Source organism: Amycolatopsis sp. NPDC033938, from assembly GCF_055575975.1.
This window is the reverse complement of sequence record NZ_JBVIRO010000013.1, coordinates 189162-245069: the sequence shown is the minus strand read 5'-3', so window position 1 is coordinate 245069 and position 55908 is coordinate 189162. Positions and strand designations below refer to the sequence as shown.

Below are 55908 nucleotides of genomic sequence, written 5' to 3'. Positions count from 1 at the left end.
GGCGGACCACCCCGGCGAGCGCGCCCAGCACTCGGGGCTCGCGCGGAACCCGGGTGAGCACGCGAAGTCCGTCGGCGAGGCACTGGCGCACCGGTCGCCGCATGACCGTGATCAGCAACCGGTTCCGCAGTTCCGCGCGCTCACGCCAGCCCCGCGACGGCCGCACCGTCGACGGGTGATGGTGCGCCCGCACCCGGTCCACGTAGCACAGCCGCCAGCCGTGGGCGGCGAGATCGTAGGACAGCAACCGTTCTTCGGCGCCGAAATGCAGCAGCGGACTGAATCCCGCCGCCTGCAGGTACGCCTGCCGTCGGACGACGGCCGAGCAGGCGAGGAAACCGAGCACCGACGGCCCAGGAAGACCGTCGGGCGTACCCAACGGGCTCCCCGCCATCAGGGAGACGACCGGATCTTCCCGTTCTTCTTCCCCGACAAGGGTTTTCGCTGCGACCAGCCCGACATCGGAATGAGCTTCGAGGATCCGCTCGGCTTCGGCGAGCGCGTCCTCGGCCCACCAGGAGTCGTCGTCGCTGAAGGCGACATACGGCGTCCGCGCCAGAGCGACGCCGAGGTTCCGGGCCGCCGCGCCGAGGTTGCGCGGTAACCGGACCACCCGGACACCAGGAAACCCCGCGGCGCGATCCGCGGTGTCGTCAGTGGACGCGTTGTCGAGCACGATCACCGGAGGGCGTGGCCGCAAGGCCGTCAGCTCGGTCAAGGTCCTGGTCAGTTCCGTAGCGCGGTTCCGGGTGGCGATCACCACCGTGGTCCGGGCACCGATCATCGCATCGGCCCCGTCTTGAGCGCCTTGACCATGTCCTTCACCAGGGTGTTGTCCGTCGGCAACGCGCGGAGGGCGGCCACCGCCCGGCCCTGGACCGAGGAACACCACTGCCACCACGAGTCGAGGACCTCCGGCCGCGTCGCCTCCTCTGCGGGGACGAGCGCCGGCCATCCGAGCGCGTCGGCCTGCGCGGTCACTTTTCCGCCACCGGCGACCGGGTCGACGGCCAGTACCGGTACACCTGCCCGGAGCCCCAGCACCAGACCGTGCAGCCGGGTCGTGACCACGACGTCCAGATGCGACAGGATCGAGGTGAATTGGTCCGGCGTCTCGCACTTTTCCCAGTCCGAAGCCGCCAGACGGGTGTCGAGGGGGATCCTGCCGCAGTCGACCCCGGCGATCCACTCCGTCACCGCGGCGTGGACGTCGTCGTGCCGCGCCGCGTCGCCGTACTCCCGCTGTTCCGGGGCGAGGATGATGCCTGTCACGAGTACCTCGTCGGTCGCGGCCTCGGTGGACAGATCGGGTACGGCCATCCCGTTCTGATCACGGGACAGCACCTGATCGAATCCGGTGACGGCGTCGTCGTCCGGATCGATCACCGAAACCCCGACGGCGATCCGCCAGCAGTGGGCGAAACGCCGGTGCACCTCGCGGACCTGCCACCCGTGCGCGGGCCCGCAGACGAACACGACGTGGCTGTAGCGCGCCGGATCCACCTCTTCGTAGCTCAACTCTCGCGGACGGTAGACGGGACTCCACGCCAGATCGTGCGGAACACCGACAGTGGACAGCGCTTCGTCGATCCGGCGCATGCTGAGGACGTCACCCGCGGTCGCCTCGCCATGGCGGAAACTCGCCCAGCCGATCACCAATGTGCGCATATCCGACGCGTACCCCGCCCTGCCCGATTCACACGGAGTTTTTTCCGAGGTGGGCCCGGGTAGCCCGTCGCCATGACCGCAGCGTTCGGACGTGCCTTGGTGACCGGAGGGGCCGGCTTCGTCGGCTCGCACCTGTGTGAGCGGCTGCTGGCGGCGGGCACCGAAGTCGTCGCGGCCGACAACTTCGCCACCGCCGACGCGGGCAACGTCGAGCATCTCCTTGATCTTCCCGGCTTCCGGCTGGCGACACGGGACGTCACCGCGCCACTGGACGAGCCAGACCGCTTCGACGTCGTCTTCCATTTGGCCTCCGCCGCCTCGCCACGCGACTACTTCCGTCTTCCGCTGGAAACGCTGCGCGCGGGGTCGTATGGCACCGAGCACGCCCTGGACATCGCCGAACGCGACGGCGCGCGCTTCGTCCTCGCGTCCACCAGCGAGGTCTACGGCGATCCGCGGGAACATCCGCAGCGCGAGGACTACTGGGGCAATGTGAACCCGATCGGCCCGCGCAGTGTCTACGACGAGGCCAAGCGGTACGCCGAAGCACTGACCTCGGCCATGCGCCGGGAGCGTGGGGTGAACACCGCCATCGCCCGGATCTTCAACACCTACGGCCCCAGGATGCGCGCCGACGACGGCCGGATGATCCCGACGTTCATCTGCCAGGCACTGCGCGGCGAACCGCTCACCGTCACCGGGACGGGACAGCAGACCCGGTCGATCTGCTACGTCGACGACACCGTCCGGGGCCTGCTGGCGCTGGCGGCTTCCGATCTGCCGGGGCCGGTGAATCTGGGGAATCCCCACGAACTCACCGTGCTGCGGATCGCCGAGGAGGTCGTGTCGATCACCGGGAGCTCGTCCGTGATCGAGTACATCGACGCGGCGGTCGACGATCCGACGCGCCGCTGCCCCGACATCTCGCTGGCCCGCCGCGAACTCGGTTGGGCACCGGAGATCGAGATGGCGGAAGGACTCCCGCGCACGGTCGACTGGTACGCCCGGCACCACCCCCTTGAGCCGCTTCGCTGAGTAGCGACGCCCTGGGCTTTCGCGCCCCGGTCGTTTATCACCGATCGCACCGGGTAGCGCTAGAGGAGCAAGGCGGGTCACGGCCCGCCTCCCCCGAACAGAGAGGTGGCCAGGTGCGCATTCTCGGTGTCAACGCCGTCTTCCACGATCCAGCCGCCGCGCTGGTCGTCGACGGGGAGATCGTGGCCGCGGCGGAGGAGGAACGGTTCAGCCGTCGCAAACACGGCAAACGACCGGTCCCCTTCTCCGCCTGGGAACAACCGGCCGAAGCGGCCGCGTGGTGCCTCGCCGAAGCGGGCATTTCCGCGCAGGATCTCGACGCGGTCGGCTACTCCTACGACCCGGCGCTGGTCGAGCCCGGTCTCGATGGTCATGACGGGAAGAACGAAGGCCTGCGGACCGACTTCGCCCGCCGGGCGCCCGACTTCCTCAAGGCTGCCCTGCCCGGTTTGGACCCGGCGATCGTCCGCTTCGTCCGGCATCACGTCGCGCACGCCGCGTCCGCCGCGCTGGCGGCACCGTTCGGCGACTGCGCGGTCCTGGTCGCCGACGGCCGCGGTGAAAGCACGTCCTACCTCGCCGGCGAGTACCGCGACGGCAAACTCGAGGAGCTCGCGCAGCAGCGACTCCCCCATTCCCTCGGGCTGATGTACGAGGACCTCACCGAACACCTCGGGTTCGCCCGCTCCAGCGACGAGTACAAGGTGATGGCGCTGGCTTCCTACGGGACACCACGGTTCCTCGAGCAGATCCGCGAGCACGTCCACACCGACGGCCTGGGTTTCCGGACCGATCCGGTCGATTGGGCGTCGTTCGCACCCGCCGTCGAACCAGGCCAGGAACCGCGGCGGGTGCACGCGGACCTGACCGCGAGCGTCCAGCGCTGTCTGGAAGACGTCCTCCTCGAACTGACCAAGGGGCTCCACGAGCACACCGGCCACACCGATCTGGCGCTGGCAGGCGGAATCGCGCTCAACTGCGTCGCGAACACCCGGCTCCACGCGGAAGGCCCCTTCGACCGGATCTGGGTGCAGCCCGCCGCCGGTGACGCGGGCACCGCGCTCGGCGCGGCCCTGCAGCTCGCGGCCGACTTCGGTGAGCGCGGTGAGCCGATGTCCGGCGCCGATCTGGGTCGCGGCTGGACCGACGACCAGCTGGAAAGCGCGCTCAAGACCGCGAATCTGCGCTACGAGCGGCCGGACGACGTCGCCGAAACGGTCGCGGAGGCGCTCGCGGACGACCGGATCGTGGCCTGGTTCCAGGGCCGGGCCGAGTTCGGCCCGCGCGCGCTCGGCCATCGTTCGCTGCTGGCGCATCCCGGGTACAAGGCCAATCTCGAACGGCTCAACGACGTGAAGGGGCGCGAACAGTTCCGGCCGGTGGCGCCGATGGTACTCGCCGAACGCGCCGGTGAGGTCTTCTCCCGTGGCCCGCTTCCCAGCCCCTACATGCTTTTCGTGCACGACGTCGCTCCACAATGGAGGGACAGGATCCCGGCGGTCACCCATGTCGACGGCACCGCCCGCGTGCAGACCGTCGATCCCGCACAGGAACCACTGGTGGCCAGGATGCTGACGGCGTTCGAACGGCGCACCGGGGTACCCGCCGTCGTCAACACCAGTCTCAACACCGCGGGAAGGCCGATGGTCGACTCACCGCGGGACGCGCTCGAGTGCTTCGGCTCCGCGCCCATCGACCTGCTCGCCATCGGTCCGTTCGTGGTCCGCCGCCCGTGAACTCCTTGAACGACTTCGGAGGTGTCTCGTGATCGAAGAACACTTCGCCGCGTTGAGTGACGCGGCCGGGAAAACCGCTTCCTGGGCACCGAAACTCCGGGACTGGGGTGACCATCTGGCCACCGTCCTGTCCTCCGGCGGGCGACTGCTCGCCTGCGGTAACGGCGGGAGCGCCGCCGAAGCCCAGCACCTCACCGGTGAGTTGGTCGGCCGGTTCCGCAACGACCGGCGGCCGTTCTCGGCGATCGCCCTGCACGCGGACACCTCCGCGGGGACGGCCATCGTCAACGACTACGGCGAACACGAGCTGTTCGCCCGCCAGGTCCGGGCGCACGGCCGTCCCGGTGACCTCCTCGTCTGCCTGTCGACCAGCGGTACCAGCCAGAACGTGGTCGCGGCGGCCAAGGCCGCCCACGAACTCGGCATCACGACGTGGGCGTTGACCGGCCCCTCCCCGAATCCGCTCGCCGCGCTGTGCCATGAGGCGATCCCGGTGGAGGCCGCGTCCACGGCCACTGTGCAGGAGGTCCATCTGGCGCTGGTCCACGCCTTGTGCACCGCGCTGGACGACGCGCTCGGGGTGCCGACGTGAGGCCGCTGGTCGTACTGGGGGACGCCCTGCTGGACGTCGACATCGACGGCACTTCGGATCGTCTCTGCCCGGACGCCCCCGTTCCCGTGGTCGATCTCGAGCGGCACTGGCGCCGGCCCGGCGGCGCCGGACTCGCCGCGCTGCTCGCGGCGCGGTCCACCGCCCACGTCGTCCTGGTCGCGCCGCTCGGCGGTGACCAGGAAGGCCGCGCGCTGGCCGGGTTGCTGGAGCGCGAGATCACGCTCGTCCCGATGCCCTTGCGGGGCACCACCGTCACCAAGACGAGGGTGCGGGCCGCCGGGCAGTCCCTGGTCCGCCTCGACAGCGGTGACGGCACGGCGGACATGGCGCCCTTGTCACGTGAGGTGCGGGACGCGCTGCGTTCGGCGGGGACGATCCTCGTCGCCGACTACGGCCGGGGAGTGACCGCCCATCCGGGTGTCCGCAAGCTGCTCGCGGAGCTGGCAGGCGTGATCCCGGTCGTCTGGGATCCGCATCCGCGCGGCGCCGAACCGGTGCCGGGGGTACGGCTGGCCACGCCGAATCTGGCCGAGGCCGAGCATTTCACCGAAACCCGGTCCGGCCCGGAAGACCTGGCCAAGCGGCTGCACGAGCGGTGGCCCGTCGAAGCGGTCAGCGTCACCACCGGTCAGCACGGGGCCGTCCTGACCGACGGAGAGCGGTGCGCGACGTTCCGGCCGCCCACCGGCATCACCGCCAAGGACACCTGCGGCGCGGGTGACCGTTTCGCCTCCGCGGCGGCCGCCGCATTGCTCGACGGGGCGTCCACCGGCGACGCGGTGGCCGCCGGCGTCGAGACCGCGGCCCGGTTCGTCGCGACCGGCGGCGCCGCGACTCTGTCCACTATGGACATGAAACCCGAGCAGGACTCCCGGCACCACGGCGCGTCGGCCTTCGATGTCGCCGCACGGGTCCGCGCCCGGGGTGGCAGATTGGTCGCCACCGGCGGCTGTTTCGATCTGCTGCACCCCGGACACGCCAGTCTCCTGCGCCAGGCACGCGCCCTCGGCGACGCGCTGATCGTTTGTCTCAACTCGGACGAGTCGGTCCGCCGGCTGAAAGGGCCCGGACGGCCGATCGTGGCCGCTCGCGACCGCGCCCGGCTGCTCACCGAACTCAGTTCCGTCGACGCCGTCGCGGTGTTCGACGAACCCGATCCCGCCGCACTGCTGGAGCGCCTGCGCCCGGACGTCTGGGTCAAGGGCGGCGACTACGCGGACACGGAGCTCCCCGAAAGCGCCGTCGTCCGTCGGCACGGTGGCGAGATCGTCCTGATCCCGACCATCCGCGGTTACTCCACCTCCAGGCTGGTGGCCGCGGCGGAAGGAGCATGATGCGCTCTCTCGGCAACATCCTGATCACCGGCGGCGCCTCCGGCCTCGGTGCCGCGACGATCGAGGCCGTCCGCGAGGCGGGCGGTACCCCGCTCGTCATCGACCGCGCCGAACCCGCCGCCGACGTCGACTTCGTCCAAGCTGACCTGGCGGATTCCGCCGCGGCCGAGCACGCCGTGCGGACGCTCGCCGAACGCGCGGGCGGGCTCGACGGGGTGTTCACCGCGGCGGGTACGGATGCCTGCGGGGCACTCGACGCCGTGTCGACCGAGGACTGGGAACGCGTGGTCCGGGTCAACCTGCTCGGTACGGCCGCGGTCGTCCGCGCCGCGCTGCCGTATCTGCGCGAAAGCCACGGCACGGTCGTCACTTGCGCTTCGACACTCGGGGTCCGGGTCGCGGGTGACGCGAGTGCTTACTGTGCCTCGAAATTCGGGGTCGTCGGCTTCACGAGGGCGCTCGCCATGGAACTCGCCGGCCGCGTCGGGGTGACCTTGCTCGTCCCCGGCGGGATGCATACGGCGTTCTTCGACGACCGGGCCGAGCAGTACAAGCCGCCGCCGGACGCGAAGCTCAACCAGCCCGAGCATGTCGCCGCGAGTGTGGTGTTCGCGCTGTCGCAGCCGCCCGGCTGCGAGGTACGGGAACTCGTGGTGTGCGCGTCGGAAGAGGGGTCCTGGCCGTGAGCGGCGGCATCCTCGTACTGCGCGCGCTCGGCCTGGGCGATCTGCTCACCGGTGTCCCGGCGCTGCGTGCCCTGCGGCGGGCGTTCGACGGCGAACGGCTCGTCCTCGCCGCCCCGGAAGGTCTCCGCGACATCGTCGAACTCATCGACGCGGTGGACGAACTTCTTCCGACGGCGGGTCTCGGCGAGCTGGCGTGGCCCGGTGAACCGCCACGGCTCGCGGTCAACCTCCATGGCCGCGGGCCGGAGAGCATCCACGACCTGCTCGCGCAGGATCCGGTCGAACTGATCACCCACCGGCATCCGGACTTTCCCGAGGTCGACGGCCCGGACTGGCCCGCGGACGTGCACGAGGTCGACCGCTGGTGCCGCCTGCTCGAAGCGGCCCGCATCCCGGCGGAGCGTGCCGCGCTGGGCCTTCCGCCACCGCCCGGACCGAGTCCGGCACCCGGTGCCGTGGTGATCCACCCCGGTGCCGCGTTCGCGGCCCGCCGCTGGCCGCCGGAGCGCTACGCGCGTGTGGCGCGGGAGCTCGCCGGACGGCACCGGGTGGTCGTCACCGGCAACGCTGCCGAGGTACCGCTCGCCAGGGAGATCGCCGAGGCCGCCGGACTGCCGGAAGACGCCGTCCTCGCCGGGAACACCGGTCTCGCCGAACTCGCCGCGACCGTCGCCGAGGCGAAGCTGGTCATCTGCGGTGACACCGGCACCGGGCATCTCGCGACCGCGTACGGCACGCCTTCGGTATTGCTGTTCGGGCCGACCCCGCCGTGCCGCTGGGGACCGCCGCCTGGGGCACGGCAGCACGTGGTGCTCTGGGTGGGCGACGTCGGCGATCCGCATGCCGACCGGCCGGATCCGGGTCTGTTGCTGCTGCGGGAAGACCGCGTCCTCACCGCGGCCGAAGGTCTGCTCGGGGAAAGGGTGTCGCATGGTTGAGCGGGTCGGCGTGATCGGCGCCGGATACGTCGGGCTGACGAGTGCCGCGTGCTTCGCGCATCTGGGCCACCGGGTGATCTGCGTCGACAACGATCAGTCCAAAGTGGACGCGCTCGACCGCGGCGAGCTCACCATCGCCGAACCGGGCCTCGAAGAGCTGGTCCACGACGGACTGAACTGCCGCCGGCTCCGGTTCTCCACGGCCCCGGAGACACTGTCCGATGTGGACTTCGTCCTGCTGTGCCTGCCCACCCCGAAAGGGGACGGCGGGAACGCCGACGTCCGTATCCTCGAAGAGGTCGTCGCCACCCTGCCCGACCTGCTCGAACCGGGATGTGTCGTCGTCACGAAGTCCACCGTTCCGGTGGGCACCGGCGCGCGGTTGCCGGAGTTGCTCGGCAGGCCGGATCTGCCGGTGGTGAGCAATCCCGAATTCCTCCGTGAGGGCCACGCCGTCGAGGACTTCCTGAACCCGGACCGGATCGTGCTGGGCTCCACGGAGGAGAACCGGCGCGCTGCCGAACGGGTGGCCGCGTTGTACGGTGAGACCGACGCTCCGGTCTGGTTCACCGATCCGGCGAGTGCCGAGCTGGCGAAGTACGCCAGCAACGCCTTTCTGGCCTTGAAGGTGTCCTATGTGAACATCCTCGCCGAACTCTGCGAGCACTACGGTGCCGACATCCGCGAGGTCGGGCGGCTCATGGGGCTCGATCCGCGGATCGGCCCCGCGTTCCTCTCCCCCGGCCCCGGCTGGGGCGGTTCGTGCCTGCCCAAGGACACCGCCGCGCTGCTGCGGACCGCCGAACACGCGGGCGTCGACTTCGGCATCCTGCGCGACGCCATGAAGGCCAACGCGCGTCAGCAGGCCGCCGTGACGCGAAAGATCCGGCTGGCGGTCACCGGCGCTCCGGACGGCTCGCTCAAGGGCGTCCGCATCGGGCTGCTGGGGCTGGCGTTCAAGGCGGGGACCGGCGATCTGCGGGACTCCCCCGCGCTGGCGATCGCCGGGGAACTCGCCAGGGGCGGCGCGATCCTGACCGGCTACGACCCCGGCGTCGAATCGGTCGAACCCGACATCGTCCAGGTCGTCGACGATCCGTATCTGGTGGCGAAGGACGCCGCCGCGCTGGTGGTGCTCACCGAATGGCCCGAGTTCCGTGATCTCGACTGGGACCGGCTCGCCGCCGCCGCCGAACGCGCCGTCGTCGTCGACGCCAGGAATCTCCTGGACCCGGCGGCCGTCGCCAGGGCCGGGTTCGCCCACACCGGACTCGGCACCGATCCGAACAGGAGGACACGATGACCCAGCCGTTGAAGGCCCTCGCACTGGTGTGCACGCTCAAACCCTCGCCGTCCCCGACGAGCAGCGGGCTCATCGCCCAGCAGGTGCTGGACAAACTGGCCGAACGCGGGGTGACCGGCGAACTGGTGCGCGTCGTCGATCACGACGTCAAACCCGGCGTCGAGGCCGACATGGGCGAAGGCGACGCCTGGCCTGAGATCCGCCGCAAGATCGCCGCCGCCGACATCGTCCTGATCTCGACGCCGACCTGGGTCGGGCATATGTCCAGTGTGGCCCAACGCGTACTGGAACGGCTCGACGCCGAACTGTCCGAAACCGACGACGAGGGCAGGCCGTCGATGTTCGGCAAGGTCGCGGTCACCGCGGTCGTCGGCAACGAGGACGGAGCGCACAAGATCACCGCGGATCTGTTCCAGGCGCTCAACGACATCGGGTTCACCCTGCCCGCGCAGGGCGGGACGTACTGGAACGGCGAGGCCATGAAGGGCGGGGACTACAACGACCTCGACGAGACCCCGGAAGCGGTCGAATCGACCAACGCGACCCTGGCCCGCAACGCCGTCCACCTGGCGAACCTGCTGCGTACGAGCCAATACCCGGCGTCATGACGAAACGCGGTGTGTAGTCGAGTGCCCGGCGGGGTACCTGTAGTCCGTGATCGTCAAAGTGCTGGCGTTCGGCGTATGTCTGCTGGTGGCCGGGTGTACCGGAGCGAGCGGACAGGGGCCGGTGAAGGAAGCCACCGGGCGGTTCCTCGGCGCACTCGCGTCGGGTGATCAGCGCTCGGCGTGCGCTTTGCTGGCGCCCCGGGTCCGCGAATCGTGGGGCCCGGGAGGCTGCGAACACGGTCTCGCCGGAGCGGCCGTACCGGGCGGTACCCCCGAAACGGTGTCGGTCTGGAGTGAAGAAGCTCAGGTGAAGACCGGCGGCGACACCCTCTTCCTGCACGAGTTCTCCGTCGGCTGGCTGATCACCGGCGCGGGATGCCATCTCCGCAACGAACAGGTCTACGACTGTGCGGTGGGTGGACCATGAGGGCGCGAGGGGTGTTCACCGTTTACCTGGTCTTCGTCGTGGCAGGCCTCGGCTACTGCATCCTGCTCGGGCTGCTGCACCGGTGAAGGGGGCGGGAGATGCGACGCTTTCTTCGTGACAACGGGCTTTCACTGGGCTTCGGATTACTCTTCCTTGGCAGCCTCGTGGGGCAGGCGTTCGCCGGACTCGCCGATTTCAACGACGGACAATTACGGCACGCCGCCGAACCCATCGGCCTGATCGACTACCTGACCTCCGCCGATTTCGCCGTCGATGTCGCCGAAAACTGGCAATCCGAATATCTGCAATTCTTCCTCTACGTTTTCGCCACCGTATGGCTGTTGCAACGCGGTTCACCCGAATCGAAACCCGCCGACCGGGTCGGGCTGGAGAGCGACAAGGCCCAGCAGGTCGGGGCACACGCCACCAAGGAGTCACCCCGCTGGGTGCGGGCGGGCGGTTGGCGCACCGGCGTCTTCTCGGTGTCGCTCGGTTTGGTGATGCTGGGCCTGTTCCTGCTGTCGTGGCTGGCGCAATCGGTGGCCGGGATGAGCGCCTACAACGCCGAGCAGATCGCGGACTTCGGCGATCCCGTGAGCTGGTTCGACTATCTGGTCTCGCCCGACTTCTGGAACCGGTCCCTGCAGAACTGGCAGTCGGAATTCCTCGCCATCGGCTCGATGGCGGTGTTCAGCGTGTATCTGCGCCAGCGTGGCTCCCCGGAATCGAAACCGGTCGGCGCACCCCATCACGCCACCGACGAATCCGGGTGATTTCCGCGCGAATCGGGGTAACCGTGCGATGTCGGACTGATGAAACGGACAGGAGTGTCCATGACCACCACCACCAAACACGACCTCGTTTCGGTGATCACCGAGGACCACCGCGCCTTCGAGCGGATCTTCAAGGAGCTGGAATCCGGCAAGGGCGGCGACGAGCACCGCAAGGACCTCGCGGACCACCTCATCGCCGAACTCGTACGGCATTCCATCGCCGAAGAACAGCACATGTACCCCGCCGCACGACGGCATCTGCCCGACGGCGACGAGGTCGCGGACCACGAGATCGAGGAACACTCCAAGGCCGAGCAGATCATGAAGGATCTCGAAGGCCTCGAGCCGAAGGACAAACGCTTCGACGAACTGGTGGGGAAGCTGATCGAAGACGTCCGCCACCACATCGAAGAGGAAGAGGGCGACCTGCTGCCGAAACTGCAAGGCGCCTGCTCCGCGGAGGAGCTCCGGGATCTGGGCGAGAAGATCTTGCGGGCCAAGAAGATCGCGCCCACGCGGCCGCACCCCGCAGCCCCGGACCGCCCGCCGGCGAACCGGATCCTGGCGCCGGGCACGGCGTTCATCGACAAGATCCGGGACGCCCTCGAAGACCGCAACACCTGACCGCCGACCAGTTAGGGCCTACGCGTGGCCTGCGGGCCCGCAGGCGTGAAGTACATGAAGGACCCCTTCCTTGCGCCTAGCGCAAGGAAGGGGTCCTTCATGTACTGGGGAAGGCGTGAAGGTCGAGTTTCCTCGGCTGAGCCGAGGGAAGGGGGCCTTCACGCGCCGCCGTTGTGACCGGTGGTGCTGCTGCGGCTGCTGCGCCTGCTGCTGCGGCGGCAGCTGCTGCTGCGGCGGCGGCTGCGGCGGCGGCGGCGGCGGCTGCGGCTGCGGCTGCGGCTGCGGCTGCGGCTGCGGCTGCGGCTGCGGCTGCGGCTGCGGCTTGCGATGGCCTTCCGGTCCGTGAAGGCCTCCTTCCCTACCCTGAAAGTAGGGAAGGAGGCCTTCACGGACTTTGTGACCGCCACACCCGCCACGGACGCATCAGCAGTCACACCGGCTGCGCGTGAAGGCCCCCTTCCCTCGGCTCAGCCGAGGGAAGGGGGCCTTCACGCGCTCCCGCAGCGCCAAGAAGACGCTGGCGACCGGGCCACTCACGGCTCGGCGAGGGCGTCCCGCACTTCTGAAGCGGGCAGTTCCCCAGTGAGTGCGAAGTCGACCCGCCGCGCCACGGAGACGACCTGATCGGCGAACCGCTCGTAGAAGCGTGCCAACAACGCCACCGAAACGGCGGGCGCGACGCCGTCGGTCCAGTCGGGCCCGGTCACCAGCTCCATCAGCTCCTCATAGAGGGCGTCGACGCGCTGATCGGACCGCGCGAGCGACTGGAACACCTCGGCCGTCGGCCCGTCGATCGCCGCGGCGAGGTCTTCCGCCATCGAACAGGCCAGTCCGCCCATTTCGCCGAACCGCCCGGTGAGCGCGTCGGGGACGGCGAACTCCGGCGACCGCAGGGCCTGCTCGGCGATGTGCTGGGCGAGGTCTCCCATCCGCTCCAGCCGGTCGGCGCAGTACACCGCCGCGAGCACGGTCCGCAGGTCCCGCGCGACCGGGGCCTGCAGGGCGAGCAGCTTCTGCGCGGTCTCCTCGCACTCGGTCCGTGCCGCGTTCAGCCGCGCCTCGACCGTCGCGAGTTCGGCGGCGGCTTCGACGTCGTGGTCGAGAAAGACGCGGTTCGCCAGGCGAAGCTCCTCGCACGCCATGCCGCACATATCCGACAAGCGCTCGCCGAGGACGCTCAGCTGACCATGGAATCGTTCCCTCATGCCGATACCTTCGCTGGTTCAAGGACGTACGTCGCGTAAGCCGACCGGATCACCGGCTGGGCGACATTGCGCACCGGCACCCCGCCCGGGCTGACGCCCTGTTCGCTGCCGTAGTGCGCGTGCCCGTGCAGCGCGAGGGCGGCCCCGGCCGCGTCGATCGGCTCGCACAACAGGTACGACCCGAGGAACGGGTGGATCTCCGGTGGTTCGCCGTGCAGCGTACCGGGGATCGGCGCGTAGTGCGTCAGCGCGACGATCACGTCCGGCTCCTCCTGCTGGAGCCCTTCCAGCGCGGTGCGCAGCCGGTTGGCCGCCGCCATGGTGTGCTCGACGAAATCCTTCATCTCGCGTTCGCCGAACCGGCTCGCGCATTTGCCCGCGAAACCGCCGCCGAACCCTTTCACCCCGGCGACGCCGAGCGTCCCGCCGTCGAGTTTCACCGTGGTGGCACTGCCTTCCAGGACGGTGATCCCGCTTTCCTCCAGCAATCCGCTGATCGCTTCGGCCTGATCCGAGTGATAGTCGTGGTTGCCGAGCACCGACACCACCGGGACGTCGAGCCCGGCGAATTCGTCGGCCACCACCCTGGCCTCGTCGATGGTGCCGTGCCGGGTGAGGTCGCCCGCGAGCAACAGTACGTCGGCGTGTTCGGCGATGTTGTCCAGTGCCGGCCGCAGCAGGCCTCGATTGTCCTCACCGAGGTGGACGTCCCCGACCGCGGCGACCCGGATCACCGGATCTCCTCGGCGCGGGCGGGCTCGCGCACGTCGGCCAGCCGGACGTCGTTGTGCACGAGTTCGGCCGCGATCTGTTCGCAGATGACGGCCTCGACGTCGGCCTTGCGGTTCTCGCAGGCGACCTCGCCGCTGAGCCGGACCTGGTCTCCGCGCACCGTGACGTGCACACCGAGTTCGGCCGTCCTCGGGTCTTCTGCCAGCGCCTTGGTCAGCCTCGCTACCAGGTACTGGGGTGCTTCCGCCGGCATCGGGAGCTCCTTTCCGTCGATGATGGACAGTGCCGCGAGCAGGGTCAGGAACGACCACGCGTAGGGCGATTCGGCGGTCTCCTCGGCCACCCGGTGCCAATCGACCTGCTCGCGAAGGTCGCGCGCGATCCGCAACAGTGGCCCGAAATCGCATCGGTGCGGGCTGAGCACGAGTACCTTGTCGACGAGCAGATCCGTGCCGTTGAGCACGGGCGCGGCGGTCGCCCCGACCCGCATCAGCGAAGCGCGGTCGAGCATCTCGTCGGTCACCGGACGGTGGTTGGGGCGGAAGATCAGGTCGACCAGGCAGTCGCCGTCGTAGACCTTGGTGAGCCAGTCCTCCGGCGGGTGCACCCGTCTCATCCCCGCGGCTTCCAGGGCTTCCGCCGCTTCCTCGATGTCTTCGTGCTTGAGGAAGAGATCGACGTCGTGCTCGGAGGCGGGGCCGCCGCGCGCGTAGACGGCGAGACCGCCCGCGACGGCGAACCGCACCGAGGTACCGTCCAAAGTGGTCACCACTTTGGTCAGGGTGTGCAGCAGTTCCTTCTCGTTCACGGTCGCTCCCCCACCCCGGTCGCCAATTCGTGGGCTCGGCCGACGTCCGGTTTCAGTGGCTCTGTCGGCAGCCCTTCCCCTTCCCTCAGTCCTTTGAGGAAGGCTTCGATCGCCTCCTCCGAGGAGTATCGCGGCGTCCAGCCCAATTCCTCCCTGGCCCGCGTGCAGTCCATCACCGGCAGGTGGAGGACGGCGTCGAACAGGCCCGGCGTGGCCGGGATCAAGTGCAGGGACCAGGCCGCGGCGAGCGCGCGCCGGACGAAGACCGCCGGGACCTTCACCGGCTTGGCACCGAAGATCCGGGCCAGTGACCGGGTGTCCAGCACCGGGTCGGCGGCGATGTTGAACGCGCCCTTGACCTCTTGCAGCGCGCAGCGGCGATAGGCGTCGGCCACGTCATCGGTGTGCGCGGTCTGGATCCGCAGCTGCGGGATGTCCGGCAGCAGGGGGATCAGTGCCGGGCGCACGAGCTTTTCCGGCACGAACGGCCCGCCGAAGAGACGGCGCTGTTCGGGTGCCGCGGCCTTCTGGAAGAGGAACCCCGGACGCAGGCGCACCACCCGCATCCGTGGATGGCTCCGGTCGAACGCTTCGAGAACCCTTTCCACATAAGCTTTTTCCCGGGTGTACGCGGCCTTGGGAGACCCGTGCGTCGGCCAGTCCTCGGCCACCGGGTGATCGTCGTCGCGTGGGGAGTACGCCCCGATCGACGAGGCGTACACCAGCGCCGGGACGCGCATGGCCTGTGCGGCTTCGAAGACGCGGATCGAGCCGAGCACGTTGGCGCGCCAGGTGACCTCGGGCCGATGCGTGGGCTGGAACAGCCACGCGAGGTGGATCACCACGTCGGCACCGTCGAATACGGCACGAAGGTCGTCGCGGGCGACGTCGGCGGTGACGAACTCGGTTTTCGGGCTCTCCCATCGGCTGGGGCGCCTGGCCACCCCGACGATCGACCCGACGTCGGGATCCGCGCCGAGCGCACGCACCACGGCCGTCCCGACGTTACCTGTGGCGCCGGTGACCACGATCCGCTTTCCGCTTCCGGTCATGGGTACGGTTACCCACCGTGGACGCGGCTTAATCCGCCTCCAGGCGCTGGACCAGGCGGCGGGCGGGCAAGGCCAGCGCGCCGAGCCCGATCGACGTCGTGACCTCGTCCGTGGGAGTGACGAGCAGGCGATCGAGTTCCTCGACCAGGCCGCGGCACCGGCTCTGCTTCTCCGAGTCACCCGATCGGGCCACCTCCGCGAGCGTTTCGAGCAGCTCTCCGATCACTCCGCGCGAGGACTCCCCCGGAGGCTGGAACGGCTGCTCGCCCTGGGCGGCTTCGCTCACCGCGTCGATCAGCTGGGCGAGCGGCGGCCACAGCGAGACGAGATTCGCCAGCGGCTCTTCCCGCGCCTCGCGCCCTCGGCGGAGGTTCAGGTACCGGCTCTCCTGGGTCCAGCCGATCGCCTCGTCCGCCTCCGCGACGAGACTGCGGACGTCACGCATGCGTTCCTGAAGCCGGTCGGCCGCTTCGGGCTCCTCACCGCCGCGGACCAGTTCCGCGGTCTCCTCGAGGACCTCCCCGATCGCCGAAGCGAGCCGGGAGGTCGCCGTCCGCAGCCGTTCCCCGTGCAGTGGCGGCAGGACGACCGCGTTCAGCACCGCGCCGATCGCCGCGCCCAGCGCCGTTTCCAGCAACCGGTCGGCGAGCAGGACGGGTTCGGTCGCGCTGCCGTAGGAGATCAGCAGCATGCCGGTGATCCCGACCCAGACCCCCGAATCGCCGAACGCCGGCCACGAGCCGATCAGCAGACCCGCGAAGACGACGACTCCGAGAGCCACCGTCATCGAGGGGATCAGCTGCCCCGCCGCGGCCGCCAGCAGCACTCCCACACTGACCGCGCCGACCTGTTGCGCCCAGCCGCGGAGGGACCGGTAAACGGTGGCCTGCACCAGGAACACGGCCGCGTAGGGCGCGAGAAAGGGTTGCGGCAGCCGCAGGACCGCCGTCGCGACGATCCACGCGATCACGGCCGCCGCCGTGGCTTTCGTGATCTGGACGAGGCTTCGCCGTTCCTCCCCCGGGACGCGGATCGCCCGGCCGAGCCAGGCGATCGGTGCCGTCCACCGGCTTCTGACGGCCATCACACGCCCGGGGGCCCGAGGTGAACCACCTTCGTCTGCGTCATCTCGTCGAGCAGTTCGGGGCCATAGCCGTACCCGCTCCCGCTGGCGCCCCGCGGATGCGCGGCCCCGCCGGGTGCGCCGCCGAAGACATTGTTGATCTTGACCGTCCCGACCGGGAGTTCGCGCCAGGCCCGCTGCGCGTGCGTCATCGACGAGGTGAGCACCGTGGCGGCGAGACCGTACTCGTCGCTGGCCGCCTGGCTGAGCGCCTGGTCGAAATCGGCCACCACCCGCACGGGCGCGACCGGGCCGAAGGTCTCCTCGGCGAAGACCCGCATCCCAGGAGTGCAGCCGGTGAGCACGGTCGCCGGGTAGAAGGCGCCGGGACCGTTCGGCAGGTTGCCGCCGATCAGCGGTTCCGCACCCTGCGCGAGCGCCTCAGCCACGTGGCCGTGCACGCGATCACGATGCCGCCGGTCGACGAGCGGGGCCAGCTCGCGTGTGCCGGCTTCGGCCACCAGCGCGCTGAGAAAGGCGTCGGCGATGTCTTGATGGACATAGATCCGCTCGACGGAAACGCAGATCTGTCCCGAGTTGGCGAAGGCCCCTGTCGCGGCTTGTGCGGCCGCCCAGCGCGGGTCCACGTCGGCGTCGACGACGAGCGGGTCGTTGCCGCCGTTCTCCAGCAGCACCTTGGCCCCCGTCCTCGCCGCGCTCTCGGCGATCGAGCGGCCCGCCGCCGTGCTTCCGACGTGCGCGACGACGTCCACGTCGGGGTGGGCGGCGAGTTCGGCGCCGACGCTCCCGTCGCCCTGCAGCGTCTGGAGTACCCCTTGCGGCAGCGCCTGGGACAGCAGGCCACCGAGCCAGGAACCGGTGTACGGGCAGCGCTCGCTGGGCTTGTGCACCACCGTGTTCCCGGTCACCAGCGCGGCTCCGAGCAGGCCACAGGCCACCGCCACGGGATCGTTCCACGGGGTCAGCGCCGCCACCACGCCTCGGGGTTCCGGCACCATCAAGTCGGTCGCCCTCGGGTCACCGAGCAGGGATTTGCCCCGGTGCACCGGGCCCAATTCGGCGTACTGCTCCAGCGTCCCTGCCCCGGCCAGGACACCTTCCTCCGCTTCGGCCCGGGGTTTCCCGGTCTCACTCTCGATGAGGACGGCGAGTTCGCCCGCCCGGTCGCGCAGCAGGCGGGCCGCGTCCTTCACCGCGGCCCCGCGTTCCGCGGCGGGGGTCGCCGCCCATGCGGACCCCTCGCGCCGGGCCGTGGTGAGCACGGCCTGAACAGCGTCGGGGGTCGCACATTTGACGCTCCCGACGAGGCTGTCGTCGGCCGGGTTGCGGATTTCGAGCACGGCCGTCCGGTCCGTTGCCGGCATTCGCACCTCCTTCGAAGTCTTTGCGAACGGTTACCCCGAACGAGCGTTCCGACACCTCGTATGTGCCGTTTACCGGATCCGCGTACGGGTAGCCGTCCGGAAAGACCACCACCGAGAAGGGCGGGCCCGTGGCACAGCACCGAGAGGACGCGAAGGACGAGCAGCTGCAGGGAAGCCGGGTGGACCCGCGGGATTCCGTTCTGACCACCCAGCAGGGTGTCCGGGTCGACCACACGAACGACTCGCTGACCGCCGGGAGCCGCGGTCCGACCCTGCTGGAGGATTTCCACGCCCGCGAGAAGATCACGCACTTCGACCACGAGCGCATCCCCGAACGGGTCGTCCACGCGCGCGGCGCGGGCGCCTACGGATACTTCGAGGCCTACGACGACTCCCTGGCGGATTACACGGTCGCGGAGTTCCTCACCTGCGGGGAGAAGATCCCCGTGTTCGTGCGCTTCTCCACCGTCGCCGGTTCACGCGGCTCGGCCGACACCGTTCGCGACGTCCGCGGGTTCGCGACGAAGTTCTACACCCGGCAAGGCAACTACGATCTGGTCGGCAACAACATGCCGGTGTTCTTCATCCAGGACGGCATCAAGTTCCCCGATTTCGTGCACGCGGTCAAACCCGAGCCGCACAACGAGATCCCCCAGGCACAGTCGGCGCACGACACGTTCTGGGATTTCGTCTCCCTGCAGCCGGAAAGCCTGCACATGGTGCTCTGGCTGATGTCCGATCGCGCGCTGCCACGCAGTTATCGCATGATGCAAGGCTTCGGCGTGCACACCTTCCGCCTGGTCGACGCCGATGGCGTGGGCACCTTCGTGAAATTCCACTGGAAGCCGGTCCTCGGCACGCATTCCCTGATCTGGGACGAATGCCAGAAGATCGCCGGGAAGGATCCCGACTTCAACCGGCGCGATCTGTGGGACGCCATCGAGGCCGGGCAGTACCCGGAATGGGAACTGGGCGTGCAGCTCGTCGACGAGGACGCCGAACACGACTTCGACTTCGACCTGCTGGACCCGACGAAGCTCATCCCCGAGGAGCAGGTGCCCGTCCAGCCGGTCGGTCGGATGGTGCTGGACCGCAACCCCGACGACTTCTTCGCCGAGACCGAGCAGATCGCCTTCCACACCGCGAACGTCGTGCCCGGGATCGACTTCACCAACGACCCGCTGCTGCAGGCACGGAACTTCTCCTACCTCGACACGCAGCTGATCCGGCTCGGTGGCCCCAACTTCGCCCAGCTGCCGGTGAACCGGCCGATCGCGCGGGTGCACACGAACCAGCGTGACGGCCATGGGCAGCAGAACGTCCACAAGGGACGGACGAGCTACTTCCCCAACTCGCTCGGCGGCGGCTGCCCGGCGATCGCCGACTCCGGTGTGTTCAAGCACTACACCGAGGCCGTGGCCGGGCACAAGATCCGGGAACGCAGCGAGAGTTTCAAGGATTTCTACAGCCAGGCGACGTTGTTCTGGAACAGCATGAGCGCCGTCGAGCGCGAGCACATCGTCGCGGCGTTCCGGTTCGAACTCGGCAAGGTGGAGGACCGCGAGATCCGGGCGAGGACGGTCACCGAGCTCAACAACGTCGATCACGACCTGGCCGCCCGGGTGGCCGAAGGGGTCGGCGTCAGCGCACCCGCCGCTCCCGCCACGCCGCACCATGACCGCACTTCACCCGCGCTCTCACAGCTGAATCAGCCGACCGGGGACCCCACCAGCCGGAAGGTCGCCGTGCTCGCCGCGGACGGTGTCGACACGGTCGGCGTCGGTCGTCTCGTCGAAGCCCTGACCGGACAGGGCGCGATCGTCGAGGTGCTGGCGCCCACCGAAGCAGAGCTCCGACCGGGCGGCGAAGGGAATCCCCTGCGGCCCGACCGGCAGCTGAACACCATGGCCTCGGTGCTCTACGACGCCGTCGTCGTCCCGTGCGGGCCCGGGGCGATCAACATCCTGGAACGCGATGGCTACGCGGTGCACTTCGTCGCCGAGGCCTACAAACACGGTAAGCCGGTGGCGGGTTTCGGTTCGGGCCTGGACCTGCTTCGCCGTGCCGGAGTGACGGCGAAACTGGCCGACGACGCCGAAACCCTGATCGACCAAGGCGTCGTGACCACCACCTCGGCCGAGCAGACCATCCCGGACGGCTTCTTCGCGTCGTTCCTCGCGCAACTGGGCGAACACCGCTCCTGGCTGCGGAAGACCGACTCGATTCCGGCCTAGCACACGGGGATCCGGCGCGTTTGCGCCCAGCGTACCCGGGTATCGGAAGAGTGTGACCCACTTGGATTACACCATCGTCATCCCGACCACCGGCCGGGAGAATCTCCATACGCTCCTGGCCGGTATCGAAGCCGCCGGGGAACCGCGACCGGCGCGGATCATCGTGGCCGACGACCGGCCCGGCGGTGCCGACCTGAAGCCGCCGCCGTGCACGCCGGAGGTCGAGGTGATCCGCACCGGCGGCCGCGGTCCCGCCGCGGCGCGCAACGCCGGGTGGCGGCGGGCGACGACCGAGTGGATCGCCTTCCTCGACGACGATGTGCTGGTCGGCTCGGACTGGCCGCGGAAACTCGCCGAGGACCTTCTTCCGCTCGGGCCGGACACCGCGGCGTCCCAGGCCCGGCTCGTCGTGCCACTGCCCCCGGACCGCCGTCCGACCGATGACGAACGCGGGACCGCCGGTCTGGAGACGGCGAGGTGGATCACCGCGGACATGGCCTATCGGCGGACGGTGCTGGCCGAGGTCGGCGGTTTCGACGAACGCTTTCCCCGCGCCTACCGCGAAGACTCGGACCTGGGGTTGAACGTCGCCAAGGCGGGCTACCTCATCGCGAAGGGCGAACGGGTCACCACCCATCCGCCCAAGCGGTCGGGCCCGCTGGCCAGCCTGCGTGCCCAGCGCGGCAACGCCGACGACGCGCTCATGCGGCGCAAGCACGGTGTCCTCTGGCGTCAGCAGACCGCCGCGGGCCACGGACGGCTCGAACGGCACGCACTGGCCACGGCGAGCGCGGTGAGCGCAGCCGCGCTGTTCGCGGTGGGACGGCGTAAGGCCGCCGCCGCGGCGGCCGGGGTGTGGGCGGGGCTGACCGCCGAGTTCGCCGCCCGCCGGATCGCACCGGGGCCGCTCACGCCCGGCGAGATCTCGCGCATGCTCGTGACCAGCGTGCTCATCCCGCCCGCGGCCTGCTACCACCGGCTTCGCGGCGAACTGCGCCATCGGCTGTCCCGGCGGCCGCAAGCGGTGTTGTTCGACCGGGACGACACCCTCATCTTCGACGTGCCCTACCTCGACGATCCCGACGGCGTCCGTCCCGTGCCCGGCGCCAAGGAGCTCGTGCACAGCGTGCGGAGCGCGGGTATCCGCGTCGGCGTGGTCAGCAACCAGTCCGGAGTGGCGAAAGGCCTGATCACGCCGGAACGGCTGGCCGCGGTGAACGCCCGCGTCGAGGAGGCGCTCGGGCCGTTCGACACCTGGCAGGTCTGCGTGCACGACGACGGCGACGGCTGTCCCTGCCGGAAACCCGCGCCCGGCATGGTGCGTCAGGCCGCCGAAGCGCTCGGCGTGGACGTCCGCCGGTGCGTGGTCATCGGCGACACCGGCGCCGACGTCGACGCGGCGCTCGCCGCCGGAGCCCGCGGGATCCTGATCCCGACCGCGCGTACCCGGCCCGAAGAGGTGGTCCGGGCCCGCCGCCGCGCGACCGTCGCCCGCGATCTCGCGGAAGCCGTCCATCTGGCCGTCGCGGATGGCCGATGAGGGGGACGGTGCTGGTCGCGAGGATGGACAACCTCGGCGACGTATTGCTCGCCGGTCCTTGTGTCCGCGCGGTGGCTGCCGGGGCCGAACGCGTCGTCCTGCTGACCGGTCCCAGGGGCCGGGCGGCGGGTGCACTGCTGCCCGGTGTCGACGAGGTCGTCACCTGGTGCGCGCCGTGGATCGACCCCGAACCCCCGCCGGTGACCCGCGAGGACATCGAGGGGCTCGTCCGGCGGTTGCGCGGGCTGTCCCTCGACGCGGCACTGGTGCTCACGTCCTTCCATCAGTCTCCGCTCCCGCTGGCACTGGTGCTGCGGATGGCGGGCGTGCCCTGGATCGGCGCGATCTGCGAGGACTATCCGGGTTCGCTGCTGGACCTGCGGCATCACGTGCCCGGTGATCCGCCGGAACCGGTCCGGATGCTCTCGCTCGCCCAGCAGGCCGGGTTTTCCTTGCCGTCGGAAGACGACGGCGGTCTCGCGCTTCGCGAACCGCTGCCTCCGGTGGACGACTTGCTCGAATCCGAAGCGGTCGAGGACGGCTACGTCGTCGTCCATCCCGCAGCGTCGGTTCCGGCCCGCCAGCCCTCCGCCGGACGTTCCGCCGCGATCGTCCGGGCACTCCAGGACGCCGGGCGGCGCGTCGTCGTCACCGGTTCGCCGTCGGAACGCGGCCTGACCCGGGAAGTCGCCGGGGACGCCCTCGACCTGGGCGGGCGCACTACGCTGCCCGAGCTGGCGGCCGTGCTCGCCGGCGCGGACGTGGTCGTCGCGCCCAACACCGGAACCGCCCACCTCGCGGCCGCCGTCAGGACTCCGGTGGTCTCCCTGTTCGCCCCGGTCGTCCCCGCGGCACGCTGGGCGCCGTACGGCGTGCCGACCGCGCTGCTGGGCGATCAGCACGCCGCGTGCCGGGACAGCCGGGCCCGGATCTGCCCGGTACCCGGCCACCCTTGCCTCGACCGCGTGCCGCCCGAAGACGTCGTCGAGGCGGTGGACCGGCTCAGCCGGGCGTCGTCTCGCCTCCGAGTGCCGCGATGACCTCACCGCTGTAGTACGACGAAAGCCGGTTGGAGGCCAGGAAGACGTACGAGGGCGCGAGGTCGTCGGGATGGGCCGCCCGCTCGAACGGCACCTGGAGGCCGAACTTCTCCACCTTCTCGGGCGGGAACGTCGACGGGATCAGCGGGGTCCACACCGGACCCGGCGCGACGCAGTTGATCCGGACGCCGCGGTCGGCCAGTGCCTGCGCCATCGCGTAGGTCCAGGCGTGCACGGCGCCCTTGGTCGCGGAGTAGTCGATGAGGGACTTGTTGCCGCGCAAGCCGTTGACCGAGCCGGTATTGATGATCACCGAGCCCTTCTGCAGATGCGGCAGCGCGGCGTTCGTCACCCGGAAGTAACTGTGGATGTTCACGTCGAAGGTGTGGGTCCACTGTTCGTCGGTGAGCTCTTCCGGCGAATCGACCGGCCACTGGGTGGCGATATTGTTGACCAGGATGTCGAGTCCGCCGAGTTCGTTCACGGTCCGGTCGACGATCTCGCGGCACCGCGCCGCCTCGGCGAGGTCGCCCGGCAGAAGCAGGCATTCGCGGCCCTCGGCCCGGACGCGTTCCTCGGTGTACTTCGCGTCTTCGTGCTCGTTGAGGTAGGCGATCGCGACGTCGGCGCCCTCCTTCGCGAAGGCGATCGCGACCGCCCGGCCGATCCCCGAGTCACCGCCGGTGATGAGGGCGCGCTTGCCGCTCAGCAGGCCACGGCCCTCGTAATCCGCCATGGAGTCACGCGGCTGCGGGTCCATCTTCGACGTCACGCCCGGCGGGTCCTGCTGCTGCGGCGGTCGTAACTTGTCGGCCATCGGGGCTCCCTCCGGTCGGGTTGTGGATCTTCCCCGAGCGGTTACCCGGGCCGGCGCGGTTCTGAACATGGGCGCGGTCGCCAGCGAGCCGCATGTGGCGGTCACAAAGTCCGCTCGAGAAGCCTTCGGCCGGGCGCTCGTCAGTAGCGATGGTGGTTGCACCTGAGGCTGGTGTGTCTAAGGGGACTTTTGTGGTGGCGTCTTTGCGCGTGAAGGCCCCCTTCCCTCGGCTGAGCCGAGGGAAGGGGGCCTTCACGCGCAGCCGATATAACTGCTGATGCGGCCGAGCGGGGAAGATTCCGGCCGTTGCGTGTCCCGGATCTTCCGTTGCTCAAGGGGCGAGACCGGGCGACGATGCCCGCGGAACCACCCTCGTCCAGGTCAGGCGTAGGCCAAGTCCGTGAAGGCCTCCTTCCCTACTTTCAGGGTAGGGAAGGAGGCCTTCACGGACCGGGCCGGTAACGAGGCAAGGCACCCGGCCTGCCGTCAGTGCACCCGCCGGTCCCCGTCCTTGCCCCGGTACCGGATCGTCCACAGGCTGCGCCGGATGTAGGTGCGCTGCAGCCACCGGTCCCGCCCGTTGTGCCGCGCGAAGAACTGCGACCGCGCGTGCAGCCCCTTCCGGTTGTTGATCAGCAGTGCCGTCCCGGGCTCCAGTTTGACCTGGTGCGCGACCTCGCGGCAGACCCGCTGCAGTTCCTCCAGCGCCTGCTCCGCCTCGACGGTCTCCCCCACCACGCCGTTGGCCGAGACCGACACCTCCGGCGAATCCGACGGCCCGGAGATGATGGGCACGAGGTCGGACAGCACGTCAGCCCCCTTGGCCACGTCGCGCACGTAACTGCCGGGCGCGTTGAGCCGGAAGAGGGGACGGCGCAGAACGTCCAGTACCCGAGGGTCGAGGGCGGCGGAGATGTCCCGGCCGTCGGCGTAGTAGGTGACGGCCTCCTTGTTCCCGTCCTGCCGCACACAGTTCAGCACCAGGAAGTCCGGATTGGACACGTCGTACCGGCCGAGGTCGTCGTGCACGATGTCGTTGTGGAAGTTCAGGAACACGTGTGAGCTCTGGTTCGTCTGGCTGCGCGCCCCGGCCGAGACCGGGACGACGTCGTGCACGAGTCGCCCGCTCTTCTCGGTGGTGAACCCGACGGGCTCGCCGAGCAGCTGGCTCAGTCCCAAAAGGACGGTTTCGGCGACGAACGTCTTCTTGTCCTTGCTGGGTTCCCCGTCGACCGGCGTCTCCGGCAGTTCCGGATCCACCGGCAGGTTGCGCACGAGCGCGACGCCGGGGGTGTCGACGTGCCTGCCGAAGTCCAGGATCGTCTGCAGCTGGTCGATGGGCAGCCGCGAGAAGGCCACCCGCAGCATCGCCAGCGAACGGTCGATGTCGTCGACGGGATTCGGGAAGGTCCGCAACTCGCTTCCGATGGTCTCGCGGACCTCGTCGGCGAGCACGATCTCGGCGAAGGTGCTGACTAGGGTTTCCTGCTTGCTGGTCATGGCGTCCTATCTACTTTCCGCCGCCGCTGGACCGGCGGACTTCTCTTCGTCCCTTGCGGACTTCTTCCCGAATCTGGCGATCAGGGCGAGCGCGGGAGCGGTGGCGACCGTCGAGACCAGCGTCATGATCACGAGCATCGCGAACACCGTCGGGCTGATCACCTTCAACTGGAGACCGACGTTGAGCACCACCAGCTCGGTCAGCCCCCGGCAGTTCATCAGCGCCCCGAGCGACAGCGAATCGCGCCAGCCGACGCCGGTCAGCCGCGCGGCGGTGGTGCTGCCGACCCATTTGCCGAACACCGCCACCGCCGTGATCAGCGCGCACCACGCCCACAGGCTCGCCTCGCCCAGCAAGCCGAACTGCGTCCGCAGACCGGTGTAGGCGAAGAAGAGCGGCAACAACAGGGTCACCGTGACACTGCCCAATTTGCCCGCCGCGCGGCTCACCACCGGATCCTTGCGCGGCGCGACCACGCCGAACAGGAACGCGCCGAAGATCGGGTGGATGCCGATCTCCTCGGTCGCCAGCGCCGACAGCATGATCCCCGCGAGCAGGATCGCCAGCACCGCCGTTTCGGGGACCCGCGGCAGCCCTTTCGCGAGCACCGGGCGGACCACGTAGACCATCACCAGGACGAAGACCAGGGTCAGCGCGATGGTGAGGAAGACCTCGGTACCCGATCCGCCCTGGCTGAGCGCGATCACGACGGCCAGCAGGCACCACGCCGCGACGTCGTCGACGGCCGCGCAGGTCAGCGCGAGCGCGCCCAATGTGGTCTTCGCGATCCCGCGATCGGTCAGGATCCTCGCCAGTACGGGAAAGGCGGTCACGCTCATCGACACCGCGATGAACAATCCGAAGCTCAGGAATCCGACGTCACCGCCGAAGACCGGATACAGCCCCAAGGCCAGCACGATGCCCGAAACCATCGGCAGCGCGATGCTCACCTGGCTCACCGTCACCGCGGTGAACCCCCGCCGCCGCACCGCGTCGAGGTCGATCTCCGAGCCGACCAGGTACATGAAGAAGATCAGTCCCAGCTGGGCGAGGATGTTGATGATGGAGACCACGTTGCCGGGGAACAGCCAGGCGAACCCGGCGGGCCAGAGCCACCCGAGCAGGGACGGCCCCAGCAGGACACCGGCGACGATCTCACCGATGACCGCGGGCTGGCCGAGCCGTCGCGCGGCCAGCCCGGCCAGATGACACGCGGCCAGGATCACCGGAAGCGCCACGAGCAGGCGCGGATACGGATCCGTCCCGCCCGGTGCGGCCGTGGCAGCCGCGACGTGGCCCTGATCGTAAGCCGAGCCGAGCCCGAGCACCACGATCACGACCACGAGCGGGACAGCGACCAGCACGGCGCCTGTCAGTACTCGCCGGACGGTGAGCGTCCGGCGGGTTTCCGGCTGCGCGGACTCCATCTGTTCTCCTTATCCCGCACGCAGTTCCAGCGTGCAGCATTTGACGCTGCCGCCCGCCTTGAGCAATTCGGACAGATCCGCGCCGATCGGTTCGAAACCGTGTTCGCGCAGCTGGGCGGTCAGCCCGGTGGCCGCCTGCGGGAGCACGACGTGCTTGCCGTCGGACACGGCGTTGAGGCCGAACACGGCGGCGTCGCGTTCGGACGCCAGGATCGCGTCTGGGTACAGCTCCTTCAGCACCATGAGACTGTCTTCGGAGAACGCCTCCGGGTAGTACATGACCGTCTCGTCGTCAAGGACGGCGAGCGCGGTGTCGAGGTGGTAGTACCGCGGGTCGATCAACGTCAGCCCGATCACCGGGCGGCCGAAGAACTCACGGGACTCGTTGTGCGCCTCCGGGTTCGTGCGGAACCCGGTCCCGGCGAGGATCTTCTGCCCGGCGACGAGGTAGTCGCCCTCCCCCTCGTTGACCCACTGCGCCTGCCGCACGTAGCGGTATCCGTTGGCGCGGAACCACTCCAGGTACGCCTCGGACTCGCCACACCGCTGCGTGTGCTGGAATCGCGCGACGAGTACCTGTCCGTCGACCACGGTCGCGCCGTTGGCCGCGAACACCATGTCGGGCAGTCCCGGCAGCGGGTCGAGCAGATCGACGCGGTGTCCCAGATCGACATACAGATCGTGCAGCCACTCCCACTGGGCGATGGCCAGTTCGGTGTAGGTGGGCTTCTTCGGGTCCATCCAGGGGTTGATCGAGTACTCGACGTCGAAGTACGTCGGTCTGACCATCAGGTAGTGCCTTGGGGTGGCTGTACGTGACACGCTGTCCTCCACGCGGTTTTGGGCGTCTTCCACCGCCGAGCCCTGGGTAAGGGCCCGGGTTCGTCGAACGGGATTCGGTGCTACTTCTGGGTTTCGGAGAGTTTGACCTCGATCTTCCCGGCCAGATCGTTCGCGTTGCGCATGGCTTCGTCGAAGGTCGAGCCGAGCGCGCCGATGCCGCCGAAGATGTTGTTGCCGAGCGGCGGCCGCTTGATCAGGTCACCCGGCTTCGCGAAGATCTTGAGGTAGTACAGGGATTCCGACTCGCTCACCGCCGGCGGGACCTCGATCGAGGAGATCACGCCGCCAGGGCAGATCAGGCACATCGCGGCGGTGTGCACCCCGGTCGGGCTGAAGTGGTGGACGTCCGGCCGCACGCCGCGGGAGACGTCCATGAGTCCCTTGATGGGGTCGTAGCCCGCCGAAAGCCGCGCCATATGGTCCAGCCCGCCGCCGCCGGGACGGACGGCGATCTCCAGCAGGTACGGTCTACCCTGATGGAACCGGACCTCGGCGTGCAAGGCGCCGCGCGTGAGCCCTTGCGCCCGCACCCCGGCCGTCACGACGGCATGCACCTCCGCCACCTGTTCGGCGGTGAGCGACGTCGGAGCGTGGTGCACGTCGTCGTCGAAGGTCTCGCCCTCCGACGTGACTCTGTCCACAATGGATCCAAGGTAGACCTCGTCGTCCCACGCGAGAGCCTCGATGAGATGTTCGTGACCGTCCAAGAAGGACTCGACGAGCAGGCCGTGCGGGCCGAGGTCCAGCCCTTCGGCCTCCATGTTGTACCAGCTCATGTTGTCGATCCCGGCCTGAGCCTGCGCGTAGCGCTCCCGCATCTTCTCCTCGTCGTCGACGCGGAAGACGAAGTTGCTCGCCGCGCCGAGCGTCGGCTTCAGGATCACCGGGTAACCGAAGTCCTCGGCCGCCCGCAGAGCCGCGTCGACGTCCTCGACGAACCGGAAGTCCGGATGCGCGGCGCCACCTTTCTCGTGCGCCTGCCGCATGATCAGCTTGTTCCGGCTCGTGCGCGCCGCGTCGACGCCGATCCCGGGCAGCCCGAGCGCTTCGGCGACGGCGGCGACCAGGACCACGCCGGATTCGGAGAAGGTGAGGACCCCGTCGAAGGCTTCCTCGGCGTGCCAAGCCTTCGCGTGCCGGATCAGGTCGTCGAGGTGGTTGCTGCCGGCGATCCGGTAGCGCTCCCGCGGCCAGAGGTCTTCCGTGCCGATGCCGTTGAGGACGTACAGCACGCCGCCGAAGTCCTCGATCTGCTGGTACCGGGGCAGGTAGTAGTAGGAGTTCTGGCTGGCTTCCAGCGCGAGCAGTTTCACGACACACCTCGTAGGGCAGGGCGGGTTGGGTGGACGCCGGACGCGCGCACGAGCGGCCGGTCGAGCGGTTCGAGTCCGGTCGGGGCCGGATCCGCGCCGGTCAGGCGCGCGGCGAGGGACCTGGCGATCAGCGGGGCGAACTTGAAGGACGAGCCGCCGCACGCCGCGTAGGAAAGGACCCGGTCGCCGAGGATGGCGAGCATCGGACCGAGGGTGGAACGCCGGGCAAGGTAGTGGCAGTCCCGGGTGTCGATCAGCCAATCCCGGCGGAAACCCGGGATCAGCGCGGCGAACGTGTCGATCAGGTGCTCACGCCACCACGACGGCGCGGCACCGCCGCCGACCTCGTCGACGATCCGGCAGGCACTGGCGGCGCTGAGCTTCAACGGCGTCCCGGCGACCGGCGGGACCAGCCACGCGCCGCCGGGGGTGCCGAGCGAGGTGATCGCCGGGGTCGCCGCCCACACGGCGGCGTCGGCGGGCGGCACATCGCAGTAGAGCATCGTCTGCCGGTGCAGTACGAGCTCCCTGGACAGCTCGGGGGCCAGCAGGTCACGCGACCACGGCCCCGCGGCGAGCAGGACCGCGTCGCCGCGGAGGAGCTCGCCGTCGGCCAGCCGCACCTCGGCCCGGTCGGCGTCGACCCCGACGACCTTGCGATGCGGATGGAGTTCCGCGTGCGCGTGCCAGCGCAGCCAGCCGGCGCAGGCCGCCAGTACCCGATCGGCGAGCAGGACCCCGGCGTGGGACTCGAAGACCGCACCCGTGCCGGGGACGAACCCCGCGTGCGGGAACCGGGTGGCGAGGTCGTCGGCGCCGAACACCTCGGCACGGGAGCCCGCCGCGGTCAGCAGGTTCCGCGCGGCGGTCGCCTGGTCCGCCGGAAGCGCGGTGAGCGCGCCGACCTGTTCGTAGAACTCCGTGGTCAGCAGCTGTTCGAGCTCGATCCACGCGTGATGTGCGCTGACGGCGGCCGCCGTGGTGGCCAGGTCGCCGGGATGCAGCGCGCGCAGCACGCGGTGGCGATCGAACGAAGTGGCGCCGGAGAACGGGATGTCGGCCTGGTCGGCGACGATCACCTCGTGCCCGGCCGACACGCACTCGACGGCGGTCAGCAGCGCGATGACGCCACCGCCCGCGAGCACGACTCGCATGGCCTTCCCCTCGGTGTCGGTGGTTCGAGTGGGCGCGACGGGATGCCCGGACGCCGCCACTGGGCAGGCGGCGTCCGGGTCTTGCCCCCGTCGGGCAAGAAATCAGGACTGGCGCGGGGTCACGAACGTGTCGTTGATGACGTAGCCGTCGAGGCCGTACGTCTCCCCGTACTCGATGAGATCACTGGTGCGGTTGAGGAAACCGCGCCCGTTGTTGTTCAGCGAGGTGTTGCACAGGACGCTGAACCCGGTCTGCTCGCGGAACGCCTCGAGCAGATCCGTGATGCCGGCGTTGCGTTCCCGCGTCACCGTCTGGGTGCGCGCGGTACCGTCGACGTGCGTGATGGCCTTCAATTCGTCGGAGGTGACGTGGTTGAAGTACAGCATGTACGGATCCTCCACCGAGCCGACGAACCACTTCGGCGCGTCCGACTCCAGCGCGATCGGCGCGATCGGGCGGTAGTCCTCGCGGCGCTTGATCTTGTTGAGCCGCACGGTGGTGTCCACGGTGAACGGCGCGGCCAGAATGGACCGGTTGCCCAGTGCCCGCGGGCCCATCTCGTACCGGCCCCGCGCCCAGCCGATGATGTTGCCGTCCTTGAGGTATTTCGCGACCTCGCTCGCCACCAGCGGCCGCGTCTCGTACTTGGCCGGATCCGGGACGACGTCCTCGACGAAGTTCTCCCCCGCGTAGACGTCCCATTCGATGGTCGCCTGCCCGGTGTAGAACCACTGCGCGTCGATGGCCGTGCCCAGCGCGGAACCGCTGTCGTTCGGGCAAGGCGGCACGAACACCGAGGAGAACAGGCCGCTCTCCCGCCACAACCGGTTCCAGTCGCAGTTCAGCCCGCAGCCGCCGGAGATCAGCAGCGGCAGGCCTTCGGTCAGGTTCTTCTCGGCGTAGTCGTGGAACCGGTTGAAGATCGCCTGCGAGTGCTTGGCCGCCGCGTTGCGGTACTCCTGCGACCAGACCCCGGCGTTGTACAGATGGGACCAGGACATTTCCTCTTTGGACAGACCGAGGATGATGCCGTCGCGGTCGAGGATGAAGTCGATGGTCTTCTGCTCGTCGGGCGTGAGCGGGCCGGGTTCGGCGAACCCGGTCAGCGCCATCTGCTTGCCGGCGTCGTTGAACCGGAACTTTCCCTTGCCGAGCGGGAAACCCGGATCCGCCAGCGCGAAGAGATAGGCGTATTTCGCGCCGGGGTCGGTCAGCACGTGCTGCAGGTGAGTGGCCTCACCGCGCTCGTCGATGCGGTAGAAGTCCCCGATGTTGCCTTCCCACACCAGGGAGTAGTACGCCTGGCCGGGTGCCGCGGGAGCCATTCCCAGCGAGGTGTAGATGTGCGAGCGCTCGTGGGTCGAGGAGAAGTAGCGCACGTCCTTGCCGAAGAACTTGCCCGCCTCGTCGGAGATCGCACCCTCGCCGACACCGAAGTATCCGGTGCGGGACGGGGGTTCCACCGAGAACTCACCCTTGACCCAGCCACCGAGCGCCACCACGTCAGGTTGCCTGTCGAGCATCCCCGCCGCTCGCGCCATCAGCTCGCCGGTGATCCGGTCGTAACGCGGGTAGTTGTCCTTTTCCGACTCCAGCGCGAACAGCAGCTTGCCGTCCTCGATCGCCACGATCCCGCCATCGTGACCCTCTTTCATGGACAGAATCAGCATTGTGTCACCGAATTTCGCTCGCCTTCATTCGTCGACTCATTCAAGCCGCGCCGCCCGTTGACCGGAAGCTCCGCGCGGGGAGAACAATCAACCTTCCGACGAGCTGCCCGGCAGGGTGCGCACGGCCTCGTGCCGCAACGACTCGAACGCGTTCTTCCGCGCCCGGCGGCCCACCATCGGGACCGCGGCGGCGAGCGGGTTCGGCTCCCGCTGCCGCTCGGCGGCGAACGCGCTGACCAACCGGGAGACCGCGTACCGGCCGGCGACGGTGGCGCGCTGGATAAGTCCGGCGTCCACCACGGATTCGAGGAGTTCGTCCGCGGTCTCGATCATGATGCCCATCGCCGCGGCGACCCCGATCGACGTCGCCCAGCCCGCCCCGCTCTGCCCGAAGTGGTGGATGGCCTCCCGCCCGGCCGGCGAAAGATGTTCGTACGCCGAGGTGAACCGGTCCCGGACGTTGACGTCACCCACACTGAGGCTGTCCATGAGGCGTTCGCGATCCGCGAGCTGGCCCGCCGTGTACGCGATCGCCCATTCCGGACGCGCGGCGATCTTGCGGCCGACGATGTTGATCGCCAGCGGCAGATCACCGCACAGGTCGGCGATCGCGTCGGTCGCGTCGTGTTCGGCGTGGACCCGGTGCGCCCCGGCGATCCGCCCGATCAACGCCAGCGATTCGTTGCGGGTGAACGTATCCAGCTCGACACGGTTCGTGTCCTCCAGTCCGAGCAGCCGGGCGCGGCTGGTCACCACGACCTGGCTGTGCGTGGCCTGACCCAGCAACGGCCGTACCTGACCTTCGTCACTGACCCCCGCGAGCAACACGAACAACCTGCGTTCGGCGAGCAAGGACCGGTACAGGCCGATGCGCTGCATCGGGTCGTCGGGCACGAGATGCGCCGGCACCCCGAGCGCGCGCAGGAAACCCCGCACGATCCCGTTGGCCGACCGGCCGCCGGTTCCGCTGTTGCTCAGATCGGCGTAAAGCTGACCGTCGGGGAAGTCGACGGCGACCTCTTCGGCCAGCCGCAGAGCGAAGGCCGTTTTGCCGACCCCGATCGGACCACTGACGACCAGTGGCGCCTTGACCGGGCCGGTGGCCCTGATCATCCGGGTGGCCTCGGCCAGATTCCTTTCCCTGCCGACGAAAGTCCTCGATCCCATCGGCAGCTGGGCCGGACGGGCCAGGTGGATGACGCCGGATGCCAGTGCGTGCGGGCCATCCGCCGTAATCTCGGGTGGTGGTGGTGCGGGCGCGCGCTCCTCGCGCGCTTCGACGCCGCCTCCCGTTTGCCCGGCGACGCTCCGCCAACGCCGTTCCCACGCGGCGCGGTCTCCCCCGCACGCGGAGACGAACGCCAGTGTCACGGCGAGGGTGGGCAACCGGTGGCCGCTCGCCGCGCTGGACAGCACGGAAGGCGCGAACAGCGCCGTCCTCGCGAGTTCCCGGTAGCTCGGGTTTCCCGCCCGGTTCCGTAACACCCGCAGATCATGAGCGAATGCGGCGATCGGACCAGTGGAACCATCCAACGGTCGCTCGGGTCTGCCCATGCCATCTCCTCCCCTGGATGGGGCAACGCGATCGCGCTGCGTGACCAACATCCTTGTGGCCTTCCTGGCCACAACCCTAAAGGACCAATGAACCATGCAGCAGATACAAATAGGTGACTCAATGTACAAAGTCCAATAGTTGGACGCGGAAATTCACCTGCTTGGTGGCACCGGATAGGGTTCCTCCATGTCCAGCCCCCTCCCGCCTCTCGCGGAACTCCGACGCGCCGCCGAAGTCTTCAACGGGTTCGCGAATGCCGACACCTCTTGGCTTCGGCTCTTGAAAGCCGTACCCGTTCGAAACGGGCTCTCCGCGATCGACCTGTCACAGCCCGCACATCGCACAATTCTTCTTCGCTGGTTGAACTCGTGGGGTTGCCGTATCCGGTATCCGCGCGAAGGCGAGCCCACCCCCTTCGACGACGGAATCCGGGCCTGGTGGGAAACCTGGGGTACCGCCCTGCCGGACGCCGATCTCGCCCACCTGACGGACGCGGGGATCGACACCGCCGCGAAGGCGTACGCGGACCTCTCCGGCGTCGTCGTCTCAGCGGGAAGGACGAGGCGCACCCTCGGCCCGACCGCGGCCGCCAAGGCACTGTATGCGTTGCGGCCCAACACCATCATGCCGTGGGATGCCGCCATCGCGGCCGCGCTCCACGGCGCGAGGGACGGCGCCGCGTTCGGCAGGCACCTGCGGCTCGGCCGCGAGTGGGCCGGCGCCGTGCTCGCGGAGGCGGACTCGAACGGCGACGGTATTTCTGCCCTGGTGGGCAGACCGGTGTCGTTGGCGAAGATCCTCGACGAATATCTTTACGTCACCATCACCATGGGCGCCGTGGGTGACTGGGGAACGGACAGCGGAGAATGGTGGAAAAATGGTAACCGGGGATGACGTCAGAAAGATCGCTTCGGAGCTGCCCCGCGCGTATGAGGCACTGGTCCGGGACCGGGTGAAGTTCCGCGTGGGGCGAATCGTGTTCCTTTCGCTCTCACCTGACGAAACCGTACTGGGATTCGGCTATCCCAAAGAGGAGCGGGAAGCGCTCGTGGCGGGCGAACCGGACAAGTTCATGATGCCGATCGCGTCCGATATGCGCTATCAGTGGGTCCGCGTCCGACTGTCCGCGATCGATTACGAAGAGTTACGAGAGCTGATCGTCGACTCCTGGCGAATGTGCGTGCCGAAGAAGGTCTGGGCGGAATACCTCGAAAAGAACCCGCGGTGACAAGCCTTTCGACGTGAGCCATTCGGCGCCGCCGACTCCCCTTTTCGGTCGCGTGAATTCTCTTTCGGCCGAGTCCGCAGGTTCCTTCACGGCAAATGCGCCCTTGGGTGCCCCAAGGGGCGACCGCCGCGGGCCGCGGTGGCGCGTGCGTCGGAGTGGTCTCGCTCGCGGCGGAGTACATGATGGCCCCCTTCCTTGCGCCAGGCGCGGGGAAGGGGGCCATCATGTACTCCCACGTGCGAGGAAAGGTCCTTTCCTGGCAAATTTCGCAAGGAAAGGACCTTTCATGGCATCCGGTGCGCCGCCCACACCGCACCCACCCACACGGCGCCGGTCGCGGTCCGCTGGTCAGGTGCGGGAAGTCCGTGAAGGACTCCTTCCCTACCTTGAGGGTCAGGGTCCCGGCAAAGTCGGCATTGTGCAGGTCAGGGACCTCTTCATCAGGGTGCAGGCCGTCGATGAAGGAATTGGGACGTTGAGTGTCCCAATTCCTTCATCGACGCGGGGCCACACCCGTTGCCAAGCTTGATCAACAGAGGGTCGGGGACATGCCCCGTGGCCCGGTTCACCCCGAGTGTGGAGGAGGCCTTCACGGACTTCCGACACCGACCTCACCGCAGGTCCGGGCTTGCGCGTGAAGGCCCCCTTCCCTCGGCTCAGCCGAGGGAAGGGGGCCTTCACGCGCGACAAGCGGGCCAGCAGCCGCCGCCTACTCGACGACCTCCTCGATCGCCGAGATCCCCCGCGAGCCGTGGGCGCCGTACCGCTCCCACACCTCGTTCAGCCGGATCCGCCCGTCCGGCAGGAACTCCGGGGTGTTCGTGCTGTGCCCCGAGATCACCTGCCCGCTGGCCAGCACCATCGTGTAGGCGAGGTCGATCGTCCCGTCCTCGCCGCACTTCCCGGTCAGCGACCCGAGCCGCACGCCGCCACCGGACAGTTCGGCCCACACCAGGTCGTCCTTCTGCCGGTACAGGGTCACCGGCGCGTCCGGGTCGGTGCTGACCTTCCGGAACCGCTTCCCGTCGTAGTTGATCATGTGTCCTGCTCCTTCGATCCGGGAGAACCCGGGAACCAGAGATCGTCCGGGGTGAGATCGGTGAGGTCGTACTTCCCGAGCGCGCTGGCGAGCAACCGCAGTTCGAGTTCGAGGCACCGCACCAGCCGCACGAGCCCTTCGGTCCCGTCCTCGTCGACGGCGAGCAGCGCCGCCCGGCCGAGGCCGACCGCGGAAGCGCCCATCGCCAGGCACTTCAGCGCGCGGGCCCCTTCCCAGATCCGGCCGGACACCAGCAGCGACGCGTCGTGCTTGCCGACCCGGCGCAGGCATTCGACCAGCGGCAGGCCCACCTGGTCGAGGAACACCGACGGCGCCCAGCCGGTGCCGCCCTCGGCACCGTCCACGGTGACCGCGTCCGCCCCCGCCGCCCAGGCGACCCGCGCCGCCTCACCGACGTCCCGGCCCGGATGCAGTTTCACCCAGGCACGCGCCCGCGGGTAGTTGTTGCGCATCAGGTGGATCTGCTGGCGCAGGATCTCCCCGGTGAACGTGCCGGGGCTGCTCGAGCGCAGCACCATCGCGGTGTCCGTGCCGAACGCTTCGTCCACTGTGTACTGTTCGGCGACCTCGCCCGCGGCTGTGCGCGAGAGCACGGTCATCCCACCGAGACCCGGCTTCGCGCCCTGGCCGACCTTCAGCTCGAACGCCAGCCGCCCGCTCTCCAGCAGTTTCGTCGCGGACGGGTCGCTGTAGACGAGGTTCCAGACCTCCGCGTCGGCGTCCTCGGTGCTCTGCTGCACCACGACGCCGCCCAGCCCGTCCGGCACCGCGCCGGCGTACGCGCGGATCCGGCCGAGCAGGCCGTCTTCGGCGCTTTCGCCCATCCGGCCGTAGCCGTGCATGGGCACGACGTTCTCGCCGATCACCATCGGCATCCCGAGCCTGCCCGCCTGCTCGCTCGCCGCGATCCCGAGCCCGCTGCCCGCCACCTGCGTGGACCCGAACGCGCACAGGAACACCGGCGACGGCGCCGTGAAGCCACCGAGGACCGTCGTCAGCCCGACGTCACCGTAGACCGGTTCCCGCGCGAGGTCGAACATCTTCTCCAGGCGCCGCGGCACGAACACCGGCGGCACGATCCGCGCGCGGTCGAGTTCGTCCGTGCCCGAATCGACGTCCGCGCCGAACAACGTGCGGCCGTATCCCCCGACGTCGGGGAAGATCGCCGCACTGCCTTCCCGGGCCCGTGCGCGGATCGCGTCCTCCGGAAGCTGCCGTGCGGTGATCACGGCGCCGCGATCCCCGGCAGCTTCGGGTACGCGTTCGCCTGCCAGATCGCGTCCAGCCCGGCGATGTACCGCGTCACCCGTTCCAGCCCCAGCCCGAACCCGGCACTCGGCGGCAACCCCTCGCGCGCGAGGTCGAGGTACCAGCCGTACTTCGCCGGGTTCTCCCCCGTCTCCCGCATCCGCTCGATGAGCCGCCGGTACTCGTGCGTGCGCTCACCGCCACTGCACAGTTCGCCGTAGCCGTCCGAGGCGATGAGGTCGAAGTTCCGCAGCACACCCGGTTCGGTGCTCGACTCGCCGTCGGTGAATCCGCGCGACCCCTTGGGGTAGTCGACGATGAAGAACGGCCGGTTCGTCTGCTCGGAGATGATCCGCTCACCCTGCCAGTCGATCTCCGCGTCGGCGCTCTGGCCGTGCAGCAGACCCTGCAGCCTCGACACCGCCTCGCGATGCGTCATCCGCTCGAAGTCCTCTTCCAGCAGCGGCGTGAACGCGTCCTGGTCCCGGCCGAGCGCGGCGAGGTCCATTTTGGACTCGCGCAAGGTGTAGGTGACCACGTGCCGGAGCAGTCCCTGCGCGAGATCGAGGACGTCCTCGCGGCTCGCCCGCGCGACCTCGACGTCGATCTGGGTGAACTCGACCAGATGCCGCCCGGTGGTCGAGGTCTCCAGCGGCTCCAGCCGCACGTTCGGTGCGACGTAGAAGATCTTGTCGAACGCCAGCAGTGACGCCTGTTTGTACAGGATGACGCTGGTCATCATCTTGTACTTGTGCCCGTAGTAGTCGACGTCGACCTGCTTGGCGCCGCGGCAACCCGGATCGGTCACCGGCCCGATCAGCGGCGGCTGCAGTTCCACGAACCCGTTCATGCCGAGGTACTCGCGGGTGCCCGCGGTGATGCTGTTCTGGATGCGCAACGCCGCCTGCGTCACCGGCGACGTGAGATGCTCGCGGGTGCCCGGCGGCAGTGCCTGCTCCGGTGTTCCGGTCATGTCCTACTCCCCTGAATTAGTTGAACGGTGTCGATTCCGGGCATCCCGTGGCGCTCGTCGAACGTCCGCTCGACGTACCGGAGCGCGTCCAGCAGGTCGCTCGAGGTCATCCGCCGCTCCGACGGCAGGTCGACGAGATCGCCCAGCGGCATCGCGCCGATCCGCTGCCATTCCAGGCGCCCGCTGGAGTCCAGCCGTCCGCGTGCGCGGCCGGCGTTGTCCGGGTGCAGGCAGAACGGGACGTCCAGCTGGCCCCGTGCGAACGCGGTGACCAGCGCCCGGCCGAGGTCGCCGTCGAGCGAAAGGACGTTGTCCACCAACGCCTTCGCCTGCGCGTGGATCCCGGTGTCACCGAGGTGACCGATCCGGGAGACACCCCGCGCGGCCTCGGCGGCGTGTTCGAGGGCGGTCACGTTCTCCGCCACGGTCGGCAGCCGGTGCGCTTCGGCGGTGGTCTTCACGATCAGCCTGCTCGCGCCGGTGCGGGCGGCCAGCCGCGCGGACTCCGCGATCAGCGCCAGCGCGCCGCCGGGAGTCCTCGGGTAGACGCCCATGTAGCCGTAGACCACCATGTGCGTCCGCGCGTGCGGCACGTATTCCCTGATCAGGGCATGCAGCGCGGCGATCGCCTCCTCGTCCTGCCCGGCGTGGGTCTGCTGCGCGTAGCTGAAGGAAAGGCAGCGCACACCGTGCCGCCAGAAGAACATCCCCTCCAGCACACTCAGCGCGACCAGCAGCGCGGGCGGGCACAGCTGCCCCATCATGCAGCCGCCGAAAGTCTCCAGATGCGGCTCCAGTTCCGGGCTCCTGGCCTCGGCCAGCGTTTCGCAGCAGCGCCGCCAGTTGTCGACGGCCGCCGAGAGCGGCATCCGGCTGTAGGGCAGGCAGTACGACACCGGCCCGCCTTCGGTCGCGTGCAGCCCGAAGTCCAGCAGCGTCCGCACGATCCGGCGGGGGTCGGGCGAACCGTGCCGGATCTGCACCGGGAAGTCCTCGGTCAGCACCCCGTCGAGCAACGCCGCCGTGGTGGCGGGCTCGTGGTCGGCGAGCGGGTACCCGTTGAGGTCGGCCCCGGCGGCCAGCGCCGCCCGTGCCGCCTCGCGGTCGCCGACCCTGGTGTAGCTGTCGATCGTGATGGTGCCGACGGTCGCGGCCCGCGCCGCCCTGGTCGCCAGCAGTCCCCCGGCCATCCGCTCCGGATCCGCGAAGCCCATCCGGGGCTGGACGACCAGGTCTCCCCTGGCGTGGTGGCGTTCGACCACCGCGCCGAACGAAAGTCCCCGTCGCGGGGTGAGCACGCTCATCCGGCACCCAGCGGGACACCGGGGGTGCGCACGGACAGCGTGCGCAGGAAGCTCCGGAACGGGCTCAGCCCGCCTGAGTCCTCGAACACCGCGTCGAACCCGGCCTCAAGCAGCCGTGCGGCGTTGATCCCGCCCGTGACATCGAGTTTCCCGCCGATCACGACCGGCGTCGTCACCAGCGCCGGCTGCGCGCGGAAAGCGTCCATCAGCCGGACGCCGTCCTGGCAGCCGTGTCCGTTGAGACTGCTGATCACCACGAGGTCCGGCCGCCGGGTGACACATTCGCGCACGATCGTCGCGTCCGGGACGCAGGCGCCGAGATTGGTCACCCGGCACCCCAGTTCCTCCAGCAGCAGCTCCAGGTACACCAGGTTCCAGGTGTGCGCGTCGGACGAGAGCCCGGTGACGATCACGTCGAGACCGGCGTCCGGGAGGGCGGGCTGGACGGTTTCGATGCTCATGGCGCGGCGCTCTCCCTCTCCTCGCCGTCCGGCCGCACGTCGATCTCGATCAGCGCGACCGCCTCTTCGGCCAGGCGTATCGCCTCGGCCGGGCTGCCGGCGGTCACCATCAGATCGCCGACGCGGTCCCACGAACTGCGCAGCCCGTCGAACCGGTCACCGGCCGAAACACCGACGTCGCACAGGAACACGCCCTCGGCCTGCGACGCCTTCTCGACACCGCGCACGTCCTCGATGAAGCCGGGCTCGATGGAGACGAACCGCACCGCCGCACCGCCTTCGGCCTTGCGCGGCAAGGCGTCCACGATCGGCTCGTCCTTCATCACCGAGAAGTAGGCGCGGTTCAGTTCCACCGGATAGGCGCGCTGGATCAGCTCGATGATGCCGTCGCCCGCGAACCGGCCGGCGCATTCGACCAGGTACGGGACCCCGTTCGAGACGATCCATTCACAGTGGACGATGCCGGTGCCGAATCCGGTCGCCTCGGTGAGCCGCCGGGTTTCCTCGGTCAGCGCCGCGGTCAGCTCGTCCGGGATGTCGGCGGGGACGATATGCGCGAGTTCCACCGGGCGCGGCCCGGGGAACAGCTGTTTGCCGGTGACGTTGGCGAACAGCGGTTCGCCGTCCCGCAGCAGCATTTCGACGCTGTACTCGTCGCCGTCGACGAAGCTCTCGGCCAGCATCTTCAGCTCCATCGCGCGGTCCGGGACGAAGACGCCCTCGTCCTGCACGACGCAGTTGGCCCAAGCCTGCTCGGCCTCGGCCGGGTCGGTGAGCACTTGGGTGCCCACCGACGCCTGCCGGTTCGCGGGCTTCAGCACGATCTTCCCCGGATGCCGCGCCATGAACTCGCGGACCTGTGCCGGGCTTTCGACCCGTGCCGAAGCCGGGTTCGCGATCCCCGCCGCCCGGCTGACCAGGCGCAGCACCCCCTTGTCCCGCAGGATCTGCGCCGCGCCGAAGCCCGCGCCCGGCAGGCCGTAGCGTTCCGCGAGCCGGGCCGCGAACGGCGTCGCGTACTCGGTCAGCGGGACCACCGCGGCCGGATCGAGGTCGTCGTGGACGTGATAGAACTCGTCCGCCTTGCCAGGGAGGTGGAACTCCCATTCGATCAGGTCCCGCACCAAAGCCGAACCCGCCACCGTCTCCCGCGCGCCGCGTTTGCGGACGACGTCGGGCTCCTCGACGAAGATGACCGTTCCGTCGGGCTGGAAGTCCTTGATGGAAGAACCCAGCGCGGCGGCCACGAAGCCGACCAGCACCACCGGGCGCGTCATGACTCGTCCTCTTCCACGTAGTACCAGTTCTCGGGGTTGATCAGGCCGTACGGGTTGAGCGGGGTGAATCCGCGCAGGTTCCCGGCGACCTCGAACAGGCGCCGCGGGAACGTCGGCATGAAGATCACCGGGGCCTGGTCGGCGATGTACTCCTGGTACTCGTACAGCGCTTCGAGGTCGTCGGTGGTGACCGTCTTCGCGATCAGCTCGTCGGCCCTGGCGTCGCGGTAGTTGCTGAAGTTGCAGGCGGCGCCGCTCTGGAAGAGGTTCTCGCCGGTCGGGTAGTTGTAGACCCAGCCGCCGCCCCAGCAGGACAGCTCCCACAGCCGCTTCTCACCCGGTCCGTCCTCCGCCACCAGGACCGAACCCATCACCTCTTCCAGGCGGATCTCGATGCCGGCTTTGGCCGCGTCGTCCCGGAACTGCGTCATGAGGCGCGCCAGTGACGGCCTGCCTTCCCAATACCGCAGGGAAAAGCTCAGCTCGGTTCCGGCGGGGATGCCCTCGCCCGCCTCACCGGGCCCGGTGCCGGGCCGCACGCAGACCGCGGGGGAAGCCTCGGTGTCCCAGCCGTTTTCGGCCAGCAGCGTCCGTGCCCGTTCCAGGTCGAACGGCCAGAAGCCGCCGCGTTCGGTGATCTTCGGCGAGACCAGGTCGCTCTGGGGCAGTACCGGGATCGGCCCGGTCTGGCTCCAGCCGTAGCCCTGGTAGACCTCGCGGGCGCCGTACTCCTGGTCGAAACAGCTCTGCAGTGCCTGCCGCACGTAAGGCTGCCTGATCAGGTGACCGGCGACGGTGGGGTTGCCGAAGTTCACCGCCATGAAGTTGATGTTGAACAGGATCTGCGGTTCCAGCTGGAATCCCTCGCCGAGCGGATTCGGCCCGCCCCGGGTCGGGTCGCCGTCCGGCTGGACGCCCATGCCCGGCGGCAGGAAACCGACCTGGACCTCACCCGACTGCAGCAGTTCGTACTGCTGCTCGTCCGACGTCGTCGAAACCTGGCGCAACTCGTCCAGATGTGGCGGGTTGGGGCCGCTGTAGTGCTCGTTCGGGACGAAGGTGATGACACCTTCTTCGGTGTAGCTCTTCAGCCGCCACGGTCCATTCACGACACTCCACACCGGACTGTCCGCCCACTGGGTGCGATGGGCGTTGTCCTCGGCGACGGGATCGCCGTTCTCCGCCATCAGGAACTCGTACACCGCTTCGGCTTGGTCGATGTCGTGGGTCGCGTCGGCGGGGCCGTCCTCGGTGCGGTCCCACGCCTTCGGCATCGGCGTGATCATGGTGAGCTGGTTCAGCAGCACCCAGTTCTTCGAGTACGCCTTGTCGAAGGTGAAGCTCACCTTGTCGTCGGCGACCTTCTCGAAGGACACCAGGTTGTCCGGGAAGTAGCCTTCGCTGTAGGCGCCGAACTTCGGCCCCTTCGTCTTCAGCATGTTCATCCAGAAGATGACGTTGTCCGCGCACACCGTCTCGCCGTTGGACCATTTCCACGGTTTGATCCGGACCGTGCAGGTGCGGCCGGTCTCGTCCCACACCGGCTCTTCGCCGACGCTGAGGTCGTAGTCGATCGCGGGTTCGCCGTCACGGCCGAGCCAGTAGAGGGGCCGGTACATCAGCATCTGGAACTCGTAGAGGTTCCGGATGCCGAAACGCTCTCCGGGGGTGAACGGGAAGATCACCGCGGGCGGGAACCCGGGAAGGCAGGCCCAGGTCGCCACGCCGCCCTTGATCGGCTTGTCCGTCATGGTTTTCGCTTCCTCCGAATTCGGCCGCGCTCAGGCGGCGGTCGCCTCGAGAACCTCGGCGGGCTGCTTGTTTTCCTGCGCCGACAGCGGTTTCGCCAGGCTGAAGTAGGTGCCGATCACGATCGCGCCCTGCAGGATCGCCAGCCCCCAGAACGCGTGGGGCACGGTGGTCGCGTCCGCCAGTGTCGACAGACCCACCGTCGCGCCGACGCCGAGCCCGAGGCCGACGGCCTGGGTGCCACCGAAGATCCGGCCGACCCGTTCCTCCGGGCTCGCCCGCATCAGCAGGGTGCGGGCGGCGATCCGGCCCTGGGCGAAGCAGAACCCGGCGAACGGGATCGCCACCATCAAGGCGATGTAGTGCAACGGCTGGATCGCCAGGCAGATCAGGTTCCCCAGCGTGCCGAGCACGGCGAGGTGGATGCCCTTGAACCGTTTGCTGACCTTGCCGTACAGAGCGGCGCCGACGATGAACCCGACTCCGGCCAGCGCGTCGACCACGCCGATCATCCAGGCGCCCTGGTTGAACGTCTGCAGGATCAGCGTCGTCAGGATGACGTTGGCGACCATCAGGCCGATGTTCCCGTTGGCGTACAACAGCGCGAGCCGTTTGATCGGCTGGCGCACCGGCGCTTCGACCGGCGCCGACGGGTCCGCGGTCACCGTCTCGGCGACGACCGGCGCCTTGACCGGCTTCCGGCCGATCGAGTAGACGAAAATGGCCGAGAGGACGAAGGTCAGCGAGTTGAAGATGAACAGCGGCGTGGCGCCGAACCAGATCACCAGGAAACCCGCCAGCGACGAGGCGAGCAGCATGCCGGCGTTGCTCGCCATCTCGAAGTGCGAGTTGAACTTCCCGAGCCGTTCGTCGGCGATCCGTTCCTTGATCAGGCCGTTGCTCGCGGGCATGAACAACGCCGCGGTGCAGGCGAGCATGAAGTTCGCTATGTAGGAGCCCAGGTTCGCCGGGCCGCCGATCCACAGCCACACCGGCAGCGCGAACGCGGTCATCGCGCTGACCAGGTCCGCCGCCACGCAGAGCATCCGCCGGTCGACCCGGTCGACCAGCTTGCCGAACATCAGCGCGAGCGCGACCTGCGGGATCGACACCGCGATGAACAGCCAGCCGACGGACAGCGTGGTCTGCTCGGCGTGGAAGACCAGGATCGCGGCCGCGGTGATCTGGAAGGCGTTGCCCGCCGTGGTGATGAAGCCCGCCGGGACGAGCAGGCGTTCGGCGAGCCGGGACCGCCGGACCGCGTCGGCGGAGAGGGTGCTGTCGAGTGACATGGGGGCTCAGACCTCGCTCGTCGGGGGGAATTCCAGTGGTGGCACGGCGAACGCCGTGGTGTGCGTGACGTCGAAGGCGGCCGCGGTGATCCGGAGCTCGAATCCGCCCGCGCTCGCCGCACGCGCGGAGAGGTCGATGAGGATCGGTGACGCGCAGCCGATCAGCGCGCGCAGTTCCAGGAAGTGGTCACCCAGCCTGCCGCGGAGCACTTCCTGGTCGAGGTTGCCCGCGAGGGTGCGTTCCGTGGCCGCCCGCAGGCGCTCGACGTGCTGCACCACCAGATCGGCCGCCCGGCTGAGGCTGAAGTCCTCGAGTTCGTAGTTCAGGACGAACCGGGACACCATCGCCGCCGCCCGTTCCGTGGCCTCGGTGGATACCGGAAGGCTGCTCTCACCACCGACCTCGGCGGTGAGTTTGGCCAGGGACTCCGCGAGTTCGTTCCAGGGCGCGACAAGCCGTTCCCCGGCGATCTTCTCCAGCGCGGCACGGCTGAAGTTGGTCCTGGCGAACTCGGGGGCGGTGAGGTTGAGGTAGAACCGCGCGAGGTCACGCGGCAGCTCGGCCGCCAGTTCGCGGGCCCAGACCACATGGCCCTTGCTGGTGGAGAACTTCTCGTTCTCCAGTTCGTAGAACTCGTTGACCAGCAACGTGTCCGGCAGGACGTAGCGGCCGTCGTGGGCGATCAGCTCCGCGACGTGGACGACGCCCCAGGTGAACAGCGGGTCGAACCCCATGAACACCACGACCCGCGCGTCGTTCTCCGCGAGCCACGCGTCGTCGTCGGCGAGGACCGGCTTTCCGTTGCGCCGCAAGGCGTACTCGGTGCAGTACATCGACGCCGGCATACCTTCGACCCAAGCGTTGAGCGTCTGCCCCGGCGTCTCCGCGAACGGGGCGGGCAGTCCCCACTTGACCGGATACGTGATCGCGAAGTCCGGCAACGGTCCGGCCAGCAGTTCGCGCATCAGCCCGAGCACGTGCGGCCGCCACGCGGGACCGCGTTGCTCGTAGTAGTCGAGCAACTGTTCCCGGTACTCCGAGACGGGGAAGACCAGGATCTCCGTCTCGCGGTAAGTCACCTCGTCGGCCGGGTCGAGCACCGAATACGGTTCGATGAGCGCGTCGAAGTCGATCGGATGCCCGCACCCCTCGCAAAACCCGCCGCGGCTGTCGGCGAGACAGGTGGGGCAGCCACCGCCGACGAAACCCTCGACCAGGAATTCGCCCTGCCGCTCGCTGTAGGGCAACCGCACCTTGCGCAGGCGGAGCTTTCCGTTGTCGTACAAGCGGTTGACGTAGTCGTACACGAGGGCCTTGTAGCCGTCGTCGGTCGGCGAGAAGCCGTCGACCTCGACGCCCATCGCCTTGAAGGTGCGCTGGATGTTCGCGGTCGACTGCTCCACCAGTTCGGGCGGGGTCACCCCGACCCGGGCGGCGCTGGTGACGAGGTAGGTCTGGCTGTCGTCGGTGCACGAGGCGAACACGCCCTCGCGGCCCGCCGCGCGCAGATACCGCCGGTGCACGTCGGCACCGAGGTACGGACCGGCGATATGCCCGATGTGCAGGTCCCCGTTGGACGTCGGGGGGCCGCCGATGATCACCACCGGCCTGGTGTCGCGGGGCGTGGTCACGCGCGCTCCTCGTGCCGGGCGGCGAACTTCGCCGTCATGTCGGAGTCCCACCAGATCGCGTACATCTCGAAGTCCTCGGCACCGTCGTTGAGGATGCGGTGCTCGGTACCGGGCGCGTGGAACTCGATGTCGCCCGGCCGGAACGCGCGGCGTTCTCCCCCGGATTCGACGACCGCCTCACCGCTGACCGCGATGAAGATCTCGTACTCGTGGTGGGAATGCGCACCCGTGGCGCCGTGGGCGGGCACCGTGACCCAGGCACCCTCGAACGGCGCGTTCAGCGCCGCCCACGGCAGCAGCCGCTGTCCGAAGGCGCCGTTCTCGAAGACCATCTTTTCCCGCTCCAGCGGACGGATCTCCATGACTGCTTCTTCCTTTCCGAGGCTCAGCGGGTGGCGACGATGGGTGCGGTGTCCGACGTCGGCTGCGGGGGCACCGACGGGGTCTCGCCGCGATGGGCGAGGATGTCCTGCAGGATGTCGTTGGCGCGCGGGGCGAGCACGCTCAGCAGCGAGTCCGCGATCCCGTGCGTCGCCTCGTTGACCCCCTGCAGGTAGACGGCCGCGGTGGCGGGCTGGTCGATCTCCAGCCGGTAGTCGCGGGTCACCTTGATCTCCGAGAGACCGATCGACTTCGCGATCTCCTGGACCATCCTCGGCATCTCCGGCGAAAAGCCGGTGCCGAGCAGGACCAGGTCCGTGCGCAGTTCCTGCGTCTCGCCGGTGCGCCGGTCGGTCAGTTCCAGCACGATCTCGTCGCCCTCGTCGCGGGCGTCGGTGATGTCGCTCATCGTGATCATGCGCAGCCGCGAACGACCGGAGAGGCGGTCCAGGTAGACCGAGCGATAGAGCGCGTCCATCGTGCCCGGCGCCAGCCCGGAGTAGTTCGTGTGGTGCATCTCCTTGAGCATCTGCTCGCGGGCCTCCGGCAGCGCGTCGAAGAACTTGTCCACATGGGACGGGAAGAACAGTTCGTTGTTGAACTTGCTGCTCTCGTAGTAGTTCAGGCCGATCGAGCGCATCACCATGGTGGGCTTGCATTCGGGCAGGTCGTTCTGCACCGCGCCGAACAGTTCCGCCGCGCTCTGGCCCGCGCCGATCACCGCGACGCGGTACGGGAGATCCTTCCGCAGCTTGGCGATCCTGGGCAGATACTGGGTGCTGTGGATGACGCGGTCCTGGTTCACCGTCCGGAGCTGGTCCGGGATCCGCGCGTCCCGGCCGGCGCCGACCACCAGGTACCGGCTGCGGATGACCTCGCCGTCGGCGATCCGGGTCTCCCAGCCGGTGAGCGTGCCGTCCGTCCACACGGGAGTGATCTCGCGGCATTCGCGGCCGCGCTGCAGATCGACCATCGACAGCGAGTTGGCCGTCCACTTGAGATAGTCGGCCAGCTCGACCCGGTACGGGACGAAACTGCCCATGTTCACGAACTCGTTGAGCCGGTTGGTGTCGTGCAGGTAGTTGAGGAACGAGAACCGGCTGCGCGGATTGCGCAGGGTCACCAGATCCTTGAGGAACGAGACCTGCGACAGCGCCTCCGGCAGCAGCATTCCCCGCTGCCAGGAGACCTCCTCGTCGCGTTCGATCAGGACCGAATCGCGGGCAAGGCCGGGCGCGAGCTCCTCCAGTGCCACTGCGAGTGCCAGGTTGGACGGTCCTGCTCCGACTGCGAGAAGCTCGACATCACGGTTCGCCATTGTTTGCTCCGCCATCGTTGAGAGTGCTTGGAAGGTGTTCTGCGGTGCCGTCACGCGGTCAGCCACCGGTGGCCACCGAGGGCAGCAGGGGGTACGCGGTCAGCCGGACCTGGGCCATGGCCTTGTCCAGCACCACCTCGCAGTCGTCGGGATCACGACCGGCACAGATCACGTACGCGTGGCGCGAAATGAACTCCGCCGGCGGCAGCCGCATCCGCGCACCCGGTTCGACCAGCCCGCCGGAGGCGAGGATCCCGTTACCCAGCAAAGGTTCCGGGACCGAAACCGACTCGACGACGCAGTCCTGTTTCGGGTAGCCGAACCGCACGCCGACCCACCGGTCCTCGGCCTCGTGCGGGATGTGGGGCCGCATACCGAGCGCGACGTCGACCGCGGCGGCTCCCGGGTCGATCCCGGTCGCGAACCGGGCGAGCAACGGGATCAGGTCCCCGCCGAGCCTGCCGTTGATCTCCACGATCACCGGCCCGCGTTCGGTGAGCTTGAGTTCGGTATGGGTGATGCCGTACCGGAAATCGATCGCGCCGTGCGCGCGGGCCAGCGTCGACCGGAGTACGGGGTCGGCGAGCAGTTCGTCGGAGGAGCTGACCAGGTGGCCGAGCTCCTCGAAGTACGGATGCATGCCGACCGTCTTGTGCGCCAGGAACATCGGCGTGTACTCGCCGTCGACGACGGCGCCGTCCACACTGATCTCCGGGCCGGTCAGGTACTCCTCGACCAGCGCCCCGCCCTGATAGGCGGGAGAGCCGCCGAAGCTGGCGTCCTCCGCGGTCCGGAACGCCTTCCGCACCGCTTCACCGTCCTCGGCGAGACTGACGCCGATGCTGGCCCCTCCCCCGCGCGGCTTGACGACGACCGGGTAGCCGATCCGCTCCGCCACGCGGACCGCCTGCTCCTCGTCGTGCACGAAACCGAAGTCCGGCTGCGCGACCCCGGCCGCGGTGAGCGTCCGGCGGCTGAGCCATTTGTCGCGGCAGCCCTCGATCGCGGAGATCCCCGCGCCCGGCACGCCGAGTTCGTCCGCGACGTGCGCCGCGGTCACGATCAACGCCTCGTCCCACGACACCACGCCGAGTACCGGTGTGGCCGCGTTCAGCGCGCGGGCCGCGGCCAGCACGGCGTCGCGGTCCTGCAGGTCCAGCACCGTGGCGCCGGTGATGTAACGCTCCTGCCAGGTCGGTTCGGCCCCGTTGAACAGCCACAAGGGATGCCGGTGACCGGCCGACGCCAACAGGTACTCCCGGTACGACCGCATCCCGCAGCCGATGACCAGGACAACACCCTCCGCTGAGCTCATTCCCTCTCCCCACCAGCCCGTCGCTTCGTCGCGGGCTACTACATCCCGGGGATTGGTTGACCGGAACCCTTGATTCGGGCAGAACAATCAACGGGATGCGCGGGGAAGTCACGTCTCGTGAGTGGAAATGACGGTTGGAGCTCTCCCAGGTACCTACTCGCGGGCTGCTGCTCGCGGTGAAGTCCGTGAAGGCCCCCTTCCCTACCTTGAGCGCCAGGGTCCCGGCAACGTCGAGGTGGGTAGGCCTGATTCCGGACACCGGCGTGGCTTCAGTGTCCACAAGGGACACCGCCGGGCGATCGAGTGTCCGATTAGTGTCGTTATGTGCGGTTCTGCGGGAGGTCGTGAGTGGCGATTCGGGTTAGAACGCTCATTAGCACTCACGACCCCCTCGTGAAACCGTGCAGTTCGGCCAAATCGGGCACGTTAGTCCCACGAAGTGTCCCTTGTGGACAGTCAAGGGCCGGGCGTGATCCCTTTGGGTGAGCCCACTCTCGCCGGGGTCCATCACGACAGGTTCGCCTTGTCCCGCCCCAGTGAGGGGCTGACCAGCAGTTATGCGGACTCACCCGGCGTACGCACCTGAAACACCCAGGGCCAGAACCGTCATCACCACTCACGACCTACTCGATGTTCCGGACGCTAGTTGCGGTTCCCGTAGGACTGCTCGCACGGGTACCCGTCACGGTCGGCGTCCCAGCTCAGCGGACGGCCCGCGGCCACCCAGGAGTTGAACGCGTACTCGAAGGAGTACCCCTCGGCGAAAAGCCGCTGACACGAGGTGAGTCGCTGGACCGCGGGCGCCCGGGTGACCGTCATCGGCGGTTCCACCACGATCACCGAAGTGGGCGGCGGTGGCGCGACGACGACGGCGGTGGTCGTGGACGGCGGCGCGATCTCCCGCACCACGGTGATCGGCGTACCGGCGGTCGGTATCCCGCAACCGCCCAGTCCCCCGACGGAAACGGTGACCCCCGCGGAAACCAGCAGTGCCGTGATCTTCCTGTTCATATCCTTGCCTCCCGATGGAACCGCCGGATCCTCTCCAGAGAAAGGTCGGCGGTTTCACCGGTGACATGACAAGAAACGTGTGTTCGAGGCCGTAAGTCCCCGGAAGTCGGGAATTCCGGCAGGGCAAGGACCGGGCCGAAAGCCCTAGGACTGGACGACGTTCACCATCCACGAGATGCCGAACTTGTCGGTGCAGGCACCGAATTCGTCACCCCACATCTGCTTTTCGAACGGGATCGAAACCGTACCTTCGGCGGACAGCTTCTCCCAGTATCCACGCAATTCTTCACCGTCGTCACCACTGAGGCTGACCGACACGTTGGTGCCCGGGTGGTGATCCATTCCCGGCGGCGTGTCCGAGGCCATGATCGTGTACCCGCTCGGCGATTCGAGCTGGGAGTGCATGATCTGGTCCGCCACGGGCGAGCCCGCCATCCCGGATTCGCCGAACGTGTTCAGCGTCAGTTCCCCGCCGAACACCGATTTGTAGAACTCCATGGCCTGCCGGGCGTCACCGGCGAAGCTGATATAGGGGTTGAGACGGGAAGCCATCGGACGCTCCTTCGGATCGGGTCACGAGCATCCTGGCAGACACCACCGGACGCGACAACGACGGAACTACGGCCGGGTGAATCCGGTCGGGCGACGAAAATTCAACGACGTTCACCGAATGCGGTAAGTGATTTCCTCAATGCGCCTTTTCCTTGCCCGCAGGCCGTAGCGATGACCATAAGACGATAGGTACCGATTGACTTTCGATAGATACCGCGCGATACTCGATGCATGATCACGGCACAACGGGCGGTCGCGCCTCTCAGAGTGTTCCTCGTGCTGCTGTTCGGGATCCTGGTGCTCTTCCAGACCATGTCCCTGCCAGGGCAGTTCGCGCACATGGCCCGTCAGGACCCCGGGATGGCTTATCTCCGCTGGCCCGCGACGGCCGTTTCCGTCTTCTGGGTGCTGTGCGTCCAGGTCGTGGTCATCGCCACCTGGCAGCTGCTGACCCTGGTCAAGAAGGACCGGATCTTCACCGAAGCGTCGCTGAGGTGGGTCGACGCGATCGTCTGGGCGATCCTCGCCGGCTGGCTGGTCCTCGCGGGCGTGTTCCTTTACGTCGGTTTCAACGCCGACGACCCCGGCCTGCCGCTGCTGTTGTTCCTGGCGTTGATCGGCGTCGCCGTCCTTGGTCTCCTCATGGTCGTGATGCGCACGCTGCTGCGGCAGGCCACCACGCTGCGGTCCGATCTGGAACAGGTGATCTGATGCCGATCGTCGTCCGCATCGACGTCGAGCTGGCCAAACGCAAGATGAGTGTCGGCGAGTTCGCCGAACTCGTCGGGCTCACCCCGGCGAACGTGGCCGTACTGAAGAACGGACGCGCCAAGGCCGTGCGGTTCAGCACTCTGGAAGCCATGTGCCGCGTACTCGAGTGTCAGCCCGGCGACCTGCTCGAATGGGTCGAAGAGGAGCAGTGACCGGATTTCAGTCCGAGACGAGTTCGAACTTCAGGTGGAAGTTGTCGAGCGTCGCGGGCAACGGCCGCTCCGGGCCGAGGATGGCGCCCGACACCAGGTCGAAACGGCGGTCGCGGATCAGGTGCGCGAGCATCGTGCTCGCGCAGAACAGCACCAGATCCCGGCCGGGACAGATGGCGGGACCGGCACTGAAGGGCACCAGCGCCGGATTGACCGCCGCGCTTCCGTCCAGCCAGATTTCGGGTTCGAACCGGTCGGCATACGGCATCGACTCCGGATCGCGGTGGAAGAAGGGGGTGAAGATCAGGACGGTCGTCCCCGCGGGGCCCCACGCGGTTTCGGCGGTGCTCTCGCGCAGCAAGGCCGGCGTGGTCGGCCACAGCCGGACCGATTCGAGGGCGCAGGCCCGCAGATAGGCGAACTGGTTCGGGCTACCCAGGTCGGCGTCGCGGAGTTCCTCGTCGGCTCGTTCCCGCGCGGCGGGGTGGGTGGCGAGCAGCGCGAGCGCACGGAAGGTGACGATCCCCGCCGCGTCGAACGCGAAGAGCCAGTGGGCGACCTGGTCCGCGACGATCTCGGGTTTCCGTTCCGCTTCGGCGGACGCGATGACCTCGGCGAGGCTGCCCGGCTCGACCCGCTCCAGATGTTCGATGAGCCGCGTGCGGAACCGGGTGTAGAGGCTTTCACGCCGGGGATGCGCGTAAGCCCAGTTCGCGTCCTTGCGCAGCCGGGCGAGCATGTCGGTGAGGGCATCGTCACCCGCGGCCGACTCACCCAGGACGACCTGGCGGACGATCCGCCACCAGGCGACGTTGAAGGTGTCCCAGTCCAGGGTTCCCTTGTCCCACAACGACGCCGCTTCCTTGGCGATCACCGTCGCGAAGGGCTCGGCGAGGTCGTGCAACGGACGGCCGGGTTCGAGGACCTCCTCGTTGAACCGACGACGAGGGGGCCTGTCGGTCGCGTCCGAGATCAGCACACCGTGCGGCTGGAAATGCCCGAGCGCGGCCCTCTTCTCCTTCGTCGACGGGCTGAACGGCACCGGCGCGGCGGCGAGCACCTCGGCGACGTCCTCACCGGAGAGCGCCAGATCGATCGAACGCCCGGGGACCCGCAGCCGCAGCGGCCCCGGTCCGTACCGGGACCTCAGCCGCCCGAGCAGCCGGACCGCCGGCCGGTCCAGCTGCAGTTTCTGGGCCGCGGCCAAGCCGAGCGGCCTGCGTTTGATCACCCCGCCCGCGAGGGTGGGTAAAACGACCTGCGCGGCGACGCGGAGCGTGTCCTGGACGGAAGCGGTGGCCGGTTCGGTGTCGGTGCCCATGTCTCCCGGCTACCCGCCGCGGCGGACGCGAAAACGGTTTGACCGGGTGGTGGGCCGGGAAATCGCTCGGAATGGCGACCAAGGCACCCGGGGCGGCTCCGCCCGAAACCACTGACCTGGACCGGCTCCGCGAAGCGGCGTCCTCCTGTCACGGATGCGATCTCTACCGCGACGCGACCCAGACCGTCTTCGGCGAGGGGCCCCGCAAGGCGGAGATCATGGTGGTCGGAGAACAGCCCGGTGACCAGGAAGACCGGGCGGGCGCCCCGTTCGTCGGCCCGGCCGGGCGGCTGCTCGACCGGGCCTTCGAAGAAGCGGGTTTCGACCGCCGGAAGATCTACGTCACCAACGCGGTCAAACACTTCAAGTTCAAACGCGACGAACGCGGTAAGCGGCGCATCCACAAGACGCCGTCGAAGACCGAGATCGTCGCGTGCCGTCCGTGGCTGCACGCGGAACTGTCCGCGATTCACCCGGAGCTGCTGATCTTCCTCGGCGCGACGGCGGCGAAGGCGATGCTGGGCGACGATTTCCGCATCACCCGTAGCCGCGGCGAGCGGATCGAACTCCCCGAATACGACGTCACCGCGGTCGCCACGGTCCACCCGTCCGCGGTGCTGCGCGCGCCGGACCGCGACGAGGCCTATCAGGCCTTCGTCGCGGACCTCGCGGCGGCGCGCGGCGGCCGTTGAATCACGGGAGGATCAGGCCACTTCGGAGCTGCGACCGCTGCTCTCGTGCAGGCCGAGCATGTCCAGCAGCCTCGCGCAGTCGTCGGCGCTCGTCGCCCGTGAAGCGACGGCGAGCGCCGCCTTCCGGCGTACCGCCTGCTGCTCCGGTGTGTCCTGGCCCTCCGGGAGCAGGTCGGGTACCGGGTGAAGTCCGAGTTCGTTGTTCATCAGTTCCCCTTCGGGTGAAGGCCGACATAGGGTCAAGTACCCACGACCGCCGGCTTGAACACAGGTGACTGGAGTTCGGGTGATCAGCCGCGCAAGGCCGGAAGCAACTCGTCCTCGGCGAACCGGAGGAAACCCTCCTGCTGATCCCCGCCGATCTGGACCAGGGCGAGATCGGTGAATCCCGCCGCCTCGTATTCGGCGGCCTGCTTCACGATCTGGTCCACGTCAGGTCCGCACGGAATGGCCGCGGCGACGTCCTCGGGTTTGACGAACTGCGTGGCCCCGGCGAAGCCCGCGGGACCCGGCAACTCGGCGTTGACCTTCCAACCGCCGCCGAACCAGCGGAACTGCTCGTGGGCGCGCTGGACGGCGGCGTCGCGGTCCTTGCCCCAGGACACCGGCATCTGGCCGATCTTCCGGCTCGGCGGGCCGAGTTTGGTGGCGTCCCACTCCCGGCTCAGCGATTCGTCCGGCTCCACCGCGATCATCGCGTCGGCGATCGGGGCGAACCTGGTCACCGACTGTGACCCGGACACCGCCACCCCGATCGGGACACGCTGCTCCGGAAGGTCCCAGAGCTTCGCCGAATCCACCCGGAAGTGCTCACCCGCGTAGTTGAAGTACCCGCCGTCGAACAGCCCGCCGATGATCTGGACGGCCTCGGCGAGCATCTCGTGGCGGACGTTCGCCGGTGGCCAGCCCTTGCCGATGACATGCTCGTTGAGGTTCTCCCCCGCGCCGAGGCCGAGGGTGAACCGGCCGTCCGAGAGTCCCTGGACCGTCGCCGCCTTCTGCGCGACCACCGCCGGGTGGTACCGCATGATCGGGCAGGTCACAAAGGTCATCAACTCGACCCGTTCGGTGCTCTGGGTCACCGCCCCGAGCACGCTCCACGCGTACGGCGAATGGCCCTGTTCGTCCAGCCAAGGTGAGTAATGATCGCTCATCACCTCGAAGTCGAATCCCGCCTTCTCCGCCCCGGCGGCGTACTTCACCAGGTCCTTCGGTCCGGCCTGTTCGGTCATGAGCGTGTAGCCGATGCGCATCGAAGCCTCCCTTCGTGTCTGATCACCGCGTACCCGCCCGTTCCCGAGGTCAACCGGAGGTTTATCCGGCGAATCGATCGGGGTACCTGACCCGGGAGAGAGGAGCCACGGATGCCTCAGCAGAGTTGGAGCGACAAACGAGAACGTCAGTACGAACACATCAAGGAATCGGCCGAGGACCGGGGCGCGAGCACCGACCGCGCCGAGGAGATCGCCGCGCGCACGGTCAACAAGAACCGCGCGCAGGCGGGCGAGTCGCGCGAGGCGAGCCGCTCCTCCATCGAGGACATGTCACCGCAGCGACGGGGTGGCAAGCGCTCGGGCAACCGGCTGGGGCCGAACGGCCCGACCAAGGACCAGCTCTACAACGAAGCGAAGAAACGCGACGTCAAGGGCCGGTCGCAGATGTCCAAAAAGGAGCTTCAGCGGGCCCTCGGCCGTTGATCACGCGTCCCGCGGCGGGTCCCCTCCGCGGTTGTCCCACGGCCACGGACGGATAGGTTTCAGAATGGATGCACACGGAGGGGGCCGTCTCACCCCCCAAACCCGGCCCGAGTCAGACGGTCTGGTGGACCGGGTGGAGCTTCGCCTGCCGGCCGAGGCGGAACAGATTCCGCTGGTCCGCACGCTCACCCATGGGGTGGTCGCGCGTGCGGACTTCGGCTTGGACGCCATCTCGGACGCGAAGATGGCCGTCGACGAAGCCTGTTCACAACTCGTCCAGCCCGCGGAACTGGGAGCCGTGCTGTGCTGTGTCTTTCACGAGATTCCGGAGGGCATCGCCGTCTCGATCTCGACACGGACTTCGAAGCCCTTCTTGCCGAGCGAAACGACGTTCGGCTGGCATGTCCTGACGACCTTGACGCGCTCGGTGACGGCGCGGGCCGAGCCGATTCCCGGCGAAACTGGGGGTACGACGACGATCGAACTCGTCCTGACCCCGGGAACGAGCGACGGGTGAGCGGCGAGCGTAAGACACTCGCGCGGCAGGCAGACGACTACGCCCATTGCGAACCGCTGTTCCAGGAGATGTCGACCCTGCCGGAGGATTCCCCGCGCCGCCAGGAGCTGCGTGCCCGGCTGGTCACCGAACTGCTGCCCCTCGCCGAGCACATCGCGACCAGATTCTCCGGCCGCGGTGAGCCCCGCGAGGATCTGGTGCAGGTGGCGCGGATCGGGTTGATCAACGCGGTCGATCGCTTCGATCCCGCCCGGGGCCACGACTTCCTCTCCTTCGCCGTGCCCACGGTCATGGGCGAGGTCCGGCGGCACTTCCGTGACACCGGCTGGTCGGTCCGGGTGCCGAGGCGGCTCAAGGAACTCCACGTTTCGCTCAGCCAGGGCACGGCCGCGCTGTCCCAGAGCCTCGGCCGCGCGCCGACCCCGACGGAACTCGCCGAATACCTGGGTCTCGACATCAACGAGGTGCGTGAAGGCCTCCTCGCCGGCCAGGCGTACCAGACGTTGTCGGTCGACAAGCCAGTGCACGACGACGCCACCGAAGCGCTTTCCCTCGCCGACACGATCGGTGAGGAGGACCACGAGATGGCCTTGGTGGAGACCCACGAGGCACTGCAACCGTTGCTGCGGGAGCTGCCGAAGCGGGAGCGCGCGATCCTCGTGATGCGGTTCTTCGGGGGTTACACCCAGACGCAGATCGCGGAAAAGGTCGGCATCTCGCAGATGCACGTTTCCCGGCTTCTCTCCCAGACGCTGGACCAGCTGCGGGGAAAGCTGTCGGAGTAAGCGGTTCAGGTGGTGGGGGGGGGGGGGGGGGGGGTGGTACAGCCTCGACCCACACACAGCCCCCAGGCCGCCACCGACCCGCCGCCG

55 protein-coding genes (1 of these 55 cut by a window edge) are annotated in these 55908 nt (G+C 68.7%); 22 read left to right on the top strand and 33 right to left on the bottom strand.

Annotation, left to right across the window (positions count from 1 at the left end):
* On the bottom strand, window positions 1–784 hold the 5' portion of the coding sequence (locus ACZ5ZX_RS29115) for a glycosyltransferase family 2 protein (protein WP_465505160.1). Its footprint begins 89 nt before the window's first position; the window shows 784 of its 873 coding nt (coding positions 1–784); it begins with the start codon at window positions 782–784; its stop codon lies off the left edge, out of view.
* Complete coding sequence (locus ACZ5ZX_RS29110) at window positions 781–1668, bottom strand: polysaccharide pyruvyl transferase family protein (protein WP_465505159.1); 888 nt, start codon at window positions 1666–1668, stop codon at window positions 781–783. The genes ACZ5ZX_RS29115 and ACZ5ZX_RS29110 overlap by 4 nt, the downstream gene beginning before the upstream one ends.
* 72 nt (window positions 1669–1740) lie before the next feature.
* Between ACZ5ZX_RS29110 and ACZ5ZX_RS29105 the strand changes: the two genes are divergently transcribed.
* From ACZ5ZX_RS29105 to ACZ5ZX_RS29055, 11 genes are all read left to right on the top strand, one after another.
* Window positions 1741–2703 (top strand): NAD-dependent epimerase/dehydratase family protein, encoded by a 963-nt coding sequence (locus tag ACZ5ZX_RS29105; protein WP_465505158.1) that lies wholly within the window; start codon window positions 1741–1743, stop codon window positions 2701–2703.
* A 113-nt stretch (window positions 2704–2816) separates the two neighbouring features.
* Window positions 2817–4439, top strand: coding sequence for a carbamoyltransferase family protein (locus ACZ5ZX_RS29100; protein ID WP_465505157.1), 1623 nt, complete (start codon window positions 2817–2819; stop codon window positions 4437–4439).
* A 28-nt stretch (window positions 4440–4467) separates the two neighbouring features.
* Complete coding sequence (locus tag ACZ5ZX_RS29095) at window positions 4468–5031, top strand: D-sedoheptulose-7-phosphate isomerase (protein WP_465505156.1); 564 nt, start codon at window positions 4468–4470, stop codon at window positions 5029–5031.
* A complete protein-coding gene (locus ACZ5ZX_RS29090; protein ID WP_465505155.1) occupies window positions 5028–6386 on the top strand; it encodes a PfkB family carbohydrate kinase in 1359 nt (452 codons plus the stop codon). Before ACZ5ZX_RS29095 ends, ACZ5ZX_RS29090 begins: the two co-directional genes overlap by 4 nt.
* The gene (locus ACZ5ZX_RS29085) at window positions 6386–7072 is read left to right on the top strand and encodes an SDR family oxidoreductase (RefSeq protein WP_465505170.1); all 687 of its coding nucleotides are present in this window, start codon (window positions 6386–6388) and stop codon (window positions 7070–7072) included. The genes ACZ5ZX_RS29090 and ACZ5ZX_RS29085 overlap by 1 nt, the downstream gene beginning before the upstream one ends.
* Window positions 7063–8010, top strand: a complete 948-nt coding sequence (locus ACZ5ZX_RS29080; RefSeq protein WP_465505169.1) for a glycosyltransferase family 9 protein — start codon at window positions 7063–7065, stop codon at window positions 8008–8010. The genes ACZ5ZX_RS29085 and ACZ5ZX_RS29080 overlap by 10 nt, the downstream gene beginning before the upstream one ends.
* On the top strand, window positions 8003–9313 hold the full coding sequence (locus tag ACZ5ZX_RS29075) for a UDP-glucose dehydrogenase family protein (RefSeq protein WP_465505154.1): 1311 nt from the start codon (window positions 8003–8005) through the stop codon (window positions 9311–9313). The genes ACZ5ZX_RS29080 and ACZ5ZX_RS29075 overlap by 8 nt, the downstream gene beginning before the upstream one ends.
* Window positions 9310–9921, top strand: a complete 612-nt coding sequence (locus ACZ5ZX_RS29070; protein WP_465505153.1) for a flavodoxin family protein — start codon at window positions 9310–9312, stop codon at window positions 9919–9921. Before ACZ5ZX_RS29075 ends, ACZ5ZX_RS29070 begins: the two co-directional genes overlap by 4 nt.
* Window positions 9922–9967: 46 nt before the next feature.
* Complete coding sequence (locus ACZ5ZX_RS29065; RefSeq protein WP_465505152.1) at window positions 9968–10348, top strand: hypothetical protein; 381 nt, start codon at window positions 9968–9970, stop codon at window positions 10346–10348.
* 98 nt (window positions 10349–10446) lie between these two features.
* On the top strand, window positions 10447–11121 hold the full coding sequence (locus tag ACZ5ZX_RS29060) for a DUF6766 family protein (RefSeq protein WP_465505151.1): 675 nt from the start codon (window positions 10447–10449) through the stop codon (window positions 11119–11121).
* Window positions 11122–11181: 60 nt separating this feature from the next.
* A complete protein-coding gene (locus tag ACZ5ZX_RS29055; protein WP_465505150.1) occupies window positions 11182–11745 on the top strand; it encodes a hemerythrin domain-containing protein in 564 nt (187 codons plus the stop codon).
* Window positions 11746–12278: 533 nt separating this feature from the next.
* Here ACZ5ZX_RS29055 and phoU read toward each other — a convergent pair.
* From phoU to ACZ5ZX_RS29025, 6 genes are read right to left on the bottom strand one after another with little or no spacing between them, the layout of a single operon-like run.
* Complete coding sequence (gene phoU, locus ACZ5ZX_RS29050; RefSeq protein WP_465505149.1) at window positions 12279–12950, bottom strand: phosphate signaling complex protein PhoU; 672 nt, start codon at window positions 12948–12950, stop codon at window positions 12279–12281.
* On the bottom strand, window positions 12947–13684 hold the full coding sequence (locus ACZ5ZX_RS29045) for a metallophosphoesterase family protein (protein WP_465505148.1): 738 nt from the start codon (window positions 13682–13684) through the stop codon (window positions 12947–12949). The genes phoU and ACZ5ZX_RS29045 overlap by 4 nt, the downstream gene beginning before the upstream one ends.
* Window positions 13681–14490, bottom strand: coding sequence for a nucleotidyltransferase family protein (locus tag ACZ5ZX_RS29040; protein ID WP_465505147.1), 810 nt, complete (start codon window positions 14488–14490; stop codon window positions 13681–13683). Before ACZ5ZX_RS29040 ends, ACZ5ZX_RS29045 begins: the two co-directional genes overlap by 4 nt.
* Entirely contained in the window at window positions 14487–15542 is a 1056-nt protein-coding gene (locus ACZ5ZX_RS29035; RefSeq protein WP_465505146.1) for an NAD-dependent epimerase/dehydratase family protein, read from the bottom strand. The genes ACZ5ZX_RS29040 and ACZ5ZX_RS29035 overlap by 4 nt, the downstream gene beginning before the upstream one ends.
* 28 nt (window positions 15543–15570) lie before the next feature.
* Window positions 15571–16626 carry an FUSC family protein gene (locus tag ACZ5ZX_RS29030; RefSeq protein ID WP_465505145.1) on the bottom strand — a complete coding sequence of 352 codons (1056 nt, stop codon included), beginning with the start codon at window positions 16624–16626 and terminating at the stop codon, window positions 15571–15573.
* On the bottom strand, window positions 16626–17990 hold the full coding sequence (locus tag ACZ5ZX_RS29025) for an aldehyde dehydrogenase family protein (protein ID WP_465505144.1): 1365 nt from the start codon (window positions 17988–17990) through the stop codon (window positions 16626–16628). Before ACZ5ZX_RS29025 ends, ACZ5ZX_RS29030 begins: the two co-directional genes overlap by 1 nt.
* Before the next feature lie 128 nt (window positions 17991–18118).
* On the opposite strand from ACZ5ZX_RS29025, the gene ACZ5ZX_RS29020 reads away from it, so the two are divergent.
* Genes ACZ5ZX_RS29020 through ACZ5ZX_RS29010 form a run of 3 tightly spaced genes read left to right on the top strand, consistent with a single transcriptional unit; the run spans window position 18119 to window position 22804 of the window.
* Complete coding sequence (locus ACZ5ZX_RS29020; RefSeq protein WP_465505143.1) at window positions 18119–20224, top strand: catalase; 2106 nt, start codon at window positions 18119–18121, stop codon at window positions 20222–20224.
* Between the two features lie 52 nt (window positions 20225–20276).
* Window positions 20277–21764: an HAD-IIIA family hydrolase gene (locus ACZ5ZX_RS29015; protein ID WP_465505142.1), complete on the top strand. Its 1488-nt coding sequence runs from the start codon at window positions 20277–20279 to the stop codon at window positions 21762–21764.
* Window positions 21761–22804 (top strand): glycosyltransferase family 9 protein, encoded by a 1044-nt coding sequence (locus ACZ5ZX_RS29010; RefSeq protein WP_465505141.1) that lies wholly within the window; start codon window positions 21761–21763, stop codon window positions 22802–22804. Before ACZ5ZX_RS29015 ends, ACZ5ZX_RS29010 begins: the two co-directional genes overlap by 4 nt.
* On the opposite strand, the gene ACZ5ZX_RS29005 is transcribed toward ACZ5ZX_RS29010, so the two are convergent.
* The 8 genes from ACZ5ZX_RS29005 to ACZ5ZX_RS28970 all read right to left on the bottom strand — a co-directional run bounded on the left by ACZ5ZX_RS29005 (window position 22767) and on the right by ACZ5ZX_RS28970 (window position 33084).
* The gene (locus tag ACZ5ZX_RS29005; RefSeq protein WP_465505140.1) at window positions 22767–23621 is read right to left on the bottom strand and encodes an SDR family oxidoreductase; all 855 of its coding nucleotides are present in this window, start codon (window positions 23619–23621) and stop codon (window positions 22767–22769) included. The two genes, ACZ5ZX_RS29010 and ACZ5ZX_RS29005, sit on opposite strands and share 38 nt — an antisense overlap.
* A gap of 486 nt (window positions 23622–24107) precedes the next feature.
* Window positions 24108–25121: a TauD/TfdA family dioxygenase gene (locus ACZ5ZX_RS29000; RefSeq protein WP_465505139.1), complete on the bottom strand. Its 1014-nt coding sequence runs from the start codon at window positions 25119–25121 to the stop codon at window positions 24108–24110.
* Window positions 25122–25127: 6 nt separating this feature from the next.
* Window positions 25128–26549: a cation:proton antiporter domain-containing protein gene (locus ACZ5ZX_RS28995; RefSeq protein WP_465505138.1), complete on the bottom strand. Its 1422-nt coding sequence runs from the start codon at window positions 26547–26549 to the stop codon at window positions 25128–25130.
* 9 nt (window positions 26550–26558) lie between these two features.
* Window positions 26559–27383, bottom strand: coding sequence for a dimethylargininase (ddaH, locus tag ACZ5ZX_RS28990; RefSeq protein ID WP_465505168.1), 825 nt, complete (start codon window positions 27381–27383; stop codon window positions 26559–26561).
* A gap of 68 nt (window positions 27384–27451) precedes the next feature.
* Window positions 27452–28705, bottom strand: a complete 1254-nt coding sequence (locus ACZ5ZX_RS28985) for an ATP-grasp domain-containing protein (RefSeq protein WP_465505137.1) — start codon at window positions 28703–28705, stop codon at window positions 27452–27454.
* Entirely contained in the window at window positions 28702–29859 is a 1158-nt protein-coding gene (locus tag ACZ5ZX_RS28980; RefSeq protein WP_465505136.1) for an NAD(P)/FAD-dependent oxidoreductase, read from the bottom strand. Before ACZ5ZX_RS28980 ends, ACZ5ZX_RS28985 begins: the two co-directional genes overlap by 4 nt.
* Window positions 29860–29961: 102 nt before the next feature.
* Entirely contained in the window at window positions 29962–31530 is a 1569-nt protein-coding gene (locus ACZ5ZX_RS28975; protein ID WP_465505135.1) for a carbamoyltransferase C-terminal domain-containing protein, read from the bottom strand.
* Window positions 31531–31617: 87 nt separating this feature from the next.
* Window positions 31618–33084: an NB-ARC domain-containing protein gene (locus ACZ5ZX_RS28970; RefSeq protein ID WP_465505134.1), complete on the bottom strand. Its 1467-nt coding sequence runs from the start codon at window positions 33082–33084 to the stop codon at window positions 31618–31620.
* A 187-nt stretch (window positions 33085–33271) separates the two neighbouring features.
* Here ACZ5ZX_RS28970 and ACZ5ZX_RS28965 point away from each other — a divergent pair, with 187 nt between their 5' ends.
* Window positions 33272–33979 (top strand): hypothetical protein, encoded by a 708-nt coding sequence (locus tag ACZ5ZX_RS28965; RefSeq protein WP_465505133.1) that lies wholly within the window; start codon window positions 33272–33274, stop codon window positions 33977–33979.
* Window positions 33963–34313: an MmcQ/YjbR family DNA-binding protein gene (locus tag ACZ5ZX_RS28960; RefSeq protein WP_044850723.1), complete on the top strand. Its 351-nt coding sequence runs from the start codon at window positions 33963–33965 to the stop codon at window positions 34311–34313. The genes ACZ5ZX_RS28965 and ACZ5ZX_RS28960 overlap by 17 nt, the downstream gene beginning before the upstream one ends.
* Before the next feature lie 709 nt (window positions 34314–35022).
* On the opposite strand, the gene ACZ5ZX_RS28955 is transcribed toward ACZ5ZX_RS28960, so the two are convergent.
* The 14 genes from ACZ5ZX_RS28955 to ACZ5ZX_RS28890 all read right to left on the bottom strand — a co-directional run bounded on the left by ACZ5ZX_RS28955 (window position 35023) and on the right by ACZ5ZX_RS28890 (window position 49886).
* A complete protein-coding gene (locus ACZ5ZX_RS28955; protein WP_465505132.1) occupies window positions 35023–35352 on the bottom strand; it encodes an avidin-fold protein in 330 nt (109 codons plus the stop codon).
* Entirely contained in the window at window positions 35349–36602 is a 1254-nt protein-coding gene (locus ACZ5ZX_RS28950; protein WP_465505131.1) for a glutamate synthase-related protein, read from the bottom strand. Before ACZ5ZX_RS28950 ends, ACZ5ZX_RS28955 begins: the two co-directional genes overlap by 4 nt.
* Window positions 36599–37594, bottom strand: coding sequence for an asparagine synthetase A (locus tag ACZ5ZX_RS28945; protein WP_465505130.1), 996 nt, complete (start codon window positions 37592–37594; stop codon window positions 36599–36601). The genes ACZ5ZX_RS28950 and ACZ5ZX_RS28945 overlap by 4 nt, the downstream gene beginning before the upstream one ends.
* Entirely contained in the window at window positions 37591–38898 is a 1308-nt protein-coding gene (locus ACZ5ZX_RS28940) for a methylaspartate mutase (protein ID WP_465505129.1), read from the bottom strand. Before ACZ5ZX_RS28940 ends, ACZ5ZX_RS28945 begins: the two co-directional genes overlap by 4 nt.
* Window positions 38895–39359 (bottom strand): cobalamin B12-binding domain-containing protein, encoded by a 465-nt coding sequence (locus ACZ5ZX_RS28935; protein WP_465505128.1) that lies wholly within the window; start codon window positions 39357–39359, stop codon window positions 38895–38897. The genes ACZ5ZX_RS28940 and ACZ5ZX_RS28935 overlap by 4 nt, the downstream gene beginning before the upstream one ends.
* A complete protein-coding gene (locus ACZ5ZX_RS28930) occupies window positions 39356–40636 on the bottom strand; it encodes an ATP-grasp domain-containing protein (RefSeq protein WP_465505127.1) in 1281 nt (426 codons plus the stop codon). The genes ACZ5ZX_RS28935 and ACZ5ZX_RS28930 overlap by 4 nt, the downstream gene beginning before the upstream one ends.
* Window positions 40633–42387 carry an ABC transporter substrate-binding protein gene (locus tag ACZ5ZX_RS28925; RefSeq protein WP_465505126.1) on the bottom strand — a complete coding sequence of 585 codons (1755 nt, stop codon included), beginning with the start codon at window positions 42385–42387 and terminating at the stop codon, window positions 40633–40635. Before ACZ5ZX_RS28925 ends, ACZ5ZX_RS28930 begins: the two co-directional genes overlap by 4 nt.
* Window positions 42388–42417: 30 nt before the next feature.
* Window positions 42418–43677 carry an MFS transporter gene (locus ACZ5ZX_RS28920; RefSeq protein ID WP_465505125.1) on the bottom strand — a complete coding sequence of 420 codons (1260 nt, stop codon included), beginning with the start codon at window positions 43675–43677 and terminating at the stop codon, window positions 42418–42420.
* Between the two features lie 6 nt (window positions 43678–43683).
* A complete protein-coding gene (locus tag ACZ5ZX_RS28915; RefSeq protein WP_465505124.1) occupies window positions 43684–45309 on the bottom strand; it encodes a class I tRNA ligase family protein in 1626 nt (541 codons plus the stop codon).
* The gene (locus tag ACZ5ZX_RS28910) at window positions 45306–45671 is read right to left on the bottom strand and encodes a cupin domain-containing protein (RefSeq protein ID WP_465505123.1); all 366 of its coding nucleotides are present in this window, start codon (window positions 45669–45671) and stop codon (window positions 45306–45308) included. The genes ACZ5ZX_RS28915 and ACZ5ZX_RS28910 overlap by 4 nt, the downstream gene beginning before the upstream one ends.
* Window positions 45672–45694: 23 nt before the next feature.
* Window positions 45695–47008 carry a lysine N(6)-hydroxylase/L-ornithine N(5)-oxygenase family protein gene (locus ACZ5ZX_RS28905; RefSeq protein WP_465505122.1) on the bottom strand — a complete coding sequence of 438 codons (1314 nt, stop codon included), beginning with the start codon at window positions 47006–47008 and terminating at the stop codon, window positions 45695–45697.
* A gap of 58 nt (window positions 47009–47066) precedes the next feature.
* A complete protein-coding gene (locus ACZ5ZX_RS28900) occupies window positions 47067–48323 on the bottom strand; it encodes an ATP-grasp domain-containing protein (RefSeq protein WP_465505121.1) in 1257 nt (418 codons plus the stop codon).
* Window positions 48324–48965: 642 nt separating this feature from the next.
* The gene (locus tag ACZ5ZX_RS28895) at window positions 48966–49334 is read right to left on the bottom strand and encodes a hypothetical protein (RefSeq protein WP_465505120.1); all 369 of its coding nucleotides are present in this window, start codon (window positions 49332–49334) and stop codon (window positions 48966–48968) included.
* 144 nt (window positions 49335–49478) lie between these two features.
* Complete coding sequence (locus ACZ5ZX_RS28890; RefSeq protein ID WP_465505119.1) at window positions 49479–49886, bottom strand: VOC family protein; 408 nt, start codon at window positions 49884–49886, stop codon at window positions 49479–49481.
* A gap of 231 nt (window positions 49887–50117) precedes the next feature.
* Between ACZ5ZX_RS28890 and ACZ5ZX_RS28885 the strand changes: the two genes are divergently transcribed.
* The gene (locus tag ACZ5ZX_RS28885; protein WP_465505118.1) at window positions 50118–50597 is read left to right on the top strand and encodes a DUF2975 domain-containing protein; all 480 of its coding nucleotides are present in this window, start codon (window positions 50118–50120) and stop codon (window positions 50595–50597) included.
* Window positions 50597–50809 carry a helix-turn-helix domain-containing protein gene (locus ACZ5ZX_RS28880; protein ID WP_465505117.1) on the top strand — a complete coding sequence of 71 codons (213 nt, stop codon included), beginning with the start codon at window positions 50597–50599 and terminating at the stop codon, window positions 50807–50809. The genes ACZ5ZX_RS28885 and ACZ5ZX_RS28880 overlap by 1 nt, the downstream gene beginning before the upstream one ends.
* Before the next feature lie 7 nt (window positions 50810–50816).
* Here the strand turns inward: ACZ5ZX_RS28880 and ACZ5ZX_RS28875 are convergent, their stop codons facing one another.
* The gene (locus ACZ5ZX_RS28875) at window positions 50817–52130 is read right to left on the bottom strand and encodes a cytochrome P450 (RefSeq protein WP_465505116.1); all 1314 of its coding nucleotides are present in this window, start codon (window positions 52128–52130) and stop codon (window positions 50817–50819) included.
* Window positions 52131–52201: 71 nt separating this feature from the next.
* Between ACZ5ZX_RS28875 and ACZ5ZX_RS28870 the strand changes: the two genes are divergently transcribed.
* The gene (locus ACZ5ZX_RS28870) at window positions 52202–52822 is read left to right on the top strand and encodes a UdgX family uracil-DNA binding protein (protein WP_465505115.1); all 621 of its coding nucleotides are present in this window, start codon (window positions 52202–52204) and stop codon (window positions 52820–52822) included.
* A 12-nt stretch (window positions 52823–52834) separates the two neighbouring features.
* On the opposite strand, the gene ACZ5ZX_RS28865 is transcribed toward ACZ5ZX_RS28870, so the two are convergent.
* Window positions 52835–53029: a hypothetical protein gene (locus ACZ5ZX_RS28865; RefSeq protein WP_465505114.1), complete on the bottom strand. Its 195-nt coding sequence runs from the start codon at window positions 53027–53029 to the stop codon at window positions 52835–52837.
* Between the two features lie 83 nt (window positions 53030–53112).
* The gene (locus ACZ5ZX_RS28860) at window positions 53113–54075 is read right to left on the bottom strand and encodes a TIGR03557 family F420-dependent LLM class oxidoreductase (RefSeq protein WP_465505113.1); all 963 of its coding nucleotides are present in this window, start codon (window positions 54073–54075) and stop codon (window positions 53113–53115) included.
* Window positions 54076–54186: 111 nt separating this feature from the next.
* Between ACZ5ZX_RS28860 and ACZ5ZX_RS28855 the strand changes: the two genes are divergently transcribed.
* From ACZ5ZX_RS28855 to ACZ5ZX_RS28845, 3 genes are all read left to right on the top strand, one after another.
* On the top strand, window positions 54187–54519 hold the full coding sequence (locus ACZ5ZX_RS28855) for a plasmid stabilization protein (protein ID WP_465505112.1): 333 nt from the start codon (window positions 54187–54189) through the stop codon (window positions 54517–54519).
* A 64-nt stretch (window positions 54520–54583) separates the two neighbouring features.
* On the top strand, window positions 54584–55036 hold the full coding sequence (locus ACZ5ZX_RS28850; protein WP_465505111.1) for an ATP-binding protein: 453 nt from the start codon (window positions 54584–54586) through the stop codon (window positions 55034–55036).
* Window positions 55033–55821 carry a SigB/SigF/SigG family RNA polymerase sigma factor gene (locus ACZ5ZX_RS28845; protein ID WP_465505110.1) on the top strand — a complete coding sequence of 263 codons (789 nt, stop codon included), beginning with the start codon at window positions 55033–55035 and terminating at the stop codon, window positions 55819–55821. Before ACZ5ZX_RS28850 ends, ACZ5ZX_RS28845 begins: the two co-directional genes overlap by 4 nt.
* The last annotated feature ends 87 nt before the right edge of the window (window positions 55822–55908 follow it).

Coding starts and splice junctions, on each gene's coding strand:
- ACZ5ZX_RS29005 (WP_465505140.1), bottom strand. CDS start 23,621: ATGGCCGACAAGTTACGACCGCCGCAGCAGCAGGACCCGCCGGGCGTG.
- ACZ5ZX_RS29085 (WP_465505170.1), top strand. CDS start 6,386: ATGCGCTCTCTCGGCAACATCCTGATCACCGGCGGCGCCTCCGGCCTC.
- ACZ5ZX_RS29070 (WP_465505153.1), top strand. CDS start 9,310: ATGACCCAGCCGTTGAAGGCCCTCGCACTGGTGTGCACGCTCAAACCC.
- ACZ5ZX_RS29000 (WP_465505139.1), bottom strand. CDS start 25,121: ATGACCAGCAAGCAGGAAACCCTAGTCAGCACCTTCGCCGAGATCGTG.
- ACZ5ZX_RS28880 (WP_465505117.1), top strand. CDS start 50,597: ATGCCGATCGTCGTCCGCATCGACGTCGAGCTGGCCAAACGCAAGATG.
- ACZ5ZX_RS29025 (WP_465505144.1), bottom strand. CDS start 17,990: ATGCCGGCAACGGACCGGACGGCCGTGCTCGAAATCCGCAACCCGGCC.
- ACZ5ZX_RS28920 (WP_465505125.1), bottom strand. CDS start 43,677: ATGTCACTCGACAGCACCCTCTCCGCCGACGCGGTCCGGCGGTCCCGG.
- ACZ5ZX_RS28930 (WP_465505127.1), bottom strand. CDS start 40,636: ATGACGCGCCCGGTGGTGCTGGTCGGCTTCGTGGCCGCCGCGCTGGGT.
- ACZ5ZX_RS28945 (WP_465505130.1), bottom strand. CDS start 37,594: ATGACCGGAACACCGGAGCAGGCACTGCCGCCGGGCACCCGCGAGCAT.
- ACZ5ZX_RS28975 (WP_465505135.1), bottom strand. CDS start 31,530: ATGCTGATTCTGTCCATGAAAGAGGGTCACGATGGCGGGATCGTGGCG.
- ACZ5ZX_RS28885 (WP_465505118.1), top strand. CDS start 50,118: ATGATCACGGCACAACGGGCGGTCGCGCCTCTCAGAGTGTTCCTCGTG.
- ACZ5ZX_RS28980 (WP_465505136.1), bottom strand. CDS start 29,859: ATGCGAGTCGTGCTCGCGGGCGGTGGCGTCATCGCGCTGCTGACCGCC.
- ACZ5ZX_RS29075 (WP_465505154.1), top strand. CDS start 8,003: ATGGTTGAGCGGGTCGGCGTGATCGGCGCCGGATACGTCGGGCTGACG.
- ACZ5ZX_RS28855 (WP_465505112.1), top strand. CDS start 54,187: ATGCCTCAGCAGAGTTGGAGCGACAAACGAGAACGTCAGTACGAACAC.
- ACZ5ZX_RS28995 (WP_465505138.1), bottom strand. CDS start 26,549: ATGGAGTCCGCGCAGCCGGAAACCCGCCGGACGCTCACCGTCCGGCGA.
- ACZ5ZX_RS28900 (WP_465505121.1), bottom strand. CDS start 48,323: ATGAGCTCAGCGGAGGGTGTTGTCCTGGTCATCGGCTGCGGGATGCGG.
- ACZ5ZX_RS28905 (WP_465505122.1), bottom strand. CDS start 47,008: ATGGCGAACCGTGATGTCGAGCTTCTCGCAGTCGGAGCAGGACCGTCC.
- ACZ5ZX_RS28970 (WP_465505134.1), bottom strand. CDS start 33,084: ATGGGCAGACCCGAGCGACCGTTGGATGGTTCCACTGGTCCGATCGCC.
- ACZ5ZX_RS28965 (WP_465505133.1), top strand. CDS start 33,272: ATGTCCAGCCCCCTCCCGCCTCTCGCGGAACTCCGACGCGCCGCCGAA.
- ACZ5ZX_RS28860 (WP_465505113.1), bottom strand. CDS start 54,075: ATGCGCATCGGCTACACGCTCATGACCGAACAGGCCGGACCGAAGGAC.
- ACZ5ZX_RS28935 (WP_465505128.1), bottom strand. CDS start 39,359: ATGAGCATCGAAACCGTCCAGCCCGCCCTCCCGGACGCCGGTCTCGAC.
- ACZ5ZX_RS29055 (WP_465505150.1), top strand. CDS start 11,182: ATGACCACCACCACCAAACACGACCTCGTTTCGGTGATCACCGAGGAC.
- ACZ5ZX_RS28850 (WP_465505111.1), top strand. CDS start 54,584: ATGGATGCACACGGAGGGGGCCGTCTCACCCCCCAAACCCGGCCCGAG.
- ACZ5ZX_RS29035 (WP_465505146.1), bottom strand. CDS start 15,542: ATGACCGGAAGCGGAAAGCGGATCGTGGTCACCGGCGCCACAGGTAAC.
- ACZ5ZX_RS28960 (WP_044850723.1), top strand. CDS start 33,963: ATGGTAACCGGGGATGACGTCAGAAAGATCGCTTCGGAGCTGCCCCGC.
- ACZ5ZX_RS28940 (WP_465505129.1), bottom strand. CDS start 38,898: ATGAGCGTGCTCACCCCGCGACGGGGACTTTCGTTCGGCGCGGTGGTC.
- ACZ5ZX_RS29110 (WP_465505159.1), bottom strand. CDS start 1,668: ATGCGCACATTGGTGATCGGCTGGGCGAGTTTCCGCCATGGCGAGGCG.
- ACZ5ZX_RS28865 (WP_465505114.1), bottom strand. CDS start 53,029: ATGAACAACGAACTCGGACTTCACCCGGTACCCGACCTGCTCCCGGAG.
- phoU (WP_465505149.1), bottom strand. CDS start 12,950: ATGAGGGAACGATTCCATGGTCAGCTGAGCGTCCTCGGCGAGCGCTTG.
- ACZ5ZX_RS29105 (WP_465505158.1), top strand. CDS start 1,741: ATGACCGCAGCGTTCGGACGTGCCTTGGTGACCGGAGGGGCCGGCTTC.
- ACZ5ZX_RS28955 (WP_465505132.1), bottom strand. CDS start 35,352: ATGATCAACTACGACGGGAAGCGGTTCCGGAAGGTCAGCACCGACCCG.
- ACZ5ZX_RS28910 (WP_465505123.1), bottom strand. CDS start 45,671: ATGGAGATCCGTCCGCTGGAGCGGGAAAAGATGGTCTTCGAGAACGGC.
- ACZ5ZX_RS28895 (WP_465505120.1), bottom strand. CDS start 49,334: ATGAACAGGAAGATCACGGCACTGCTGGTTTCCGCGGGGGTCACCGTT.
- ACZ5ZX_RS29010 (WP_465505141.1), top strand. CDS start 21,761: ATGAGGGGGACGGTGCTGGTCGCGAGGATGGACAACCTCGGCGACGTA.
- ACZ5ZX_RS29060 (WP_465505151.1), top strand. CDS start 10,447: ATGCGACGCTTTCTTCGTGACAACGGGCTTTCACTGGGCTTCGGATTA.
- ACZ5ZX_RS29030 (WP_465505145.1), bottom strand. CDS start 16,626: ATGGCCGTCAGAAGCCGGTGGACGGCACCGATCGCCTGGCTCGGCCGG.
- ACZ5ZX_RS28875 (WP_465505116.1), bottom strand. CDS start 52,130: ATGGGCACCGACACCGAACCGGCCACCGCTTCCGTCCAGGACACGCTC.
- ACZ5ZX_RS28925 (WP_465505126.1), bottom strand. CDS start 42,387: ATGACGGACAAGCCGATCAAGGGCGGCGTGGCGACCTGGGCCTGCCTT.
- ACZ5ZX_RS28870 (WP_465505115.1), top strand. CDS start 52,202: ATGGCGACCAAGGCACCCGGGGCGGCTCCGCCCGAAACCACTGACCTG.
- ACZ5ZX_RS28890 (WP_465505119.1), bottom strand. CDS start 49,886: ATGGCTTCCCGTCTCAACCCCTATATCAGCTTCGCCGGTGACGCCCGG.